The organism is Pseudomonas orientalis, from assembly GCF_002934065.1.
Taxonomy (GTDB): domain Bacteria; phylum Pseudomonadota; class Gammaproteobacteria; order Pseudomonadales; family Pseudomonadaceae; genus Aquipseudomonas; species Aquipseudomonas orientalis_A.
The window spans coordinates 5,900,485-5,957,036 of the sequence record NZ_CP018049.1 but is presented as its reverse complement, the minus strand read 5'-3'; the positions used below and the strand labels follow the sequence as shown (position 1 = coordinate 5,957,036).

The 56,552-nt window shown below is 61.7% G+C and carries 52 protein-coding genes (2 of these 52 only partly in view); 22 read left to right on the top strand and 30 right to left on the bottom strand.

What is annotated here, in order from left to right; all coding sequences use genetic code 11:
* The 7 genes from BOP93_RS27065 to BOP93_RS27035 all read right to left on the bottom strand — a co-directional run.
* A protein-coding gene (locus BOP93_RS27065; protein ID WP_104505213.1) for a SagB/ThcOx family dehydrogenase crosses the window boundary here: on the bottom strand, positions 1–775 show its 5' portion. Its footprint begins 305 nt before the window's first position; the window shows 775 of its 1,080 coding nt (coding positions 1–775); the start codon lies at positions 773–775; the stop codon falls past the left edge of the window.
* Between the two features lie 1,003 nt (positions 776–1,778).
* A complete protein-coding gene (locus BOP93_RS27060) occupies positions 1,779–2,711 on the bottom strand; it encodes a phosphatidate cytidylyltransferase (RefSeq protein WP_065897798.1) in 933 nt (310 codons plus the stop codon).
* Between the two features lies 1 nt (position 2,712).
* Entirely contained in the window at positions 2,713–3,333 is a 621-nt protein-coding gene (locus BOP93_RS27055) for a lysophospholipid acyltransferase family protein (protein ID WP_065886684.1), read from the bottom strand.
* Positions 3,334–3,342: 9 nt separating this feature from the next.
* Entirely contained in the window at positions 3,343–3,786 is a 444-nt protein-coding gene (locus tag BOP93_RS27050) for a hypothetical protein (protein WP_104505212.1), read from the bottom strand.
* On the bottom strand, positions 3,776–5,074 hold the full coding sequence (locus BOP93_RS27045) for a phosphatase PAP2/dual specificity phosphatase family protein (RefSeq protein WP_104505211.1): 1,299 nt from the start codon (positions 5,072–5,074) through the stop codon (positions 3,776–3,778). The genes BOP93_RS27050 and BOP93_RS27045 overlap by 11 nt, the downstream gene beginning before the upstream one ends.
* Positions 5,075–5,076: 2 nt before the next feature.
* The gene (locus BOP93_RS27040) at positions 5,077–6,825 is read right to left on the bottom strand and encodes a bifunctional alpha/beta hydrolase/class I SAM-dependent methyltransferase (RefSeq protein ID WP_104505210.1); all 1,749 of its coding nucleotides are present in this window, start codon (positions 6,823–6,825) and stop codon (positions 5,077–5,079) included.
* Between the two features lie 11 nt (positions 6,826–6,836).
* Positions 6,837–7,460 (bottom strand): CDP-alcohol phosphatidyltransferase family protein, encoded by a 624-nt coding sequence (locus BOP93_RS27035; protein ID WP_104505209.1) that lies wholly within the window; start codon positions 7,458–7,460, stop codon positions 6,837–6,839.
* Between the two features lie 309 nt (positions 7,461–7,769).
* Here BOP93_RS27035 and hflK (BOP93_RS27030) point away from each other — a divergent pair, with 309 nt between their 5' ends.
* The 8 genes from hflK (BOP93_RS27030) to cfaB all read left to right on the top strand — a co-directional run bounded on the left by hflK (BOP93_RS27030) (position 7,770) and on the right by cfaB (position 16,912).
* Positions 7,770–9,674 (top strand): protease modulator HflK, encoded by a 1,905-nt coding sequence (gene hflK / locus BOP93_RS27030; protein WP_104505360.1) that lies wholly within the window; start codon positions 7,770–7,772, stop codon positions 9,672–9,674.
* 12 nt (positions 9,675–9,686) lie between these two features.
* On the top strand, positions 9,687–10,676 hold the full coding sequence (gene hflC / locus BOP93_RS27025; protein WP_065894341.1) for a protease modulator HflC: 990 nt from the start codon (positions 9,687–9,689) through the stop codon (positions 10,674–10,676).
* Positions 10,673–11,707 (top strand): protease modulator HflK, encoded by a 1,035-nt coding sequence (hflK, locus tag BOP93_RS27020; RefSeq protein ID WP_104505208.1) that lies wholly within the window; start codon positions 10,673–10,675, stop codon positions 11,705–11,707. Before hflC ends, hflK (BOP93_RS27020) begins: the two co-directional genes overlap by 4 nt.
* On the top strand, positions 11,704–13,590 hold the full coding sequence (locus BOP93_RS27015; RefSeq protein WP_104505207.1) for a cation-translocating P-type ATPase: 1,887 nt from the start codon (positions 11,704–11,706) through the stop codon (positions 13,588–13,590). The genes hflK (BOP93_RS27020) and BOP93_RS27015 overlap by 4 nt, the downstream gene beginning before the upstream one ends.
* A gap of 110 nt (positions 13,591–13,700) precedes the next feature.
* Positions 13,701–13,952, top strand: a complete 252-nt coding sequence (gene bufA2 / locus BOP93_RS27010) for a BufA2 family periplasmic bufferin-type metallophore (RefSeq protein WP_104505206.1) — start codon at positions 13,701–13,703, stop codon at positions 13,950–13,952.
* A gap of 63 nt (positions 13,953–14,015) precedes the next feature.
* Positions 14,016–14,861: an MNIO family bufferin maturase gene (gene bufB, locus BOP93_RS27005; protein ID WP_104505205.1), complete on the top strand. Its 846-nt coding sequence runs from the start codon at positions 14,016–14,018 to the stop codon at positions 14,859–14,861.
* The gene (locus tag BOP93_RS27000; RefSeq protein ID WP_104505204.1) at positions 14,852–15,655 is read left to right on the top strand and encodes an HvfC/BufC N-terminal domain-containing protein; all 804 of its coding nucleotides are present in this window, start codon (positions 14,852–14,854) and stop codon (positions 15,653–15,655) included. The genes bufB and BOP93_RS27000 overlap by 10 nt, the downstream gene beginning before the upstream one ends.
* Before the next feature lie 72 nt (positions 15,656–15,727).
* Positions 15,728–16,912, top strand: coding sequence for a C17 cyclopropane fatty acid synthase CfaB (gene cfaB / locus BOP93_RS26995; protein WP_065933658.1), 1,185 nt, complete (start codon positions 15,728–15,730; stop codon positions 16,910–16,912).
* 121 nt (positions 16,913–17,033) lie between these two features.
* Here cfaB and cls read toward each other — a convergent pair whose 3' ends face one another.
* On the bottom strand, positions 17,034–18,473 hold the full coding sequence (gene cls / locus BOP93_RS26990; protein ID WP_104505359.1) for a cardiolipin synthase: 1,440 nt from the start codon (positions 18,471–18,473) through the stop codon (positions 17,034–17,036).
* A gap of 130 nt (positions 18,474–18,603) precedes the next feature.
* Here cls and BOP93_RS26985 point away from each other — a divergent pair, with 130 nt between their 5' ends.
* Entirely contained in the window at positions 18,604–19,125 is a 522-nt protein-coding gene (locus BOP93_RS26985) for a DUF3617 domain-containing protein (protein ID WP_065933659.1), read from the top strand.
* Positions 19,126–19,163: 38 nt separating this feature from the next.
* Here BOP93_RS26985 and BOP93_RS26980 read toward each other — a convergent pair whose 3' ends face one another.
* The 5 genes from BOP93_RS26980 to folE2 are packed head-to-tail and all read right to left on the bottom strand — an operon-like array spanning position 19,164 to position 23,032.
* Entirely contained in the window at positions 19,164–19,724 is a 561-nt protein-coding gene (locus BOP93_RS26980; RefSeq protein ID WP_104505203.1) for a DapH/DapD/GlmU-related protein, read from the bottom strand.
* Positions 19,721–20,599 (bottom strand): metal ABC transporter substrate-binding protein, encoded by an 879-nt coding sequence (locus BOP93_RS26975; protein WP_104505202.1) that lies wholly within the window; start codon positions 20,597–20,599, stop codon positions 19,721–19,723. The genes BOP93_RS26980 and BOP93_RS26975 overlap by 4 nt, the downstream gene beginning before the upstream one ends.
* 11 nt (positions 20,600–20,610) lie before the next feature.
* Positions 20,611–21,477 (bottom strand): metal ABC transporter permease, encoded by an 867-nt coding sequence (locus tag BOP93_RS26970; RefSeq protein ID WP_104505201.1) that lies wholly within the window; start codon positions 21,475–21,477, stop codon positions 20,611–20,613.
* A complete protein-coding gene (locus tag BOP93_RS26965; protein ID WP_104505200.1) occupies positions 21,477–22,145 on the bottom strand; it encodes a metal ABC transporter ATP-binding protein in 669 nt (222 codons plus the stop codon). The genes BOP93_RS26970 and BOP93_RS26965 overlap by 1 nt, the downstream gene beginning before the upstream one ends.
* The gene (folE2, locus tag BOP93_RS26960; protein ID WP_104505199.1) at positions 22,142–23,032 is read right to left on the bottom strand and encodes a GTP cyclohydrolase FolE2; all 891 of its coding nucleotides are present in this window, start codon (positions 23,030–23,032) and stop codon (positions 22,142–22,144) included. The genes BOP93_RS26965 and folE2 overlap by 4 nt, the downstream gene beginning before the upstream one ends.
* Before the next feature lie 128 nt (positions 23,033–23,160).
* Here folE2 and BOP93_RS26955 point away from each other — a divergent pair, with 128 nt between their 5' ends.
* Positions 23,161–24,372, top strand: coding sequence for an N-acetylmuramoyl-L-alanine amidase (locus tag BOP93_RS26955; protein ID WP_104505198.1), 1,212 nt, complete (start codon positions 23,161–23,163; stop codon positions 24,370–24,372).
* On the opposite strand, the gene BOP93_RS26950 is transcribed toward BOP93_RS26955, so the two are convergent.
* Positions 24,369–24,737, bottom strand: coding sequence for a glutamine synthetase (locus BOP93_RS26950; RefSeq protein ID WP_065885118.1), 369 nt, complete (start codon positions 24,735–24,737; stop codon positions 24,369–24,371). The two genes, BOP93_RS26955 and BOP93_RS26950, sit on opposite strands and share 4 nt — an antisense overlap.
* Before the next feature lie 140 nt (positions 24,738–24,877).
* Between BOP93_RS26950 and zigA the strand changes: the two genes are divergently transcribed.
* The 3 genes from zigA to BOP93_RS26935 are packed head-to-tail and all read left to right on the top strand — an operon-like array spanning position 24,878 to position 27,737.
* Positions 24,878–26,086 carry a zinc metallochaperone GTPase ZigA gene (zigA, locus tag BOP93_RS26945; protein ID WP_104505197.1) on the top strand — a complete coding sequence of 403 codons (1,209 nt, stop codon included), beginning with the start codon at positions 24,878–24,880 and terminating at the stop codon, positions 26,084–26,086.
* On the top strand, positions 26,086–26,730 hold the full coding sequence (locus BOP93_RS26940) for a DUF1826 domain-containing protein (protein WP_104505196.1): 645 nt from the start codon (positions 26,086–26,088) through the stop codon (positions 26,728–26,730). The genes zigA and BOP93_RS26940 overlap by 1 nt, the downstream gene beginning before the upstream one ends.
* A 44-nt stretch (positions 26,731–26,774) precedes the next feature.
* A complete protein-coding gene (locus tag BOP93_RS26935; protein ID WP_104505195.1) occupies positions 26,775–27,737 on the top strand; it encodes a CobW family GTP-binding protein in 963 nt (320 codons plus the stop codon).
* On the opposite strand, the gene BOP93_RS26930 is transcribed toward BOP93_RS26935, so the two are convergent.
* Positions 27,731–28,126, bottom strand: a complete 396-nt coding sequence (locus BOP93_RS26930; protein WP_065885122.1) for a DUF3301 domain-containing protein — start codon at positions 28,124–28,126, stop codon at positions 27,731–27,733. The two genes, BOP93_RS26935 and BOP93_RS26930, sit on opposite strands and share 7 nt — an antisense overlap.
* 117 nt (positions 28,127–28,243) lie before the next feature.
* On the opposite strand from BOP93_RS26930, the gene pdxY reads away from it, so the two are divergent.
* Positions 28,244–29,116 (top strand): pyridoxal kinase PdxY, encoded by an 873-nt coding sequence (gene pdxY / locus BOP93_RS26925; RefSeq protein WP_104505194.1) that lies wholly within the window; start codon positions 28,244–28,246, stop codon positions 29,114–29,116.
* Between the two features lie 458 nt (positions 29,117–29,574).
* Here pdxY and BOP93_RS26920 read toward each other — a convergent pair whose 3' ends face one another.
* Positions 29,575–30,060 carry an acyl-CoA thioesterase gene (locus tag BOP93_RS26920; RefSeq protein ID WP_065885124.1) on the bottom strand — a complete coding sequence of 162 codons (486 nt, stop codon included), beginning with the start codon at positions 30,058–30,060 and terminating at the stop codon, positions 29,575–29,577.
* Between the two features lie 275 nt (positions 30,061–30,335).
* Between BOP93_RS26920 and BOP93_RS26915 the strand changes: the two genes are divergently transcribed.
* On the top strand, positions 30,336–32,099 hold the full coding sequence (locus BOP93_RS26915) for a cation:proton antiporter (protein WP_104505193.1): 1,764 nt from the start codon (positions 30,336–30,338) through the stop codon (positions 32,097–32,099).
* Between the two features lie 17 nt (positions 32,100–32,116).
* Here the strand turns inward: BOP93_RS26915 and BOP93_RS26910 are convergent, their stop codons facing one another.
* The 3 genes from BOP93_RS26910 to uvrD form a co-directional block, all read right to left on the bottom strand.
* Positions 32,117–32,524: an SMI1/KNR4 family protein gene (locus BOP93_RS26910; RefSeq protein WP_003195742.1), complete on the bottom strand. Its 408-nt coding sequence runs from the start codon at positions 32,522–32,524 to the stop codon at positions 32,117–32,119.
* A 136-nt stretch (positions 32,525–32,660) separates the two neighbouring features.
* Positions 32,661–33,530 carry a Tim44 domain-containing protein gene (locus tag BOP93_RS26905; protein WP_104505192.1) on the bottom strand — a complete coding sequence of 290 codons (870 nt, stop codon included), beginning with the start codon at positions 33,528–33,530 and terminating at the stop codon, positions 32,661–32,663.
* 299 nt (positions 33,531–33,829) lie between these two features.
* Positions 33,830–36,013: a DNA helicase II gene (gene uvrD / locus BOP93_RS26895; RefSeq protein WP_104505190.1), complete on the bottom strand. Its 2,184-nt coding sequence runs from the start codon at positions 36,011–36,013 to the stop codon at positions 33,830–33,832.
* 264 nt (positions 36,014–36,277) lie between these two features.
* Here uvrD and BOP93_RS26890 point away from each other — a divergent pair, with 264 nt between their 5' ends.
* The 3 genes from BOP93_RS26890 to BOP93_RS26880 all read left to right on the top strand — a co-directional run bounded on the left by BOP93_RS26890 (position 36,278) and on the right by BOP93_RS26880 (position 40,593).
* Positions 36,278–39,151, top strand: a complete 2,874-nt coding sequence (locus BOP93_RS26890; protein WP_104505189.1) for a putative bifunctional diguanylate cyclase/phosphodiesterase — start codon at positions 36,278–36,280, stop codon at positions 39,149–39,151.
* A gap of 162 nt (positions 39,152–39,313) precedes the next feature.
* A complete protein-coding gene (gene hexR / locus BOP93_RS26885) occupies positions 39,314–40,180 on the top strand; it encodes a transcriptional regulator HexR (protein WP_003187110.1) in 867 nt (288 codons plus the stop codon).
* Between the two features lie 215 nt (positions 40,181–40,395).
* A complete protein-coding gene (locus BOP93_RS26880) occupies positions 40,396–40,593 on the top strand; it encodes a PA3496 family putative envelope integrity protein (protein ID WP_083203275.1) in 198 nt (65 codons plus the stop codon).
* On the opposite strand, the gene BOP93_RS26875 is transcribed toward BOP93_RS26880, so the two are convergent.
* On the bottom strand, positions 40,523–41,497 hold the full coding sequence (locus BOP93_RS26875) for a LysR family transcriptional regulator (RefSeq protein WP_065936559.1): 975 nt from the start codon (positions 41,495–41,497) through the stop codon (positions 40,523–40,525). The two genes, BOP93_RS26880 and BOP93_RS26875, sit on opposite strands and share 71 nt — an antisense overlap.
* Before the next feature lie 193 nt (positions 41,498–41,690).
* Here BOP93_RS26875 and BOP93_RS26870 point away from each other — a divergent pair, with 193 nt between their 5' ends.
* Entirely contained in the window at positions 41,691–43,106 is a 1,416-nt protein-coding gene (locus BOP93_RS26870; protein WP_003195732.1) for an acetyl-CoA carboxylase biotin carboxylase subunit, read from the top strand.
* 11 nt (positions 43,107–43,117) lie between these two features.
* The gene (gene oadA, locus BOP93_RS26865) at positions 43,118–44,926 is read left to right on the top strand and encodes a sodium-extruding oxaloacetate decarboxylase subunit alpha (protein WP_057726066.1); all 1,809 of its coding nucleotides are present in this window, start codon (positions 43,118–43,120) and stop codon (positions 44,924–44,926) included.
* A gap of 77 nt (positions 44,927–45,003) precedes the next feature.
* Here oadA and BOP93_RS26860 read toward each other — a convergent pair whose 3' ends face one another.
* The 4 genes from BOP93_RS26860 to BOP93_RS26845 all read right to left on the bottom strand — a co-directional run bounded on the left by BOP93_RS26860 (position 45,004) and on the right by BOP93_RS26845 (position 49,130).
* A complete protein-coding gene (locus BOP93_RS26860; RefSeq protein ID WP_104505188.1) occupies positions 45,004–45,942 on the bottom strand; it encodes a hypothetical protein in 939 nt (312 codons plus the stop codon).
* Between the two features lie 124 nt (positions 45,943–46,066).
* Positions 46,067–47,368 carry an autotransporter outer membrane beta-barrel domain-containing protein gene (locus BOP93_RS26855; RefSeq protein WP_104505187.1) on the bottom strand — a complete coding sequence of 434 codons (1,302 nt, stop codon included), beginning with the start codon at positions 47,366–47,368 and terminating at the stop codon, positions 46,067–46,069.
* 173 nt (positions 47,369–47,541) lie between these two features.
* On the bottom strand, positions 47,542–48,312 hold the full coding sequence (locus tag BOP93_RS26850; protein WP_104505186.1) for an amino acid ABC transporter permease: 771 nt from the start codon (positions 48,310–48,312) through the stop codon (positions 47,542–47,544).
* A complete protein-coding gene (locus BOP93_RS26845; protein WP_104505185.1) occupies positions 48,309–49,130 on the bottom strand; it encodes an ABC transporter substrate-binding protein in 822 nt (273 codons plus the stop codon). Before BOP93_RS26845 ends, BOP93_RS26850 begins: the two co-directional genes overlap by 4 nt.
* 114 nt (positions 49,131–49,244) lie before the next feature.
* On the opposite strand from BOP93_RS26845, the gene BOP93_RS26840 reads away from it, so the two are divergent.
* A complete protein-coding gene (locus tag BOP93_RS26840) occupies positions 49,245–50,147 on the top strand; it encodes a homocysteine S-methyltransferase family protein (protein ID WP_104505184.1) in 903 nt (300 codons plus the stop codon).
* A gap of 69 nt (positions 50,148–50,216) precedes the next feature.
* On the opposite strand, the gene BOP93_RS26835 is transcribed toward BOP93_RS26840, so the two are convergent.
* Genes BOP93_RS26835 through BOP93_RS26825 form a run of 3 tightly spaced genes read right to left on the bottom strand, consistent with a single transcriptional unit; the run spans position 50,217 to position 51,980 of the window.
* Positions 50,217–50,888: a GNAT family N-acetyltransferase gene (locus BOP93_RS26835; RefSeq protein ID WP_104505183.1), complete on the bottom strand. Its 672-nt coding sequence runs from the start codon at positions 50,886–50,888 to the stop codon at positions 50,217–50,219.
* A 10-nt stretch (positions 50,889–50,898) separates the two neighbouring features.
* Complete coding sequence (locus BOP93_RS26830; RefSeq protein ID WP_104505182.1) at positions 50,899–51,345, bottom strand: GNAT family N-acetyltransferase; 447 nt, start codon at positions 51,343–51,345, stop codon at positions 50,899–50,901.
* A complete protein-coding gene (locus BOP93_RS26825) occupies positions 51,342–51,980 on the bottom strand; it encodes an FMN-binding negative transcriptional regulator (protein ID WP_104505181.1) in 639 nt (212 codons plus the stop codon). Before BOP93_RS26825 ends, BOP93_RS26830 begins: the two co-directional genes overlap by 4 nt.
* Positions 51,981–52,067: 87 nt before the next feature.
* Between BOP93_RS26825 and BOP93_RS26820 the strand changes: the two genes are divergently transcribed.
* A complete protein-coding gene (locus BOP93_RS26820; RefSeq protein ID WP_104505180.1) occupies positions 52,068–53,606 on the top strand; it encodes a PLP-dependent aminotransferase family protein in 1,539 nt (512 codons plus the stop codon).
* A gap of 83 nt (positions 53,607–53,689) precedes the next feature.
* Here the strand turns inward: BOP93_RS26820 and BOP93_RS26815 are convergent, their stop codons facing one another.
* The 3 genes from BOP93_RS26815 to BOP93_RS26805 all read right to left on the bottom strand — a co-directional run.
* Entirely contained in the window at positions 53,690–54,781 is a 1,092-nt protein-coding gene (locus tag BOP93_RS26815) for a polyamine ABC transporter substrate-binding protein (protein WP_104505179.1), read from the bottom strand.
* Entirely contained in the window at positions 54,778–55,815 is a 1,038-nt protein-coding gene (locus BOP93_RS26810; protein ID WP_104505178.1) for a histone deacetylase family protein, read from the bottom strand. Before BOP93_RS26810 ends, BOP93_RS26815 begins: the two co-directional genes overlap by 4 nt.
* Positions 55,816–55,943: 128 nt before the next feature.
* Positions 55,944–56,552: the 3' portion of an AraC family transcriptional regulator gene (locus tag BOP93_RS26805; RefSeq protein WP_104505177.1), read on the bottom strand. 384 nt of this gene lie beyond the right edge of the window; 609 of the gene's 993 nt are visible here — the last part of the coding sequence; its start codon lies beyond the right edge, outside the window; its stop codon occupies positions 55,944–55,946.

Below are 56,552 nucleotides of genomic sequence, written 5' to 3'. Positions count from 1 at the left end.
GTTCGTTGATAAAGTGTTGTCCGGCGAGCAGTAATCCCAAAGGCTCGTTGGGAAGCGAGTGAACTTGCCTTAAAGCATGAAGGTCTGGGTGGTAGTAATAGATACCGGGCTCCAGCCCCAATATCCTGGCAGCATAGACGTAGCCTTCGCATGCATTCAGCCCGCCACCGGAAGGGCTGCTGCGTCTCGCCCTGAGTGTTTCAGGAATTGTGTCGTCGGCTCCGGCTTCGCGCTCTTTGAGGTAACCTAAGGACAGGTAGAGCAGTGAGCTTAAGTCGTCCAGAGTAACGGCCTGGTCTGAAAACGAACGCGACGTTTTTCGGTCGAGCAGAGTGGTTGTAAGGGGGCTAGTTTGCTTTTCCGAATTGGGAGCCGGTAGCGAGATCAACCCCTCATGGGAGTGCTTGGCAAAACGGTCTATCGGTGCAGGGGTATCAAGGACTTGTTCACAGTGATCTAAGTATAGAGAAGCCCACTCGTGAATATCGTTCGGTAGTTGTTCGAAGGGGAGATTTTTAGTCCCAATATGAAAAATTTTCGAAAGATCGTCCCACCCCCATTCATTCTGCGGGGATATATCTGTCAGTAACAGTCCGGCGGCGAGAAATGCCGAATCCATTTCGCTTGTACTATCGAATCTAGAAGGATCTTCAACAAGCTGTATAAAACGAGTGGAATAAGCTAAGTCAAGTTCAAACTGAGTGTGATTTTTGTAATCCCAAATGACGATGAACGGTGTGCGAGCCAGCATGAAAACATTCGGATTTATTAGCATTTTTTAACTCTGCGCTAGGTTAATGATGAGACTGGGTAGCCGGCACTCCCCAGCTCATCAACTACTCAGCTCAGCAATCAGCGGGATTTGGCCGCTGCGAGGCAAGCCAAGTTAGCGATTTTTTTCGATTCCAAAGAAATAGATTTCATAGGTATTACTCCTAATTTTGAGTGAGTGTCACTTTTCTAAGTGACGTTGAAAAGGCTAGCCCAAAAGAAAAATAAGTAAAATTAAAAAATCAAGATCAAATGTAAGACATTTCATTTCTGGCGTGTAGGAGATTACCGATTATCTATATTTTGCCTTGGCTGATGAGCACATCAACCTGCTCTGCCATGACTACTATAATTGACCTGAAAAAGGGTAAGCCCCCCCAAACCCCACCAACAAAAAGGAGCTCAGTATCTTCAAGGCCGCGATGGATACGCAAAGAGAGCCCAAGGGCCAATGCCCCAAGAACGTACGGAATCGTCCGAAGCCGCAAAAGTGAAGGGTCAGAAACGGAGAATCCCGCTGCTAGGCGGATTCTCCGCTTTCGATTGCATGCGTTCGACGGGGCAGGACGCTGTTACCTGACACAGGGCCATCTGACGTTCATCAGGAGCGCGGGGCGATCCGACACCCCTGTAACCACCCTGTGGTTCACGTCTAGGCACAGATGAACAGTAGTCAGTCCATATGTTGAGGCCGATGCCGAATTGCCCCATGTGCCGACGCAAGACTGATCCACCTCCAAATCGGCACAAACCCACCGTATGCAATCCTCCATGAGGTAGGCCTCACGTTAACTGCGCTGCTCACGCTGGCCGTAACGATACAGCTGTGAAAGAAATCCCATGAGCGGTTCATCCATGTTCTTGTCGATGCAACCTAAGGCGTGTGAGTTTTTCGCGAGCAAGAGCTAGGCGCCCCCCTCGCTCCTACAAAAAGCCTTAACTGAACTGGCATTAGGGCAAGCCCCCTCCCACAGTTTGATCTTCATTGTTTTGAGAAAGGGGATGGCTCAGGTCCACCAGTAGCGTACGAGGTGGAAGAAAATCGGCGCTGCAAAGCATACCGAGTCCAGCCTATCCAGCATGCCGCCGTGCCCTTCGATCATGTGTCCCCAGTCCTTCACCCCGCGATCGCGCTTGATCGCCGACATCACAATCCCACCGGCAAAGCCCAGCAGGTTGATCAGCAGCGCGATCAGGAATGACTGCCAGGGATTGAACGGTGTGGCCCACCACAGCGCCGCACCGATCAGGGATGACAGCAGGATGCCGCCGACAAAACCTTCCACGGTTTTCGACGGCGAGAGGTTGGGCGCGATCTTGTGTTTGCCGAACAGCTTGCCGCACACGTACTGCAGCACGTCGGACAGTTGCACCACGATCACCAGGTAGGCGATCAGCAGCAGGTTACGGCCTTCATAACCGGGGATGTCCAGCGTCAGCAGCGCCGGGACGAACGACACGCAGAACACTGCGATCATCAGGCCCCATTGCACCTTCGATGCGCGCTCCAGGAAGTGGGTACTGTCGCCGCCCAGGGAGGCGAGGATCGGCAGCAGCAGGAACACGTAGACCGGGATGAAGATCGAGAACAGTCCGTACCAATCGGCATAGATCAGCACGTACTGCAGCGGCAGGGCCAGGTAGAACGCCGCTACCAGCGCCGGGTAGTCGCTGCGCCGGGTCGGCGTGAGGGTAAGGAATTCGCGCAGGGCGTAGAACGACACCGCGTAGAACAGCAGGATCACCGCGCCGGTGCCGAGCCAGAAGGCAATACCGATCACGACCACCATCACCCACCAGGCGTTGATGCGCGCGTTGAGGTTGTCGATCACCGCATTGGGGTTGCCACGGGTGCGCAGCTTGAGGATCAGGCCGATCAGCGAGGCGGTGACCAGGATCGCGCCGATCCCGCCGAATAACATCAGGGTTTGGCTATCCATCTCAGGAGTGCTCCGGGGCGAGGGCGAGCAGGGCGTCGCGAGTGCGGGCAAGGAACGCGGTTTTGTCTTCGCCTTCTTCCAATTGCAGAGGCGCGCCGAAGCTGGTTGTGCATAACAGCGGCAATGGCAGAACACGCCCCTTGGGCATCACGCGGTTGAGGTTGGCTATCCACACCGGGATCAATTCGGCCTGTGGGTAACTGTTTGCCAAGTGATACAAGCCGCTTTTGAACGGCAGCAGGCCGTCTTCCAGATTGCGCGTACCTTCAGGAAAGATGATCAGCGAGTCGCCGCCTTCCAGGGCTGCGAGCATTGGCTGCAGCGGGTTATCCACAGGGTCCTTGCGCTCGCGATCGATCAGTACGCCGTTGAACACGCGGTTGATGATGTAGCGGCGCAGCGCGCTTTTATTCCAGTAGTCGCTGCCGGCCACAGGGCGGGTGAATTTGCGCAGGTTCTGCGGCAGCGACGCCCATACCAGCACGAAGTCGCCGTGGCTGCTGTGATTGGCGAAATAAATGCGTTGCACCGGCACCGGCGCGCAACCCAGCCACAGGCTGCGAGCGCCCGTGACGGTGCGGGCCATGGAGGTAATCAGTGTGGCGACCACGGGTTCGAACATGGGAACTCCTTATCCGGCGAAAGGTAGCCAAGGGCTGGCAAGTATTACGCCCAGGGTCAGCAGCACTTGCGCGCCAAGCAGCCAGACCTGTTTGCGCAGCAATTTGAGTGCACCACGACGGCGCTCGGTCCAGGGCCTGCCGGCGCGCTCGGCCGATTGCAGGCCAAGGGTTTGCAGGGCTTGGTCAAGGTCGGCGGTGCGCTGGGTGTCGCGGGCCAGCAGGGCGAACAAATCGGCGTCGAACGCGACGCGCAGCGCCCAGTATTTCTGTAGAAGCCCCAGGATGATCATCCACAAGGCCAGCAGCAGGCAGATCGTCGAAACGCTCGCCATCAGCAACTGGGCCAGGCCGAACAGCACACCGATCACTGTCAACCCTGTGGATAACTGGTCCAGCGAACGGCCACGCCGCAGCAGGCCGGCAACTACGTGCAGTTCCATGTCAGCGGGCATGGGGCAAACCCTCCAAAGCCAAGCGATGTGCAGGATGCAGAACCACACGGGTGCGTGCTGTACGAATAATAGCCAGCGCCTGATCGATCGTCGCCGCGCGCCCGCTGTGCAACAGCCAGGCAGCGATGGCCGTTGCGCTGCGCGAGTAGCCCAGGGCGCAGCACACCAGCAGCGGCCCGTCCGAGCGCAAGCGTTCGATGGCCTGGGCGGCTTGCAGGCATTCGGCGGAGGTTGGCGCAATCAAGTCCAGAACCGGGATGCATTGATAACGGCGGCCCTGTGGATCAATTGGCAGCTCGGCGCAGAGATCGACGATGGCCTTGAATGGCTGTTGCTCGCCGGCCGCTGGAATCCGCCCCAGCCAGACGTTATCCACAATCGGTTCAGGCTGTGGATGGCCACGTGTCCACAGCCGCGAATTGATCCAGGCGGCCGCCAGGTAAGGCGCATACAGCCAACGCGCGGCTGGGGTCAGCTGGCCATCGCTGCGTTTCTGAAAGCCCTCGGCACCCAGCAGCCAGTAGTTGGTCGCGACCAAACCCAGCGATACTGCCGGCCACAGCAGCCATAGCCCCCAACCGCCCAAGGCCAGCGCGAGCAGCATCAGCGCCAGCGCGCCAAGGGCGTAGCGCGCACCCAGCCAACCGCGTTTAGAGTCGCGCGTCAGTCGGGCATTGAGCAGCGGGCTGGGATGTTCCTGCGGCCATAGCCACACGCACAAACAGCCAGCGAGGGCGCCTGTGGGTAAGTCGATAAAGTGATGTTGATAAGTAGTCAGCACGGAAATGCCGATCAGTGCAAACCAGCCGTGCACTGCCCAGCGCCAGAAACCCTGGGTATGCCGCTGGTACATCACCCACAGGATCACCAACAGCGCGATATGCAGTGAAGGTGCCTGGTTGAAGGGTTTGTCGAAGCCCGCCAGCACCGCAAACAACCAGCCGAACACACCATCCAGTTCCGGTCGTTCGAAGGTGAAGCGCAGCGGCCAGATCAGGAAGCAACTGACGGCAATCACCTGGGCCGTCAGCAGGCGCAGGGCATGTTGCCTGAGTTCGTGGCGGGTGCTCGGCAGCAACAGGGAGAAACCGTAGAGCAGGTCGATGGACCAATAAGGCACGATGGTCCAGGCCCAGAACGGCATGTGGGTTTCCCAGCCGAACACCAGCGTGCCCACATCGCTGCGCTGGGTGGTGACCCAGGTGGCGAGGCCGTAGGTGCTGAAAAACAGCGGTGCCAACAGCAGCAGCCAGAGAAGCGCTGGTTTGAATAAGCCAGGTTCGCGCATGCTCAGATCTTCTGCGCCAGGGACACGGTGAAAATGCCCCATTCATCCACACGCTGAGTGATCTTGCGAAAGCCCGCAGCCTCCACCAGTTGATCCATTTCCGCCTGGCTGCGCCGACGCATCACCCAGGCCTGGCCCTGGCGGTGGCTGGTCAAGGCGCGGGCGATCAGTTCCAACTGCGGGTGCCACGGTTGGCCGGTGTAGACCAGATAACCGCCGGGCTCCACCGCTTCGGCGAGGCCCGCCAACGAACCGCCGACCATCGCGTTATCGGCAAACAACTCATATAGCCCGGACACCACCGCCAACGTCGGCTTGGGCTCCAGCGCCGCCAGGCTCGCCCGGTCAAACGCATCGCCTTTGATGAACTGGGCTATGTCTCCCAGGCCTTTTTCACGGATCAGCGCACTGCCGTCGCGCACGTTGATGTCGCTGTAGTCGCGCAGCAGGATCGATTCCGGCAGCGGCGCTACACCCTGCAACGCTTCCAGGATGTAACGCCCGTGGCCGGCGGCGATATCGACGATACGCACATCGCGCTTGTCCGCGCGCAACCGGGCCATGGCCAGGCGCAACAGTTCTTCGACATTCAGCTTGCGTTGACGAATACCGCGCCAGCCGATGGAGTTCAGGTAGTTGGTGTCGATCATCCGCCCCAGCGCGCCTTTGCCGGTGGGCGTGTTGCGGTACACGTAATCCAGGGTACTGCCGGAATCGAAGCCGGTGTCGAAGCCCAGTTTCACCCCGTCGGACAGGTTCTTGCCCAGGCCCATGCTGGCGCGTGTCATGCGCCAGTACAGATCGCGCAGGGAATTGCGCGGCAGCGGTGCGGCGAGGGCTTCGGATTCGGCGCAGGTGGCGCCCAGTTTGTCGGCGTCCAGCAGGCTGGCGCGGTCCAGCGGTTGCGTGAAGTTTTGCAGGATAAAGCGCCTGGCGCTGTTGACGGCCGTGGCGCGGTCACGTTCACCGAGGGTGTCGTGGAAGAAACCGGGCAGCACATGCAGCTCTTTTTTCAGGCTGCCCAGACGCTCGAAAAACTGCTGCTGGGGTTTGCGGTGCACCACGAAGTCGGAGCCGGAGATCAGCAATTGGGTCGGCACTTGAATGGCCTGGGCATCGGCTACAACCCGGTCGGCCGCTTCGTACAGGCCCAGCAGCACGTTCACCGAAATGGCCTTGGTGATCAGTGGATCGCTGTCGTAGGACGCCACGCGCTGCGGGTCATGGCTGAGGAACTTGGCCTTGACGTAGCTGTTGACGAAAAAGTTGCCGCGAAACTTGCGCATCAGTGCCAGGCCCGGGCGGGCGAAAGGCACGTACAGCTTGACCTTGAAGGCAGGGGAGGCGAGTACCAGGGCGCGGATCTTCGGTGCGTAGTCATGCACCCAGGTGGCCGCGATCACCGCGCCGACGCTTTGGGCGACAACGGCGAGGTTTTCCTCGTCGATACCGTAGGCGGCGCCTATGTGGTCGCAGAAGGTTTGTACGTCGCGGGCGCTGGTGGCAAAGCTGGGGCTGTCACCGCGCTCGCCGGGGGATTGGCCGTGGCCACGGGCGTCCCAGGCGAAGAAGTCAAAGTCGGGCAGGCCGAGTTCGTCCACCAGGTGCGCGATTCGACCTGAGTGCTCATGACCGCGATGGAACAACACAATGGCCTTGCGCGGCCCGGCGTCTGCCGTAGCCGGCCAGTGCCGGTAAAAAAGCTCGACGCCATCATGGGTGCTGAAGGTGTGCTGTTGCTGTTCGCGCATCGCAAAAATCCTTATGCAATCGGTGAGGTTGCTGATTGTTCCTTGAGGCCGTGGCGCACCCGGTTGACCAGGGTGTAGGCCAGCAGGGCGGCGACCAGCCACATCACCGTGTCGACCCAGCCGGCGCCGAGCCAGCCCAGCGCCACGCCAGTGGCCAGCACGCCGAGTACGAACGCCCGGTCACTCTTGCCCATCGGCCCGTCATAGCGGCGCGATGCGCCCACCATCGGCCCCAATACGCCGGCGTATTCGCTGAATACCGCGAGCAACGTCACCAGCAGCACAGGCGCCAGGCTCACGCCGGGGATCAGCGCAAACGGCAGAATCAATGCGCTGTCGGCGATCACATCGCACAGTTCATTGAGGTAGGCGCCCAGACGTGACTGCTGGCCGAATTCCCGCGCGAGCATGCCGTCGATGGCGTTGAGGGCCATGCGCACGATCATCCACAGCGGGATCAGCGCAAACAGCCAGAGGTGCTGGGCGAAGCTGGCGATCAGCAGGCCCACCAGTACGGAAATGACACCGGCCAGCACGGTGATCTGGTTGGCGGTGGTGCCGTTGTCATAGAGGCGTTGCACGAGGGGGCGCAGCAGGTTTTGAAAGCGCGGCTTGAGCTGATAGATGGAGATCATGAGGGGGGATGCTTCCTTGTCCGTGGACCCGCGAAAAGCTGTTCTGGAGTGTGCCGATTAATTGCAGCGTGCACCAGTGATGTCGCGTGTTTATGGGGGGTTAGTCACGGTCTCGAGAAAGCGCAGATTCAAATGTGGGAGGGGGCTTGCCCCCAATAGCGGTGTGTCAGCCAACACCTGTTTCAACAGACCCATGGCCATCGGGGGCAAGCCCCCTCCCACAAGATCGTCGGCGTGGCCAAAAGCGAACAAAAATTTCACGCCCTGTGTTATATCGTAACGAATTATGTACAAGCGGGCGTTGAGTGGATGCAAGTGGATCTAGAAGCTGACGGCGCTTCGGTTGAAGGCCTGCCGCGCTTTCAGCAAGGGGTGTTCCATGCCCGTCGATTGAGGCAAGCCGGCATCAGCCTGACGGCCGTGGCCGTTACCGGTTGGGTATTGGCGCTGTTTGTCGCGCTGTTTGCACCGGTATCGATCTGGCCGGTGGTGCTGATCAATTGCTCATCGGCGCTGTTGGTGCTGGTCGCCGGGCTGCAGTCGGCGTGGTGGGTCGCCGATTGGCGGGCCCAGGCGCTGGAAGAGCCGGCGGTTGATGCGCCGGTTACAGAAACCGGCCGCTACGCTCGCCTGGTTGAGCGCGTCAGCGATCAGATTGGCGCGCCGGTGTTGTGGTTGTGCGGTTGGTCATTGTTGGCGCTGATCAGCATCATCGAATTCTGGAACCTGACGCTACCCGCCGCAGCCGTCGGTCAGTCCGCCAGTATCGGCGCGGCGCTGGGGTTGGCGCTGGCGTTCGGTGTGCTGGTGTTCGAGCGGCGCCTGGCCCAGCAAACACCTGCGCAATGGCCTGAAGCCTCAGCCCTGGCGCAGCTGTGCCGCGTGGCGATCGGTTGCCTGTTGGTCAGCTCGATTTGCCTGCTGTTCGCCGGTGCCGAGTCGGTGTGGCCGTTGCGCCTGGCAGTGCTGATCGGCCTGCTGCCCGCGCTGGTGGCGCTGGAGTTCCTGCTGCGCGGCGTGCTGTCGCTGTTCAGCCCGCGCCAGCCGCGCCTCGAACCGCGCCTGATCGCGCAGAGCTTTGTCGCCGGCCTGCTGCGCTGGCCACCGCAACCCTTGCTGGCGTTGCAGCATGAACTGCATAACCGCTTCGGCATCGACCTGCGCCAGATTTGGGCGTTTACCTACATGCGTCGCGCGTTCCTGCCGGTGCTGCTGGTGGTGCTCGCGGTAGGCTGGGCGCTGACGGGCGTGCATGAAGTGCCTTTGCAGGGCCGTGGAATCTATGAGCGTTTCGGCAAACCGGTAGAGGTGTTCGGCCCGGGCCTGCACGCCGGGTTGCCCTGGCCGCTGGGCCGCGTGTTGAACGTAGAGAACGGCGTGGTGCATGAGTTGGCGACCAGCGTCAGCGAAACGGCCGCACCCGAGTTGGCCAGCGCCGAAGGTCCGGCGCCGCTGATCGCTAACCGCCTGTGGGACGCCAGCCATGTGAATGATAAATCCCAGGTCATCGCCAGCAGCAGCGGCGACAAGCAGAGCTTCCAGATCGTCAATATGGACGTGCGGTTCGTCTATCGCATCGGCCTGACGGACCAGGCGGCGCTGGCCGCCACCTATCACAGCGCCGATGTCCCGACCCTGATTCGCAGCACCGCCAGCCGTATTCTGGTGCATGAGTTCGCCTCGCGCACCCTCGACGAATTGCTCGGCGAACAACGCACCAGCCTGGCCGACGAGATCGGTCGCAGCGTGCAAGCGGACCTGAACGCACTCGACAGTGGCGTGGAAATTCTCGCCACCGTCGTTGAAGCGATCCACCCACCGGCCGGCGCCGCCAACGCCTACCACGGCGTGCAAGCCGCGCAGATCGGCGCGCAGGCATTGATCGCGCGCGAGCGCGGCGCGGCCAGCGAGCAGACCAACCAGGCGTTGCTGCAGGCCAGCACGGCCCGCGACCAGGCCCAGGCCACCGCCCGCGAAGTGAATGCAGGTGCCCAGGCGGCGAACCTGCGCTTTGTTGCCGAACAAAAGGCCTATGCCACGGCGGGCCGAGCCTTCGTGCTGGAGCAGTACCTGGGCCAGCTCAGCCAGGGCCTGGCCCATGCCAAACTGCTTATTCTGGATCATCGCCTGGGCGCCGACAGCGCGCCGACGATCGATCTGCGTTCTTTTACCTTGCCGGCCGATCCCTCGGTGCCGCGTAAAGCCGTTCAATAAGGAGTCTGTCTGTTGAGCGCTCATTCCCACGATCACGGTCATCATCACGGCCATCACCACCATCACCATCACGGCGATGAACAGGCGGCCGGGCCTTTTCCCTGGCGACGCATGGCCTGGGCGGCAGTGCTTGTGCTGTTCGCTATCGCGGCGGCGAGCCTGGTGCAGGTGCGTTCCGGCGAGGCCACGGTGATTACCCGGTTCGGCAACCCGGTGCGGGTGCTGCTGCAGCCGGGCCTGGGCTGGCGCTGGCCGGCGCCGTTTGAAGCGGCGATTCCGGTGGACCTGCGCCTGCGTACCACCTCCAGCGGGTTGCAGGATGTGGGCACTCGCGATGGCTTGCGCATCATCGTGCAAGCCTACGTGGCGTGGCAGGTGCAGGGCGATACCGACAATGTGCAGCGCTTCATGCGTGCGGTGCAGAACCAGCCGGACGAAGCGGCGCGGCAGATCCGTACCTTCGTCGGCTCGGCGCTGGAGACCACGGCGGCCAGTTTTGACCTGTCCAGCCTGATCAACACCGATGCCAGCCAGGTACGCATCGCCGAATTCGAAGCCCAACTGCGCCGGCAGATCGATCAACAATTGCTCGCCACCTATGGCGTCCGCGTGGCCCAGGTCGGTATCGAACGGCTGACCTTGCCGTCGGTGACGCTCACCGCCACGGTCGACCGCATGCGCGCCGAACGTGAAACCATCGCCACCGAGCGCACTGCCGTGGGCAAGCGCGAGGCGGCGCAGATCCGCTCGGCGGCCGAGCGTGATGCGCGGATCGTGCAAGCCGAGGCCACGGTCAAGGCCGCTGATATCGAAGCGCAATCGCGGGTCGAGGCGGCGCAGATCTACGGACGTGCCTACGCGGGCAACCCGCAGCTGTACAACCTGCTGCGCTCGCTGGATACCCTGGGTACCGTGGTGACGCCAAGCACCAGGATCATTCTGCGTACCGATGCCGCGCCGTTCCGCGCGCTGGTGGATGGACCGAAGGATGTTCAGCCATGAGTGAGCGTGACAGCCCGGACAGCCCCTGGATCCAGGCCGGGCGCCTGACGTTCCTGGCGCTGTACGCAGTCACCGTATTGGCGGCGTTGGCCTGGGCGTTTTCCAATGTGCGCCAGATCGACCCGCAGAACCGCGCCATGGTGCTGCACTTCGGCGCCCTCGACCGCATTCAGAACGCCGGGCTGCTGCTGGCATGGCCGCAACCGTTCGAGCAGGTGGTGTTGCTGCCGGCGGCGGACCGGGTGATCGAGCGTCGGGTGGAGAACCTGTTGCGTTCGGATGCGGCGGTGCAGGCGGACCGCGTGGCCAGTTTCGCCACACCCTTGAGCGATACGCTGGCCGGCTCCGGCTATCTGCTGACCGGTGATGCCGGGATCGTGCAACTGGATGTGCGAGCCTTCTACAAGGTCACCGAACCCTATGCCTTTGTATTGCAGGGCGAGCATGTGCTGCCCGCGCTGGACCGCCTGGTGACGCGCAGCGCGGTTGCCCTGGCGGCGGCGCGGGACCTGGACACTATCTTAGTGGCGCGCCCTGAATTGTTCGGCACTGACAACGGCGCCGCCGAGCGCCGCGAACGGCTGCGCGGTGATTTGGTGCAAGGTATCAATCAGCGTCTGGCGCAGTTGACCGCCAGCGGCCTGGGGTTGGGGATCGAAGTGACCCGGGTCGATGTGCAATCGAGCCTGCCGGGCCCGGCGGTGAACGCGTTCAACGCGGTACTCACGGCCAGCCAGCAAGCCGACAAAGCGGTGGCCAACGCGCACACCGATGCGCAAAAGCTCACCCAGACCGCCAACCAGGAGGCTGATCGCCAGGTGCAGGTCGCCCATGCCCAGGCCAGTGAACGTCTGGCCAATGCCCAGGCGCAGACCGCCACCGTCGCCGGCCTGGCGCAAGTGAAAGACCCGGGCTTGTTGCTGCGCCTGTACCGTGAACGCTTGCCGAAGATTCTCGGCCAGGCCGGCTCGGTGACCACGGTCGATCCCAAAGACGACGCCCGTTTGATCCTCCAGGGAGCCGAGCAATGAGCGCATCCATGCTGACCACGACTGAACAGCGCAGCGCCGCCCGGCAATTGACCCTGGCCATGCTGGCCCTGGGTTTATTGCTGTTGGGCCTGGTATGGCGCTGGCTGGCGGCGGACCAGAGCGGGGTCAGCCAACTGTTGCTCGGTGTTGCCTCGCTGCTGGTGGCCGTGCCGGTCATGCGTTCGGCCTGGTACAGCCTGCGCTACCCGAGCCTGCATGGCATCACCGACCAATTGATCGCGCTGGCGATGATGGGCGCCTGGGCCACGGGCGATCTGCTGACCGCTGCCTTGCTGCCGATCATCATGATTTTCGGGCATGTACTCGAAGAGCGCAGCGTGATCGGTTCCCAGGAAGCGATCCATGCGCTGGGCAAGCTCACCCGCAGCCACGCACGCCGGGTGCAGGCTGACGGCAGCATAGTGGAAGTGGATAACGGCACCCTGAACAGCGGTGATGTGGTCGAAGTGCGCGCCGGCGACCGCGTGCCGGCCGATGGCGTGGTGCTGTCGGGCCAGGCCAGCCTGGACACCGCGCCGATTACCGGGGAGTCGGTGCCTCTGGAGGCCAGTGTGGGCGTACAGGTGTTCGGCGGGGCGATCAATCTCGACGGCCTGCTGCGCCTTGAAGTGACGCGCACGGGCAGTGAGTCGACCCTGGGCAAAGTCATCGCGCTGATGCAGAACGCCGAGCGGGCCAAACCACCGATCACGCGGTTGCTGGAGCGCTATGCCGGTAGCTACATGGTGTTGGTACTGTTGCTGGCGGCAGTCACCTGGTTTGTAACCCACGATGCTCAGGCGATGCTGGCCGTGCTGGTGGCGGCGTGTCCCTGTGCATTGGTGTTGTCAGCGCCGGCGACCGCGATTGCCGGGATCGCGGTCGCTGCACGCCATGGCATCCTGATTCGCAGCTCGGCGTTTCTGGAAGAGCTGGCGGACCTCACTTCGCTGGTCGTCGACAAGACCGGCACCCTGACCTTCGGCACTTTACGCCTGCAGTCCATCCAAACCGCTTCGACCGATCGCCAGGCGTTGCTCAACCTGGCAGCCAGCCTTGGTTCGGCCAGCAGCCATCCGGTCAGTCGCGCGCTGGCGGGGTTGGCGACGCAGGAACAGCTGCTGGCGCTGAGCGATATTCGCGAGCGCCAGGGGCTCGGCGTGGTTGCGCACACGGAACAGGGCGAGGCGGCGTTGGGCCGTCCCGAACTGTTCGAGCAATTGAATATCCTCACCACCCCTGTACCTGATCACGACGGCCCGATTGCCGGGCTGGCACTGGACGGGCAATTCCTGGCCTGGTTGCTGCTGGCCGATAGCGTCAAACCGGAAGCGCGTCAGGCTCTGCAGGAACTTCGCGACCTGGGGCTGGGACGCCAACTGCTGCTTACCGGCGACCGCCAGAGCGTGGCCGATAGCCTCGCCGTAAGTGTGGGCATCAGTGAGGTCCAGGCCCAGGCGTTACCGGAAGACAAACTCAACCGTGTGCTGGGAGAGATCGGCAGCGGTTTCCGGCCGATGGTGGTGGGGGATGGGATCAACGACTCCCTTGCACTGAAAGCCGGCGTGGTCGGCGTAGCGATGGGCGCGGGCGGTGCCGATATCGCGCTGGCCTCGGCCGATGTGGTGCTGATCGGCAGCGACCTGCGCCGCCTCGGTACCTGTGTGCGTTTGAGCCGCCAATGCCGACGCACCTTGCAGGTCAACGTGATCATCGGCCTGGGCTGGACGCTGGCCATCGTGGTGTTCGCCGCCTTCGGCTGGCTGGGCGCCGCCGGGGCCATGATTGCCGCAGTGCTGCATAACCTCAGCACCTTGCTGGTACTCGGTAACGCCGGGCGCTTGCTGCGCTTTCAGGAGCCGTTGTTGAAGCTTGACGAATAGTTTCGGAAATTTTTGTACAGGGCTGTAACGCGAAAAGGGCGCCTCACTCTAGTGGTGTGTCGAGACTGGGCAATCCGTCCAGACCGGCACCACCACTTGAGGACTACACAATGAATATCAAAAACGCCGTTTCCGGTGCTGCCCTGGCGATCGCCGCCGCTTCCCTGTTTGCCGGCGTCGCCACCCAGGTACAGGCCGCCGACGCGCCGGTTCATTGCTACGGCGTCACCTCCTGCAAAGGCATGAACGACTGCAAAACCGCTGAAAACGCCTGCAAAGGCCAGGCGGTCTGCAAGGGCCACGGCTTCAAGGCCATGACCAAGGCTGAGTGCGACAAGGCCGGTGGCAAAGTCGGCGAGTAACCGGCACGCGAGTGCAACCGCAGCGGCCATTGCGCCGCTGCGGACACTGTCCAGGAGCGCATGATGGCCAGTTCTTTCCCCTCCCTGGGTTACGGCCTGGGTTTACGCAACGAATACTATGAACAGATCCTGGCCCAATCCCCTGCGGTGGATTGGTTCGAAGTGATCTCCGAGAACTACCTGGTGCAGGGCGGCAAAGCCTTGTACTACCTGGACGCGATAGCGGAGCGCTATCCCTTGGTGATGCATGGCGTGTCGCTGTCGATTGGCGGCCCCCACGCCATCGATATCGATTACCTCAAGCACATCCAGCAGCTTGCCGCGCGGATCCAGCCGGCGTGGATTTCCGATCATCTGTGCTGGAGCCGCGGCAGCGCCCACCAGTTGCATGACCTGCTGCCCCTGCCTTACACCGAGGAAAGCCTGTACCACGTGGCCAGTCGCGTGCGTCAGGTGCAGGACGTGTTGCAACGTCCATTGGTGCTGGAAAACGTCTCCAGCTACGTACGCTCCAAAACGGATGAATTCACCGAGTGGCAGTTTCTCAATGCGTTGACGCACCTGACCGGATGCCAACTGCTGCTCGACGTGAACAATGTCTACGTCAGCTCGCGCAACCACGGGTTCGATGCCTGGGAGTTCATTCGCAACCTGCCGCCTGAGAGCATTCGCCAGCTGCATCTGGCGGGGCACGTGGATTACGGCGACTACGTGGTCGATACCCATGATCACCCGGTGTGCGACCCGGTGTGGGCGCTCTATCAGCGCACCCTGGAACATCTGGGGCCGGTGTCGACGCTGCTGGAACGCGACGATCATTTTCCGCCATTCGAGGCGTTGCTGGCTGAATTGAGCAAGGCCCGGGAACTGGGGGCCACCGCTTTGGCCAAGGGTGCGCTATGCGCCTGATCGATTGGCAACTGGCCTTCGAGGCGCATCTGTTGTCTGAAACGTCCACCGCCGCCAGTGGCTTTTCTGCCACCCTGCTCGGCGGCACGACGCTGGATGTAGACACGGGCCTGGCGATTTATCACAACGCTTACCTGTCGCGCTTACAGGAAGTGTTACGTCATGATTTCGCCGCCATCCGCTACTGGCTGGGTGATCAAGAGTTTGCCGCGTTGAGCCAGGCGTATGTTCGGCGCTACCCGTCGGCCCATTACAGCCTGCGTTGGCTGGGTGAGCGCTTTGCAGTGTTTATTCTTGAGCATCTGGTGGCCGAACAAAGTATTCCCCTGGCTGAACTGGCGCAGTTGGAATGGGCGTTCACCCTGGCCTTCGACGCGCCTGCGGGCGAGCCGCTGACCCTCGACCATATGGCGCAACTGACGCCCGAGGACTGGCCGCACTTGCGCGTATCGCTGGCACCTTCAGTGCAACATGTGCTGTGCCGTTTCAATACGGTGGCCCTCTGGCGGGCCAACAAGGATGAATCGGACTTTCCCGGCAGCCAGACATTGGACGTGGCGCAGGTGTGCCTGGTGTGGCGTCACCGCAACCTGTGCCAGTACCGCAGCCTGGAACCGGATGAGGCCCGTGCCCTGGCAAGCATGACGACCACCGGCTGGAACTTTTCAGAACTGTGCACCGAGTTGGCAGTCACTTATGGAGAGGGTGCGCCACTGCAAGCGGCCACTTGGTTGAAACAGTGGATCCAGGACGGGTTGCTCGAACGTCGAGCTTCATGGCAGGCAGTTATTTAATCGATAGCTTCCTACTTTATTTGGGATGGTCTACCCTCACTCCAGACGTCTGAAACAAGGGGGGGACTACTCATGCTCGCGCAACTTCCACCGGCCTTACAGAATCTTCAGCTACCGCTGCGTCTGCGACTCTGGGACGGCCATGAATTCAACCTGGGCCCGGAGCCCAGTGTGACCATTGTGGTGAAGGACCCTACGGTCGTCACACAGCTGACCCATCCCACGCTCGATTCACTGGGCGAAGCCTTCGTCGAGGGCAAGCTGGACCTGGAAGGCTCCATTGCCGAGGTGATCAGGGTATGTGATGAATTGAGTCACGCCTTGATCGACGACGACGACGGACCTCGCCCGGTGCGCTCGATCCACGACAAGGCAACCGATGCGGCGGCCATCTCCTACCACTACGACCTGTCCAACGAGTTCTACCAGCTATGGCTGGACCAGGACATGGCGTATTCCTGCGGTTATTTCGAAACCGGCAGCGAGTCCATCGACCAGGCCCAGCAAGACAAATTTCGCCACCTGTGCCGCAAATTGCGCTTGCAGCCGGGTGAATACCTGCTCGATGTAGGCTGTGGCTGGGGCGGGCTGGCGCGGTTTGCGGCGCGGGAATTCGGCGTCAAGGTGTTCGGGATTACCTTGAGCAAGGAACAACTGGCCCTGGCCAGAGAGCGGGTCAGGGCCGAAGGTCTTGAAGAGCAGGTCGACCTGCAACTGCTCGACTATCGCGACCTGCCTCAGGATGGCCGTTTCGACAAGGTGGTGAGCGTGGGCATGTTTGAACATGTCGGCCACGCCAACCTGGCGCAATACTGCCGGATTCTGCACGGCGCCGTGCGCGAAGGCGGCCTGGTGATGAACCATGGCATTACCGCCAAGCATACCGACGGTCGTCCCGTGGGCCGTGGTGCCGGGGAGTTTATCGAGCGCTATGTCTTCCCCAATGGCGAGCTGCCGCACTTGGCGATGATGACGGCCGAAATCAGCGAAGTCGGGTTGGAAGTGGTGGATGTCGAAAGTCTGCGCCTGCACTACGCCCGCACGCTGGACCACTGGAGCGAGCGCCTGGAGGATAACCTCGAAGCGGCGGCGAAGAGGGTGCCGGAGCACGCCTTGCGTATCTGGCGCCTGTACCTGGCCGGTTGCGCCTATGCGTTTGCGCGGGGCTGGATCAACCTGCACCAGATCCTGGCGGTGAAACCCCATGCCGATGGCAGCCATGAACTGCCGTGGACGCGGGAAGATATCTACCGCTGATCACGATTACGAAAACGTCTAAGAACTAAATGTGGGAGGGGGCTTGCCCCCGATAGCGGTGTATCAGTAACCCAACTTGTGACTGACACACCGTAATCGGGGGCAAGCCCCCTCCCACATTTTAAAGGATGGGTGAGATCAAGCGCGCCACCCGCATGCCCAGCTGTTGCAGGCGCCGGGTCTCGCGGCTTTCTTCCTGGCTGACTTCATGGGCCAGGGCGAAGTCGTCCAGCAGCATCTGCTCCACCTCTTTGGCGAAGGCTTCGTCGACCGTGAGCAACATCACTTCGAAATTCAGCCGGAACGAACGGTTGTCCATATTCGCACTGCCGATGGCGCTGATTTCGCTGTCCACCAACACCACTTTTTGATGCAGGAACCCGGGGGTGTAGCGGAACACCCGCACGCCGGCGCGTACCGCTTCGATGGCATAGAGGCTGGACGCGGCGTACACGATGCGGTGGTCGGGACGTGAGGGCAGCAGCACGCGCACATCCACGCCGCGCAGGACGGCCAGGCGCAGGGCGGCGAACACCGCTTCGTCGGGGATGAAATACGGGCTGGTGATCCACACGCGCTGGGTCGCGGCATGAATGGCCTCGACGAAAAACAGCGAGCAGGTTTCATACGGGTCCGCCGGCCCGCTGGCGAGCAGTTGGCAGAGCACGCCGTCTTCCGGATAAGCGTCCGGCAGGATCAGCGGCGGCAATGCCCGCGCGGCCCAGAACCAGTCCTCGGCAAACGACTCCTGCAAGCATGCCACCACCGGGCCGGTGACCTGCACGTGGGTATCGCGCCACGGTGACAACGGCGGCTTTTTGCCGAGGTATTCATCGCCCACATTGTGCCCGCCGACAAACCCGGTGATGCCGTCCACCACCACGATTTTGCGATGGTTGCGAAAGTTGACCTGGAAGCGGTTCAGCCAGCCGCTGCGAGTGGCGAAGGCCTTGACCTTCACCCCGGCGTCGCGCAGCGATTGCACGTAGCCATGGGGCAGGGCGTGGCTGCCGATGCGGTCGTAAAGCACGTAGATGTCCACGCCTTCGGCCGCTTTTGCCGTGAGTAACCGATGCAGTTGGCGGCCGAGGTCATCGTCATGAATGATGAAGAACTGGAACAGCACGGCGGTTTTCGCGTTGCCGATGGCCTCGAAGATGGCGCTGAAGGTGGCATCGCCATTGACCAGCAACTGCACCTGGTTATTGGCCAGGCACGGCATGCGGCCCAATTTGGGCATGGCGCGCAAGGACGCGTAGGCACTGGAGTTGCGTGCGGCCAGCGCTTCCTCGACCCACGGGCGCCAGTTCAGCTCGGCGATTGCCCGGTGCATTTCCTGGTTGGCCTGGCGACGCGCCTGGATGTAGGCATCGAAGGTGCTGCGCCCGAAAATCAGGTAGGGAATCAGCGTGAGATAGGGCATGAACATCAACGACAACGCCCAGGCAATCGAGCCTTGGGCGGTCCTGACGGTCAGTACCGCATGGACTGCGGCGAGGCTCCCGAAAAAATGCAGCGTGGCAATGAAGTAGGCGAGCAGGTGCGGGCCAAAAAAATCCATGAACGACATCACTCCGGGCAGTCCAGTGCGTAACAGACCATGTTCCACAGTGAATGTCGCTATTTTATTTGCCGTGCAACACTGGCGCCTTTGCGGCGTCTAACGCCCACCATTGCCCAGGAGTTACCCGATGAATGCTCGTCTGCTGTGTTTGTCCATGGTTGTTGGTTTGTCGCTGCCGGTGGCGGCGCAGGCGCAGATGTTGGCGCCGGGCTTGTGGGAATTGACCACCAGCAATATGAAAGTCGATAACCAGGACCTGCCGGACCTGTCGCTGATCCTCGGTCAGCTCAAGCAACAGATGACCCCCGAACAACGCGCCATGCTGGAAAAGCAAGGCATTACCATGGCCGGTAAAGGCGTGCAGGTGTGCCTGACGCCGGCTCAGGTCGCCTCCGATTCCATCCCCCTGACTGACCCGCAATCGGGCTGCAAACAGCAAGTGACCGACAAGACCGGCAACCAGTGGAAATTCCGCTTCAGTTGCCCGAAAGCCCAGGGCGTGGGGGTGGCGACGTTCCAGAGCCAGAAAGAATTCACCACCACCGTCAACGGCACCTTCAATGCCACCGGCATCCAGCAAAAGGGCAGCCTGGACACTCACGCCCAGTGGCTGGGTAACGATTGCGGCACCGTCAAACCTCGCGCCTGATCCAGCCGGGCATTGCCAATCAACACCCGGCTCCTGCTTCAGAACTCGTTTTGCAGGGCCTTGTAACCGCGCACCAGGTCGACATTGGTGCGCGCCACGTCTTCGGAAAACTCCGAGGCGCTGACACTTACCGGCGGGAATTGCGACAGGTCGGTAGTGGGCCCGATGCGGGTGGTTGAGGGGACATAGAAGGCTGCGGGCAGGTCGCGCCCGTCCACCACCGAGTTGTGCCGCACCACGCAGCCGTCGCCCACGGCGCAGTTGAACAGCACGCTGTTGAAGCCAATGAACACGCGGTCGCCGACGGTGCAGGGGCCATGCACGATGGAGCGGTGCGCAATCGAGGTGAACTCGCCGATGGTCACGGCGGCGCCGGACTTGGAGTGGATCACCACGCCGTCCTGAATATTGGAATTGGCACCGATGGTGATGGGGTCCATGGCGCCGCTGGCGTCGACTTCGTCGGCGCGGATCACGGCGTAGGGGCCCACAAACACGTTTTCGCCGATGATGACCTTGCCGCAGATGATCGCGGTTTTGTCGACATAGGCCGATTCGGCTATTAGCGGCAGATCGCCGGAAGGGTTCTTGCGAATCATGGTTTGCCCAGCGCGGCGCACAAGGTGTTGAGGTTGTATTCGAACAGCCCGGTAAAGGTGCTGGCCGGGCCTTCTGCCGCCAGGGCATCGGAGTACAGCGTGCCGCCGATCTGCGCGCCGCTTTCGTCGGCAATTTGCTTGAGCAGGCGTGAGTCCTTGATGTTTTCCATGAACACGGCCTTGACCTTGTCCTTGCGGATCTGGGTGATCAACGCGGCCACTTCGGCGGCCGACGGTTCGCGCTCGGTGGACAGGCCTTGGGGCGCGAGGAACTGGATACCGTAGGCCTGGCCCAGGTAACCGAAGGCGTCATGGGAGGTGACGATACGGCGGTTACCCGCAGGCAGCGCGCCGAACCTGGTCTTGGCTTCGGCCAGCAGGCGGTAGATGTCTTTCAGGTAAGCCTGGCTGTTGCGCACATAGTCCGCTTTGTTGGCTGGGTCGGCGGCCACCAGCGCCTTGGTGATGTTGTTGACGTAGATCTCGGCATTGGCCAGGTTGTGCCAGGCGTGCGGGTCGGGGATGGTCTCGCCGTCCTCGTCCATGGTGTGGGAGATCACGCCCTTGCTGGCGGTGACCACCGTGGCCCGGGTTTCGGTGCTGGTCACCAGGCGGTCCAACCAGGGCTCGAAGCCCAGGCCGTTCTTGATGATCAGCCTGGCCTTGAGCAGCGCCTTGGCGTCGTCCGGTGTGGGCTCATAGGTGTGGGCGTCGGCGTCCGGGCCGACCATGTTGCTGATCTGGATGTGATCGCCACCAATCTGATGGGTGATGTCATCGAGGATACTGAAGCTGGTGACGACCTGGAGTTTGTCGGCGGCCTGGGCCATCGACAGCGGCAGCAGCAGGCTGAACAGCACGAGTAGAGCGCGCATCGGAAAACACCTCATTGGGATGACAGCAAGGGCGGGCGGCGCAGCAAGCCGTGCACCGGACCAAAGACCACGGACAGCAAATACCCGCCGCCCGCCACCAGCACGATGGCCGGGCCGCTGGGCAGTGAGTAATAGAACGACAACAGCAGACCCAGCCATACCGACAGGCATCCCAGCACTGCCGATACCGCGATCAATACCGGCAGGCGCCGGCTCCAGAAGCGTGAAGCGATGGCCGGCAGCATCATCAAACCCACCACCATCAAGGCGCCAATGGCCTGGAACCCGATCACCAGGTTCAGCACTACCAGGGTCAGGAACAGTCCGTGGGCGAGCGGGCCCAGGCGGCTGACGGTTTGCAGGAACAGCGGGTCGAGGGTATCGAGCAACAGCGGTTTGTAGATCAGCGCCATGGCAATCAGGCTGAAGCCGGTCACCCACAACATGCCGGTAAGGGTGGTTTCATCCACGGCCAGCGCGGAGCCGAACAGCAGGTGCAGCAGGTCCAGGCGCTTGCCGGCGATGCCAAGAATCAACACGCCGGCGGCGAGGGAGATGGGGTAGATGGCGGCGAGGCTGGCGTCTTCGCGCAGGCCGGTGCGGCGGGTGATCCACGCGGATAACCCCGCCATGCCCAGTCCGGCGCCGAGGCCGCCGAGGGTCAACGCGGGCAGGCTCAGCCCGGCGAACCAGAAGCCCAAGGCGGCGCCGGGCAGAATGCCGTGGGCCACCGCATCACCGATAAGGCTCATGCGCCGCAGGATCAGAAACACCCCCAGCGGCGCGGTGCTGCAGGCCAGCACCAGCCCGCCGATCAGCGCGCGGCGCATGAACACGAAGTCGACAAAGGGCATCCACAAATGGGCGGCAACATGCATCAGGCCACCTGCAATTGCGGTTGTGGACGAATCAACTCTTTACTCGAGCCCAGCGCGCAGCCCGTGCTTTTGATGTGCAGCACGTCCGGTGTGTGATGGCGCACCGACGCCAGGTCATGACAGACCACCATCAGCGTGCGGCCTTCTTCATGCCAGGCATGGATGTGTTTCCAGCACAGCGCCTGGCCTTCCTCATCAAGGGCGGCGTGGGGTTCGTCGAGCAGCAACACCGGCGAGTCGGTCAGGCTCATGCGGGCGAGCAGGGCGCGTTGCAATTGGCCGCCGGACAGGGCCATTAACGGGCGTTGCTCCAGGCCGCTCAGGCACCAGTCTTCCAGCGCGGCGTGCAGGCGTTCGTTGCGTTGTGGTGACGTGAGCCGAGTGCCCCACAATCCTGCAGCGACCAGTTCCTGCAGGCTGATGGGGAACTGCCGGTCCAGGTATTGCTGCTGGGGCAGGAAGGCCAGGCCGCCGCGCCGTGGAACATCGACGCTGACCTTTCCTGTCAGCGGCTTCTGCAAGCCGGCGATGACCTTGAGCAGGCTGCTTTTGCCACAGCCATTGGGGCCGATGACGCCGGTGAGGCTGCCTTTTTCCAGGGTGAAATCCACGGCGGGGGTGAGCGGTTGGCCCGGAGCGCCCCAGCGCAACGCAGTGCAGGTGATCATGTGGAAGGTCTCGTCCAGCGGCTTTCGGCCACGGCGTCGTGCGCGTGCAGGCTTTCGGCGTGGACCACTTTGAGGTGAAAGGCCTTGACCGCATCCGAGCGCTTCAAGGCGAGGTTAAGGCGGCGGGCGGCGTCCTCGCAGAACATCAGGTTCTGCCCATTGGCCAGGGCGAAGGCTTGCTCATCGGCACGTTTCACCGCGGTTTGCACGGCGGTGCCGAGGGCGGCTTCGGCGCTGTTGATCAGGGCGACAATTGGCAATTGCTCGCCCTGCAGGTGCACATGCAACTGCGCGCTGCTGCGTTGGCTGTGGGGGGTGGCGACAATGCCGTTGGCGCTGCCGAGCCAGGTCAACACGTCTGCATGCTGCAATGGCGTGTTGGCGAAATCGTCGAGAAATTGCTGTTGAATCAATTGCCTGGCGAGGGCGGCGGAGCATGGGCAGGTTGATGAGTAGGTCACGTCAATTTTTAGTTCCACGTGGAACATCTGGTTTTCCAGACGCGCCTCAATGCTGACCGGGTAGCGTTTCCAACCGTCCAAAGGGCTGACCAGAGCCGGGCGTTTCAACAGCAAGTTGGTGTGGATACGCAGGTAGGCGTTATTAGATAAATCTTCATGTGTGTCGAGAAAGCGCTGCAGTACATTACGCAGAAGTGCAGGCGTCAGCGGCTGCTGATCGAACATTTCCAGTGCCAGGTACAGGCGTGACATATGAATGCCGCGGGCCGATCCATCGTCCAGGCTCACACCGGCATCGGCGGTGGCGAGCAGGCGTTGGCCATCAAACAGGACAGGCAAGGCCACGCCGCACATGCCCACCCAGTCGAGTGGCAAGGCTTGGCGTGAAGCCTGCGCGGCGATATCCGGCAGAGTCAGCGCATTCATAAGCAGGTCCATCGTTGGTAATAATTAGACATGTTATAGTATAACAATAACATTCACGATGAATTTTCTGCTCCAGCCTTTCTTCAGTCACGTCGAGCAGGGACGCTCCCTTATTCGCGGTATCGGTCATGCACAGACGTCAGCTCCTCAACCTGCTGTTGCTCAGCCCCCTGTTCGCCTTGCCGCCGGGGGCTTACGCCACGCAGATCCGCAATGCGCGCCTGTGGCGTTCGGCCGATAAGCTACGGCTGGTCTTCGACCTCAGCGGCCCGGTGCACTACAAGACGTTTTCACTGACCGCCCCGGAACGCTTGATCATCGACCTGAGCGGCGCAGGGCTCAGTGGCGATTTCTCCCAGTTGGCGCTCAAGAACAGCGGAATTACCTCGATCCGCTCCGGGCATTTTGGCCAGAACGACACCCGCATCGTGCTGGACCTGGCCGCGCCGATGCAGCTCAACAGTTTCCTGTTGCCGCCCCAGGAGGGCCAGGGCCACCGCCTGGTGCTCGACCTGACCCGCGCCACACAGGCGCCTCGTCAAATCGCCGCCGAACCTGCGCCCTTGATCGCGCCGGTGGATAAAACCCATCCCCGACGCGACATCATTGTGGTGGTCGACCCGGGCCACGGCGGCAAGGACCCCGGCGCCATCGGCTCCAAGGGTCAGCGGGAAAAAGATGTGGTGCTGTCGATCGCTCAATTGCTGGCCAAACGCTTGAAACGCGAAAAGGGTTTTGACGTGAAGCTGGTGCGCAACGATGACTTCTTCGTGCCTTTGCGCAAGCGTGTGGACATCGCCCGTCAGCACAAAGCCGATATGTTCATCTCCGTGCATGCCGACGCCGCACCAAGGCTTACTGCTTCGGGGGCCTCGGTGTACGCGTTGTCCGAAGGCGGCGCCACCTCGGCGACCGCCCGCTTCATGGCGCAGCGCGAAAACGGCGCGGACCTGCTGGGCGCCACGACATTACTCAACCTCAAGGACAAGGACCCGATGCTCGCGGGAGTAATCCTCGACATGTCGATGAACGCCACCATCGCCTCCAGCCTGCAACTGGGCAGCTCGGTGCTGGGTAGCCTGCAAAACATCACCAGCCTGCATCAGAAGCGGGTGGAGCAGGCCGGATTTGCGGTGCTCAAATCACCGGACGTGCCGTCGATCCTGGTCGAGACCGGCTTTATCTCCAACACCCAGGACGCCCAGCGGCTGGTAACGGCGCGCCATCAAAAGGCGGTTGCCGATGGCCTGTTCGACGGTCTGAAAAAATACTTCGAGAAAAACCCACCGATGAACAGCTACATGGCGTGGGCGCAGGAACAGAAGAAAGGCCAGGTCTAGCAGCCGGTGATGCGGCTGCAGGTGAATGTGGCGCCGGCTCCGCCGGAACTGGAGAAGCGGTTGAGCGTGGTCCAGCCCACGCGCCGCGTGTAGCCGACCCATGCCTCACCGTCCGATGCCAACCCGGTGAAGAACGTCAGCTGCCCGTAGCGGCTGTTGGTTTGTGCCCAGTAGCGTTTGCCGATCACTTCGAAACCGCGCAAATACGTGGTGCTGCCGACGGTCGCCACGCTGTAGGCATTGCCCAGCGGGTCTACGCAGGCCAGCAGGTTGGCGCTGCGCGTGCAGTGGGCCGAGAGGCTTGGGGATTGAGCACAGGCAGGCCCCGCCGCTGCCAATAGCAGGATGTACCACAGGCGTTTCATCGGGTTTCTCTGGGGTTGGGAGGTGATCAAGCTTCGCGCCCTTCGTCACGCAGAGCAAGGAGGGTTGGCTTGTTTGTATTGTTATAATATAACATAAAACAAAGCCTGGCTTGACCGGGCAGCCTGATGAGAGCGACCTGATGCCCAATCGTCTACCCGTTACCGTGTTGTCCGGCTTTCTCGGCGCCGGTAAAAGCACCCTGCTCAACCACGTACTGCGCAACCGCGAACACCTGCGCGTGGCGGTGATCGTCAACGACATGAGCGAAATCAACCTCGACGGCAGCGAGGTCCAGCGTGACGTCACCCTTAATCGCGCCGAAGAAAAGCTGGTGGAGATGAGCAACGGCTGCATCTGCTGCACGTTGCGCGAAGACTTGCTCGAAGAAGTCGGCAAGCTCGCCAGGGAAGGCCGGTTCGATTACCTGCTGATCGAATCCACCGGCATTTCCGAACCGATGCCTGTTGCCGAAACCTTCACCTTTCGCGATGAAAACGGGCAAAGCCTGGCGGATATCGCGCGCCTGGACACCATGGTCACCGTGGTCGACGGCATGAATTTCCTGCTCGACTATCAAGCCGCGGAAAGCCTGGCCTCACGCGGGGAAACCCTGGGGGAAGAGGATGAGCGCTCGATCACCGACCTGTTGATCGAACAGATCGAGTTCGCCGACGTGATACTGATCAGCAAGATCGACCTGATCGGCAGCCACGAGCGCCAAGAGCTGATGGCGATCCTCGAACGGCTCAATGCCCAGGCACACATCATCCCGATGGTGATGGGGCAGGTGCCGCTGCACACCATCCTCAACACCGGACGCTTTGATTTCGAGCGGGCCGCCCAGGCCCCGGGCTGGTTGCAGGAGTTGCGCGGCGAGCACGTGCCGGAAACCGAAGAGTACGGCATCGCTTCCACCGCTTATCGCGCGCGCCGCCCCTTCCACCCGCAGCGGTTTTTCGACTTCATCGACCGCCCCTGGGTGAACGGCAAGCTGTTGCGTTCCAAGGGTTTTTTCTGGCTGGCCAGCAAACACCAGGACGCAGGCAGTTGGTCCCAGGCCGGTGGTTTGATGCGCCATGGCTTTGCCGGCCGCTGGTGGCGCTTCGTGCCGAAAAGCCAGTGGCCGCAAGACGAAGAAAGTGTCGCGGCAATCATGGGCAACTGGCAGCCGAGCACTGGCGATTGCCGTCAGGAACTGGTGTTCATCGGGCAGAACATTGATTTCGCCCAGATGCGCGCCGAACTTGACCAGTGCCTGCTCACTGACGAAGAAATGGCCCTGGGCGTCGAAGGCTGGCGTCAGTGGGTCGATCCCTTTGGCCCCTGGTATGAGGAGGCAGCCGCCTGATGCTGGCCCCGGTTATTCCCCTGCGCCCCGTGATCCGCCAGACCTGCGGGGAAACCCCGCTGGCGCTCTCCGATATCCTCGAAGACGGCGTGAACCTGGCGCTGTGGCAGCGCCAATTGCCGCTGCATATCGCCGAGTTCGGTGCGTTGTTGGTGTCGCTCGATGAGCCGTTGGCCGAAGCATTGGTCATCGAGTTGAGCGACGAAGACACCGCGCCGAACTTGCAGGGCCTGGCGTCCGGTTGCCGTGATCTTGAAGGCTATGACGGCTTTATCGCCGATGTCTCCTGGCTGGTCAGCGCATTCGCCTGCCTGCTTGGCGCCAGGCGCATCGGCGTGCGTTTGCGCTTGTTGGACAAGGCGATGTGCCCGCGTTTCCATGTCGACCATGTGCCTGTGCGGCTGATCACTACCTACGCGGGCATTGGCAGCCAGTGGCTGCGCGAAGGCGTCATGGATCGCCGCCGCTTGAGCCAACCTGACGCTGAACCCGCCGAGCGCATCGAGCAGATTCACTGCGGTGAAGTGGCACTGCTCAAGGGGACAAAATGGCACGGCAACGAAAATCATGGCCTGATTCACCGCTCGCCCGCCCTGAAGGCGAATGAGCGTCGCTTGATTCTCACGCTGGATTGGCTCGCATAAACGCGTAGGATCAAACGCTCTACACGGTCTGAATGATGCCACCCATGCTGCAGAACATTCCCACCCACGTGATTGCCGGGCCCTTGGGCGCCGGCAAGACCAGCCTGATCAAACACCTGCTTGCCCAGCGTCCGGCCAACGAGCGCTGGGCGGTGTTGATCAACGAGTTCGGGCAGATCGGCCTGGACGCGGCCTTGCTCACGCAAGAGGAGGATGGCATTGCCCTGGGCGAGGTGGCGGGTGGCTGCCTGTGTTGCGTGAATGGTGCGCCGTTCCAGGTAGGCCTGGGTCGGTTGTTGCGCAAGGCCAGGCCGGATCGGCTGTTTATCGAGCCTTCGGGCCTGGGCCATCCGGCGCAGTTACTCAAACAACTGGGCCAGGCGCCATGGCAGGAGGTGCTGTCGGTTCAGCCCTGCGTACTGGTGCTGGACGCCCAAGCCCTGGCAGCGGGCAAACCCTTGCCGCCGGCGCAGCAGGAGGCGCTGGCCAGTGCCGGCTTGCTGGTGTTGAACAAGGATGAGACGCTGGATGCGCGGCAGCGTCAGGCCATAGCGCAGCAATTACCCGGCAACGCGATTTATTGGACGCGTCAGGCACGGTTGCCCATCGAGCAACTGCCTGGTTTGAAGGCACAGGCGGGCGGGGCTGTGGATAACTTCGTGGTGCCCAAAGGCTTGGCGCACATGGAGGCGGTCTGGAGCGACGCCGCGCTGCCGATCTGCCTCAGTCAGGCCCAAGAGGACGGCTGGAGCATTGGCTGGCGCTGGCACCCAAGCCAGCAATTCGATCCGCAGCGCTTGAAGCAGTGGCTGACAAGCCTGGAATGGCGTCGTGCCAAACTGGTTATCCACAGCCGTGAGGCCTGGGTATCCGCCAATGCTGTGGATAACAGTCCATTGGCCTGGCAGCCCAGCGAATGGCGCCGCGATTCGCGTATCGAACTGATCTTCGGCGCACCCCAGGACGTGGCGGCATTGCAGGCCGCCCTGGTGGCCTGTCGTTACTGACGGTTCTTGGTGGCGTGGTCCTGGCGCCACTGGCTCAGCTCGATGACGTCGGCGCTGGGCAGCGGCTCCTTGGCTTCGAACGGGTAGGGCGCCAGTTCGATCTGCGCGCTGTGGGCGCCAAATTGAGTGATGGTGCCGCTGTGGCGAGTCTCGCCCGTGACGGTGAACTCGAAATTGTAGACGCGTGCCAGACGGCGCCGACCCTTGGCATCCTTCACCAAACCGATGCGTTTCAACGCCACCGCGCCGTCGAGCAGTTCGATGTCGAGCTTGGCGCAGTGCTGCTTGACCCGCTCCAGCGCCCGCTCGCGCAGGCCATGGTTGTGCCAGACCCAGGCGGCGCCGGTCGCCAGCAGCATCAACACGAACATGTTTCCCAGGGTCAGCATTCCATGAACTCCAACAAAGTGAGCGCAGCTTAACTGTGTCGCCGGTCTGTCGTACAGGCTGCGTTTAGTCGCATACTGCGCGGCCAGAATTTCAACGGCTTTATGGAAATCTCCTGCATGAAACGTACACCCCATCTGCTTGCGATCCAGTCTCATGTGGTCTTTGGCCACGCCGGAAACAGCGCCGCCGTGTTCCCCATGCAGCGGGTCGGGGTGAATGTATGGCCGCTCAACACGGTGCAGTTCTCCAATCACACACAGTATGGCCACTGGGCGGGCGAAGTGCTGGCGCCGCAGCAAATTCCGGCACTGGTGGAAGGTATCGCGGCGATCGGCGAGCTGGGTAACTGCGATGCGGTGCTGTCCGGCTACCTCGGCAGCGCGGCTCAGGGACGCGCCATTCTGAGTGGCGTGGCGCGGATCAAAGCGGTCAATCCCAAGGCGATGTACTTGTGCGACCCGGTGATGGGCCATCCGGAAAAGGGCTGCAGCGTGCCCCAGGAAGTCAGTGATTTCCTGCTCGACGAGGCTGCGGCCATGGCGGATTTCCTGTGTCCTAACCAGCTGGAACTGGACAGTTTTGCCGGGCGCAAGCCGCAATCGCTGTTCGATTGCCTGGCGATGGCCAAAGCCTTGCTGGCGCGCGGGCCGAAGGCGGTGCTGGTCAAGCATCTGGATTACCCGGGCAAGCTGCCGGACGGCTTCGAGATGTTGCTGGTGACGGCCGAGGGCAGTTGGCACTTGCGCAGGCCGCTGCTGGCCTTCCCGCGCCAGCCGGTGGGTGTGGGTGACCTGACGTCGGGGCTGTTCCTGGCGCGGGTGCTGTTGGGTGATAGCCTGGTGGCGGCGTTCGAGTTCACGGCGGCGGCGGTGCATGAGGTGCTGCTGGAGACCCAGGCCTGCGCCAGTTATGAACTGGAACTGGTGCGGGCGCAGGATCGAATCGCCCATCCCCGGGTACGCTTTGAGGCGATGCCGATCAGCCTGTAAGTACATAAAACACAATGTGGGAGGGGGCTTGCCCCCGATGGCGGCCTCAGAGCCGACCAGGATGTTGGATTGGACCGAGTACATATCCGTTTCTGCGGTAACGGCTGCTAACGGTTCCGCTTTTACAGCGGCTCACTTTTGAAAAGCGCAAAAGTAAGCAAAACGCTCTTGCCCCACCACTCGGCACCTCGCCTAGGCTCGGTGTGCCAGCGTGGTTTAACGGGGCGCCTAAGATCAAGAGCGGCTCGCTTCGCATCGTGGTTAGCGTTGTAGATATTCATGACCATCGGGGCAAGCCCCACCGCCTTCTGTAGGAGCGAGCTTGCTCGCGAAAAACTCACAGGCACCGCGTTCATTCGGAAAGCACGCGTTATTGTTGACGTTTTTCGCGAGCAAGCTCGCTCCTACAAAATTAGGGCAAGCCCGTCCCACATTAGATCCGCTTCGCAGCGTGGAATTTAAGGCGCGTCGGCCTTGATTTCCTGATAACGCCTTTCCAGTTCCTGGCGAATCTGCCGACGCTGCTGGGCCTGCACGAAGCGGCGTTTGTCTTCGCTGTTCTGCGGCTGCAAGGGGGGGACGGCGGCCGGTTTGCGCTGGTCGTCCACCGCCACCATGGTGAAGAAGCAACTGTTGGTATGACGCACCGAGCGCTCGCGAATGTTCTCGGTCACCACCTTGATGCCCACTTCCATCGAGGTGTTGCCGGTGTAGTTGACCGACGCGAGAAAGGTCACCAGTTCGCCGACATGGATCGGCTCGCGGAAAATCACCTGGTCCACCGACAGCGTGACCACATAACGCCCGGCATAACGGCTGGCGCATGCGTACGCCACTTCGTCGAGGTACTTGAGCAGGGTGCCGCCGTGGACATTGCCTGAGAAGTTGGCCATGTCAGGGGTCATCAATACCGTCATCGACAGCTGGGCGTTTCCGGGTTCCATAGCACACTCACGGGTTTAGGCATTGGTTGGGTAGGGCACCTCTGCGGGTGCTGGGAGCTTTGCAGCCATCCCTAACGGGACGCCGGTGGGCGGCTTGCCGTCACGCCCGGGCCGATCTGTTTCCATATATTGCACCGGCTTTCCGGCGGAAGTCGCGGTGTTAACCTTCAAACGCGCCTGCACGGGCATTTCTTACGGTCACGGCAGACTTTTCTTTCAGCGGCTGCGCGCGCGGGAAGTGAGAAACCGCCAGCAATTTCAAGGAGCCCCACGCCATGCACGCCATCAGCTTTATCCAGGACTTGGCCGTGATCATGCTGGTGGCGGGGGTCGTCACCATCCTGTTTCATCGCCTCAAGCAGCCGGTGGTGCTGGGCTACATCGTGGCAGGCTTCATCATCGGCCCCCACACGCCGCCGTTCGGCCTGATTCACGATGAAGACACGATCAAGACCCTGGCCGAGCTCGGGGTGATCTTCCTGATGTTCTGCCTGGGCCTGGAGTTCAGCCTGCGCAAACTGTTCAAGGTGGGTGCCACGGCGTTTATCGCGGCGTTCCTGGAAATCATCCTGATGATCTGGATCGGCTACGAAATCGGTCAATGGTTCGACTGGAACACCATGGACTCGTTGTTTCTCGGCGCGATCCTGGCAATTTCCTCCACCACCATCATCGTCAAGGCGCTCAATGACCTGAAGATGAAGAACCAGCGTTTCGCCCAGCTGATATTCGGCGTGCTGATCGTCGAGGACATCCTGGGGATCGGCATCATTGCCTTGCTGTCGAGCATCGCCGTCAGCGGCACGGTCAGCTCCGGCGAGGTGTTTTCCACCGTGGGCAAGCTCTCGCTGTTCATGATTGTGGCGCTGGTGATCGGTATTCTGCTGGTGCCGCGCCTGCTGGCCTACGTCGCCAGGTTCGAAAGCAACGAGATGCTGCTGATCACGGTACTGGGTCTGTGTTTCGGCTTCTGCCTGCTGGTGGTCAAGCTTGAATACAGCATGGTGCTGGGGGCCTTCCTGATCGGCGCGATCATGGCCGAGTCACGCCAACTGATTAAAATCGAGCGCCTGATCGAACCGGTTCGCGACATGTTCAGTGCGATTTTCTTTGTCGCCATCGGCTTGATGATCGACCCGCAAATCCTGCTGCAGTACGCGTGGCCGATTGCGGTCATTACCGTGGCCGTGGTGCTGGGCAAGATGCTGTCTTGCGGGCTGGGCGCGTTTATCGCCGGCAACGATGGGCGCACCTCGCTGCGGGTGGGCATGGGCCTGTCACAGATTGGCGAATTTTCTTTCATCATCGCGGCGCTGGGGATGACCCTGCAGGTCACCAGCGACTTTCTGTACCCGGTGGCGGTGGCGGTTTCGGCGATAACGACGTTGCTTACCCCGTACCTGATCCGCGGCGCCGACCCGCTGTCACTGAAAATTGCCGCTGTGATGCCCCGGCGCATGAGCCGGGTATTCGGCATGTATGGCGAATGGCTGCGCAGTATTCAGCCGCAAGGCGAGGGCGCCATGCTGGCGTCGATGATCCGCAAGATCGTGCTGCAAGTGGGGGTGAACCTGGCGCTGGTGATTGCGATCTTCTTCGCCGGCAGCTTTTTCGCGGCGCGCATCGGCGGGTATCTGGAAGGCTGGATCAGCGATCAAAGCTGGCAGAAGGCGTTGATCTGGGGTGGCGCATTGCTGTTGTCGCTGCCGTTTCTGATCGCGGCGTACCGCAAGCTCAAGGCGTTGTCGATGTTGCTGGCGGAGATGAGCGTGAAGCCGGAAATGGCCGGGCGGCATACCCAGCGCGTGCGGCGGGTGATCGCGGAGCTGATCCCCATTCTGTCGCTGCTGGTGATCTTCCTGCTCCTGGCAGCCTTGTCGGCCAGTATTCTGCCGACCAACAAGTTGCTGGTACTGATTGCGGTGGTCACGGCGGCGGTGGCGGCCGTGCTCTGGCGCTGGTTCATCCGCGTGCATACGCGGATGCAGGTGGCCTTGCTGGAGACGCTGGATAACCACAAGGATACGCCAGAACACTAGAAGGCCAGGTGTGGGCCTCAGCTTTCCAGCCAGACATCCCGTGCCCAGTGCCATACCGATTCCCAGGTTTCTTCCTGGACCAGTTCTTCCTCGGCGGACCACAGCACCACGGTGCCGTCTTCTTCGACGCAGTAGTAGTCGTCGCCATCCTGGCAGATCGGGATCAGGCTGCGGTCAACACCGGCGTCCCAGGCGTTGGCGGCAACGTCCGGCAGATAGGTGTGGGACTGCGGGTCGGTGACGGTCACCGGCTCGAGGCTGCCGTAGACCACGTCGCTGACGGTCAGCAGGAATTCGCGGAACACGAAGGGGATGTCGATGAACAGTTGTTCTTCGATTTCCACCAGTTGGTCTTCGTCAGGCAGCTCCAAGGGAACCGGGACCGGTTCATTGGCTTCACGCAGTTGTTCGATGATTTCTTCCACGGCCGGGATCCTCTTGCTAGATGGCGCGTTTTATAGGGGCGTTTTATACAGTAGCTCGCTATAAGTGCAACCGTGAAATAGAAAACCCCGGAACAGGTCCGGGGTTTTTGTTACCAGTTGCTCACGCGTGCGGGTATCAGCCGTTCTGGCGGATACCGGCGACCAGCCATGGCTGGTTTTCGCCCTGCGGACGCTCCATGTTCCAGCTTTCGCTGAACACTTCGCCCTGGTCGAAACGCGAGGTCTTCGACACGCCGCTGAAGGTCAGGGTGGCGATGGTCTTGTCGGCGCGATCATCCACACCGTCCAGCTGTACGCGCAGGTCGTCGATATAGGTCGACTGGAAGCCGTCACCCAGGTCGGCGCGTTCGCGCTTGAGGAACTCCAGCAGTTGCGGGGTCACGAACTCGGCGATCTTGTCCATTTCGTTGGCGTCCCAGTGCTGCTGCAGGGACTGGAAGTGGCTGCGGGCCGCTTCGATGAAACGCTCTTCGTTGAACCAGGCCGGAGCGTTGATCACCGGACGGGCGGCCGCAGGGGCTGCCGAACCGCCGAAGATCGAACCCATGGCGGGTTTTTGCTCGAACACTTCACGCTGCATCGGCGCGCCGGCCGGGGCCAGGTGCTCCTGCTGCTTGCGGCGACGGGCGGCGATAAAGCGGAAGATCACGAAGGCAATGACCGCCAGGATCAGGATGTCGAAGATCTGCATGCCCTGGAAGCCGCCGCCCATGAACATGGACGCGAGCAGGCCACCGGCGGCAATGCCGGCCAATGGGCCCAACCAGCGCGAAGCACCGCCGGCCTTGGCCGCGGCGCCAGCGGCACCGGCTGCGCCTGCGGTAGCCGCAGCACCGCCGGCACCGGCGGATGGAGCCATCTGGCTGGTCTGGTGGGTCGGCGCCGAGCCCATGCTTTTGCCGCCACCGAAGCGTTTGGCGTTGGCGTCGAGGCTCATCGTCAAGCCGATGCACAACGCCATGGCGATGCTAAGAAAACGTTTCATAAAGGGAATTCCCATTTGTGGATTGCACGCGCGCCATGTTGCACAGGTGTAGTGACAGTGGCTAGCGACATAATGTTTCGGGCTTTTGCGTAGGACTGATTCGGAATGGTCTGTAGGAGTTATTACAGATATTGGCCCGCCCTTATTAAAAACAAGGGTGGGCCAAAAACCTTCATGTACAGATCGTTCCCACGCTCCGCGTGGTAACGCGTCCCGTGACACTCTGCGTCACTGCTTTGAGAGCGGACGCGGAGCGTCCCGGGCGGCATTCCCACGCAGAGCGTGGGAACGATCAGACTTCAGACAGCCTCAAGTTTGGCGTAGCCCATCATCAGCCACTTGCTGCCCTCGGCGAAATTCACCTGCACCCGTGCCTGGGCGCCGGCGCCTTCGAAGTTGAGGATCACGCCTTCGCCGAAAATCGCGTGCCTGACCTGCTGGCCCAGGCTGAACGGTGTTTCCGGAATCTCGGAACCGGCAAACATGGTGCTGGAGTTCTGCTGCTGGCCGCCGCCGAACGGGCGGCTGACGCTGTTGGACAGGCGCACTTCCTGGATCAGTCCCTTCGGCACTTCACGTACGAAGCGCGACACCTTGTTGTAGGTCTCGCTGCCGTACAGGCGTCGGGTTTCGGCGTAGGTCATCACCAGGTTCTGCATGGCCCGGGTAATGCCCACGTAAGCCAGGCGACGTTCCTCTTCAAGACGGCCCGGCTCTTCCAGGCTCATCTTGTGCGGGAACAGTCCTTCTTCCATGCCCACCAGGAACACATACGGAAATTCCAGGCCCTTGGCACTGTGCAGGGTCATCAGCTGAATGCTGTCTTCATGTTCGTCAGCCTGGGCGTCCCCCGCCTCCAGCGAAGCATGGCCAAGGAAGGCGGCGAGTGGCGTAAGGTCCTCTTCGTTCTCGGCGTTTTCGAATGCGCGGGCGGCGCTCACCAATTCCTCAAGGTTTTCTACCCGGGCCTGGCCTTTTTCGCCTTTTTCAGCCTCGTGGTAGGCGATCAGCCCGGATTGTTCGATCACGGTCTGGGTCATCAGATGCAGGGGCATTTCCGCGCATTTGGCCCCAAGGTTCTCGATCAGCTCGACAAACACACCCAAGGCGCCGGCTGCGCGGCCCGTCAGGCCTTTATTGGCGATGAGCAGGCGCATGGCCTCCCACATCGACACATCGGCATGGCGGGCGTGCTCGCGAATGGCCTCGACGGTTTTTTCGCCGATGCCACGGGCCGGGATATTGATTACCCGCTCCAGCGCCGCGTCGTTGCCCCGACCTTCCAGCAAGCGCAGGTAGGCCATGGCGTTCTTGATTTCCGCACGCTCGAAGAAGCGCTGGCCACCGTAGATGCGATACGGGATGCGCTCGCGCAACAAAGCTTCTTCCAATACCCGCGATTGGGCGTTGGAGCGGTAAAGAATGGCGATATCGCTGCGCGAAAGGCCGGTTTTCAACGCACCTTCGATGGTTTCCACCACGTAGCGCGCTTCATCGTGTTCGTTGAAGGCGGCGTACAGGTTGATCGCTTCGCCTTCGCCGCCGTCGGTCCACAGCTCTTTGCCCAGGCGCCCGGTGTTGTTGGCGATCAAGGCGTTGGCGGCCTTGAGAATCCCGGCGGTGGAGCGGTAGTTCTGCTCAAGGCGGATGGTCACCGCGTCCGGGAAGTCCTCGGAGTACTGATAGATGTTCTCGATTTTCGCGCCGCGCCAGCCGTAGATCGACTGGTCGTCGTCACCGACCACCATCAGGCTGTCGCCACCCTTGGCCAGCAGGCGCAACCAGGCGTACTGCACGGCGTTGGTGTCCTGGAACTCGTCCACCAGAACGTGCCGGAAACGCTTCTGGTAATGGGCCAGCAAGCCGGGGTTGTCGCGCCACAGGTCGAGGGCACGCAACAGCAGTTCGGAGAAGTCGATCACGCCGGCGCGTGCGCAGGCCGCCTCGTAGGCTTCATAGATGCTGCGCATGGTGGCCAGGAACAGATCGCCGCTGGCCTGGATATGCTGCGGACGCAGGCCTTCGTCTTTCTGGCCGTTGATAAACCACTGGGCCTGGCGCGCCGGCCAGCGTTGCTCGTCGAGGCCCAGCTCGCGGATCACGCGCTTGACCAGACGTTGCTGATCGTCGCTGTCGAGGATCTGGAATGTCTGGGCCAGCCCCGCTTCCTGCCAATGCGCCCGCAACAGGCGGTGTGCCAGGCCGTGGAAGGTGCCCACCCACATGCCGGCCGGGCTGATGCCCATCAGTTGCTCGATGCGATGGCGCATCTCGGCGGCAGCCTTGTTGGTGAACGTCACCGACAGGATGGAATGGGGCGACGCGTTCTCGACCTGGATCAACCAGGCGATACGGTGCACCAGCACTCGGGTTTTACCGGAGCCGGCACCGGCCAGGACCAACTGACGGCCAACGGGGGCCGCTACGGCCTGGCGTTGGGCATCGTTGAGGGAGTTCAGCAGAAGGGAGAGATCATCGCGCATCGGCGCATTCTAGGGTGCCGGGGGAAGACGGGCAAACCCCAATGCCAGGCGCCCGACGGAAAACCGCCTGCGGGCCAACATTCTGCGGGGCGCGGATGACCGGTCGGTCATGCGCCACAGCCCGCGTGGCGTCTCGTTCAAGCTGTCTGGAACAACGCTTTGCGCCCAACAGCCGGGCGCTTTTTATGATCTGGAGCAGTTTGGTCCGAGCGTTTGCTTGTGTATGCTCCGTCGACGTTTCGGGCCATTATAAGAACACTGCCTATGACCTTTGACACTGACCTGTTCGGCCCTTCGGCGGCGCCTGCGCAGGTTATCCGCAAACATTACGCCACCCAGATGGCGGTGGAGCGGACACGCCTGTTGTATCAGGGCTCGTTGGTGCCAACCCTGCTGATGCTGGTCAATGGTTTGGTCTGCGCCTGGCTGTTGTGGGACCCCGCGCAATACCTGCTCGACAGCGCCTGGCTGGTCTGGCTGCTGGCGCTGGTGGCGATGCGGGTCATCCAGGTGGCGGCCTTTGAGTCGGCCATGCCCAGCCGCCAGGCCCAGCCGGTCTGGCGCCGGATGTTCATGCTCGGCTCGGCGGTCAGCGGCCTGACCCTGTCGATCGCCGCCATCGCCCTGGTGCCCACCGACAGCTTCATGCAACAGGCCTGGGTGTTCGGCCTGATCGGCGCGGCGACGTTGTCGGCCAGCGTGGCGTATGCCGTCAGCCTCTGGGCCTTTGTGTCTTTCGCCTTGCCGTGTCTGTTGCCGGTCATCGTGTATCTGTTCTGGGACGGCACCTCGCAGCAACAGGGCTGGGGCGTGCTCGGTGTGATCCTGCTGGCGTCGTTGAGCGTGGTGGCGTGGCAGGTCAACCGCCTGATCCAGCGCGGGCTGTTGCGACGTTTCCAGAACCAGGCCTTGATCGAGCATTTGCAGCAGGCCCGGCGCCGCAGCGAGCAGTTGAACCAGGCGCTGATGCGCGAAGTCGAGCAGCGTCGCCAGGTCGAACAGGACTTGCGTGACGCCCAGGCCGGCCTGCAAGACCGTATGGCCCTGCGCGGCCAGGAGCTGGACGCCGCCAGCCTCGCCCTGAACAAAAGCGAGGCGCGCCTGGCCATGGCGCTGCAAGCCAGTGAGCTGGGCCTGTGGGACTGGAATCTGCAAACCGATGAGGTGCACCACACCCACCTCAAGGAGCTGTTCGGCCTGGAACCCGAGTACGTCACCGCGATGCTCAGTCATCTCAAACCGCGCCTGCACCCCGACGACCTGCCGCTGCTCAAGCACGCGTTGGTGGAGCACCTCAAGGGCCGCAGCGAGGATTATCAGGTCGAATACCGGATACGCCATGGCGACGGGCATTGGGTGTGGATCGAGGACCGTGGGCGTGCGGTAGAGCGTTCGCCTGGTGGGCGGGTGATCCGCATGCTCGGTACGCGGCGCGACATCAGTGCCGGCAAGGCCCTGGAAGAACAGCAACGGCTTGCCTCGACGGTGTTCGAGGCGGCCAGCGAAGGCATCGTGATTCTCGACCCCAACTACGTGCTGATCGCGGTCAACCAGGCGTTCAGCCGCGTCACCGGTTTTGACATCGACGACATGCTCGGGCGCAATGTCGTGGAGTTACCCTGCAGTCGCGATGCCCGGCGGCACTTCCCGGTGATTCGCCAAGCATTGCTCAGCCACGGCACCTGGCAGGGCGAGCTGGTGGAGACGCGCAAGAACGGCGAGCTGTACCCGCAGTGGCTGCACCTGAGCGTGGTGCGCGATGCTCGCGGCAATGTCAGTCATATCGTCGGTTTTTTCGCCGATCTGTCCGCGCGGCGCGAGTCCGAGGAGCGCATGCGCTACCTCACTCATTACGATGAGCTGACGGGCCTGGCCAATCGTTCGCTGTTTCGCGAACGGCTGCGCGAAGCGCATCAGCGCGTGCGTCAGGGTGGGCGCAGCCTGGCGCTGCTGCACATCAACCTCGACCGTTTCAAGCTGCTCAATGACAGCCTGGGCCATGAAGTGGCCGACCAGCTATTGCAGAAGATGGCACGGCGGCTGATCAACGCACTGCCGGAAGCCGACACCATTGCCCGCCTGTCCGGTGACGAATTCGCGGTGCTGTTCGATGCCTATGGCAACTTGTCGAGCCTGGCGCGCGTGGCGACCCGGCTCTTGGCAAAGCTGCGCGTGCCGGTGACGGTGGAGGGCCATGAGCTGGTGGTCAGCGCCTCCATGGGCGTCAGCCTGCTGCCGGATAATGCGCGGGAAATTTCTGCGCTGGTCAGCCAATCGAATATGGCGATGCAGCACGCCAAGCACCTGGGCGGGAATAATTTCCAGTTCTACACCGACAGCCTGCAAGCCAGCACCCTGGAGCGCCTGCAGCTGGAAAACCATCTGCGCAAGGCCATCGACGAAGGCCAGCTCACGGTGTTCTACCAACCCAAACTGTGCCTGGCCACCGGCAAGCTCAATGCGGTGGAGGCCCTGGTGCGCTGGGAACATCCGCAATGGGGCCTGGTGCCGCCGGGGGACTTTATCGGTCTGGCCGAAGAAACCGGCCTGATCGTGCCGTTGGGCGAGGCGGTGTTGCGCAAGGCCTGCTGGCAGGCCTGTGAGTGGCAGCGTCAGGGGTTGGCGCCGATGCGCGTGTCGGTGAACCTCTCGGTGCATCAGTTGCGCCAGGGCAAGCTGGTCAGCCTGGTGCGCCAGGTGCTGGAAGAGACCGGGCTGGACCCGCAATACCTCGAGTTGGAACTGACCGAAAGTCAGCTGCTCGACAGTGTCGAGCACATCATCACGACCTTCCGGCAGTTGCGTGAGCTGGGCGTGAAGCTGGCCATCGACGATTTTGGCACCGGCTATTCTTCCCTCAGCTACCTCAAGCGCATTCCGGTGGACTACGTAAAAATCGACCAGACCTTTATCCGGGGGCTTGGCCAGGGCCGTGAGGATGCCGCGATTACCCGGGCGATCATTGCCATGGCCCACGGGTTGGCGCTCAAAGTGGTGGCCGAAGGCGTGGAAGATCAGCAGCAACTGGATTTCCTGCGAAGCGAGGGCTGCGACGAGGTGCAGGGCTATCTGATCAGCCGCCCGATGCACGCCGAGGGGCTCGCAGATTTGTTACGGAAAAATCCGGAATTTCCTTAGAGACTCGGGTGTCGCCCCTGTGGCTACAAAGCCTCCACCCTTAATTTCAGTGGGGGAGGGGGCGATTTAGTGCTGCATCAGGCGGGCAAAACGGCAATTCTTGTAGTATAACTACAAGCTTGCTACATCCCTGGCGTCTGCCAATAACAAGAGTCCTGCCCTTTGAACCTGTTGCAACATATCGCCCAGTCGCGCCACCTGTTACGCAAATCGGAACTCAAGGTTGCCGATCACGTGCTGCTTGACCCTGCGGCCGTGATGCACAGTTCCATGGCTGACCTGGCCCACAGCGTGGGCATCAGCGAGCCGACCATCGTGCGCTTCTGCCGCGCCATCGGTTGCTCCGGGTTCCAAGACTTGAAACTCAAGTTGGCGCAAAGCCTGGCCGCCGGGGCGAGCTTCGGCCAGTTTGCGATCCATGAAGACGACTCCGTCGCCGACTACAGCCTGAAAATCTTCGACACCACGTTGCATACGCTGATGGAAGTGCGCGAGAAGCTCGACCCGGTAGCGCTGCAAAAGGCCGTGACCGCCATGTCCCAGGCCCAGCGCGTGGAGTTCTATGGCTTTGGTGCCTCCGGTGCGGTGGCAGCCGACGCCCAGCACAAATTCTTCCGCCTGCTGCTCACGGCGGCGGCCTACAGCGACCCGCACATGCAGGCAATGTCGGCGGTGACCTTGAAGCCCACCGACGTGGCCATCTGTATTTCCCAGTCCGGTCGCTCCAAAGACCTGCTCATCACCGCCAACCTGGTGCGTGAAAGCGGCGCTTCGCTGATTACCCTGTGCCCGAGCCAGACGCCATTGGCGGAGCTGTCCACGGTGAACCTGGCGATCGACGTGCATGAAGACACCGAGATCTACACGCCGCTGACCTCGCGCATTGCTCACCTGGTGGTGATCGACGTTTTGGCGATGGGGGTTGCCATGGCCCGCGGGCCAAGCCTGGTCAACCACCTCAAGAGCGTGAAGCGCAGTTTGCGCAGCCTGAGGTTGTCGCCCAAGTCGGTCAAAGCCCTCGACGACTGATTCAAGGCCATACTCGGCCGAAATGTGGGAGGGGGCTTGCCCCCGATAGCGCAGTGTCAGTCACCCGATTCATTGACTGACGCACCGCCATCGGGGGCAAGCCCCCTCCCACATTTGCATCCGTTGTGTGTCCAGAATCTTCACCGGGTTGTCATCGTCGTGTCATCCCCCGTGCCCATCCTGTACTCCCCGCACTCGCATTGGGAGACTCCAAAATGGCCCGGACCTACGAAGACAGCAACAGCACCGTCAAGACCCGTCGTCAGCAGGAAGACCAGCGCCGCATGGCGTTCCGTCGCGCAATCGAAGACCGCTGTGACCAGCGCCAGCTGCTGCAGAGCATCAGTGACTACCCGGAACTGCATTGGCAGGCGCCCTTGGCTGCCCAGCGAAGCGCTCAGCCAGGGCGCTGATCTGTACCCGTTCGCTGCGGATAAAGCCCAGGAACGCATGGGCCACCGGTGACAGCCGCTTGGCTTTGGCTTGCACCAGGCACCAACTGCGGTACAGCGGCAGTTCGTCCACCGCCAGCTCCTTGAGCCCGCCGGTGGCCAGTTCCAGGTTCAAGGCGTGGCGCGTCAGCAGGGCCACGCCTAAACCGGCGACCACGCACTCACGCTGCGCCTCGGCCGAGGCCACTTCCACGGTCTGGGTGAAGTGCACGCGTTTTTCCTTGAAGTACTCTTCGCACGCCAGTCGTGTGCCGGAACCCGGTTCACGGATGAGCAGGGTGTAGGGTTCCAGGTCCTGCAGGCGCAGCGGCCCTTTCAGGCTCAACGGATGATCCGGCAGCGCCACGGCGACGATCGGATTATTCAGGAACGGCAGGAATTCCAGCCCCATGTCCTGGGGCACCATGGACATGATCACCAGGTCGTCGCGGTTGTCCGAGAGCCGGCGGATCACCTGGGCGCGATTGACCACGGTCAGGTGCAATTGCACCTCCGGGTGCTGGCGCTTGAAGGCGGCGAACAGGTGCGGCACGAAGTATTTGGCGCTGGACTCCACCGCCAGCTTCAATTGGCCCTGCAGTGAGCCCTGCATGTCCGAGAGCTGCATATCGAGGTTTTCCAGGCGGCCGAAAATATCCCGGCTGGCCCGTTGCAGCGCTTCGGCGGCCTCGGTCATGTAGAGCTTTTTGCCGACATAGTCGAACAGCGGCTGGCCGATAAGCTCTTCGAGCTGGCGAATTTGCAGGCTGACGGCCGGTTGAGTCAGAGACATTTCCTCGGCTGCGCGGCTATAGGAACGCAAATCACACACTTCATTGAAAATCTGCAACTGACGCAATGTCATACGCATCAATGACTTACGCATTAAATAATTCCCCGCTCAGCGATCATCCCACCAACTATAAGTCTTTACTTATACACAACCCAATAATTATTGATTTTTGTTAATCCCTCGGTGCGCATAGTGTGTGTCTCGCGACTGTCATGAAACATTTGGTCACGCGCTGACCTTGTTACTAAGGTCAAAGACGCAGCAATCGGCTCAAGGGAATTTCCAAGTGATAAAAAAGATCCTGATCGCCAACCGTGGTGAAATTGCCGTACGAATCGTGCGTGCCTGCGCCGAGATGGGCATTCGCTCGGTCGCGGTTTATTCGGACGCCGACCGCCACGCGTTGCACGTCAAGCGTGCCGACGAAGCCCACAGCATCGGGGCCGAGCCCCTGGCCGGTTACCTGAACCCGCGCAAGCTGGTGAACCTGGCCGTGGAAACCGGCTGCGATGCACTGCACCCGGGCTACGGTTTCCTGTCGGAAAATGCCGAGCTGGCGGACATCTGTGCCGAACGCGGGATCAAATTCATCGGCCCGTCCGCCGAAGTCATCCGCCGCATGGGCGACAAGACCGAAGCGCGGCGCAGCATGATCAAGGCCGGTGTGCCGGTCACGCCGGGCACCGAAGGCAACGTCGCCGACATCCATGAAGCCCTCACCGAAGGCGACCGTATCGGTTACCCGGTGATGCTCAAGGCCACTTCCGGTGGTGGCGGTCGCGGGATTCGTCGTTGCAACAGTCGCGAAGAACTCGAGCAAGCCTTTCCCCGGGTGATTTCCGAAGCCACCAAGGCCTTTGGTTCGGCGGAAGTGTTTCTGGAAAAGTGCATCGTCAATCCTAAGCACATCGAGGCGCAGATCCTCGGTGACAGCTTTGGCAACGTGGTGCACCTGTTCGAGCGTGATTGCTCGATCCAGCGCCGCAACCAGAAGCTCATTGAAATCGCCCCCAGCCCGCAGCTGACCCCGGAACAGCGCGCCTACATCGGCGACCTGTCGGTGCGCGCGGCCAAGGCCGTGGGCTACGAGAACGCCGGCACCGTGGAGTTCCTGCTCGCCGAGGGCGAGGTGTACTTCATGGAGATGAACACCCGGGTGCAGGTGGAACACACCATCACCGAGGAAATCACCGGGATCGACATCGTCCGCGAGCAGATTCGTATCGCCTCGGGCCTGCCGCTGTCGGTGAAACAGGAAGATATCCAGCACCGAGGTTTTGCGTTGCAGTTCCGCATCAACGCCGAAGACCCGAAGAACAACTTCCTGCCCAGCTTCGGCAAGATCACCCGTTACTACGCCCCCGGCGGCCCCGGCGTGCGTACCGACACGGCGATCTACACCGGCTACACCATCCCGCCGTTCTACGACTCCATGTGCCTGAAACTGGTGGTGTGGGCGTTGACCTGGGAAGAAGCCATGGACCGCGGCCTGCGCGCCCTGGACGACATGCGCCTGCAAGGCGTGAAGACCACCGCCGCCTATTACCAGGAAATCCTGCGCAACCCGGAATTCCGCAGCGGCCAGTTCAATACCAGCTTCGTGGAAAGCCACCCTGAGCTGACCAACTATTCGATCAAGCGCAAACCCGAAGAGCTGGCCCTGGCCATCGCCGCCGCCATCGCCGCCCACGCAGGCCTGTGAGGAATATAACAATGAGCAAAAAGATCTTCGTAACCGACACCATCCTGCGCGACGCTCACCAATCGTTGCTGGCGACCCGCATGCGCACCGATGACATGCTGCCGATCTGCGACAAGCTCGACAAAGTCGGCTACTGGTCCCTGGAAGTCTGGGGCGGCGCCACCTTTGACGCTTGCGTACGCTTCCTGAAGGAGGACCCGTGGGAGCGCCTGCGCCAACTGCGCGCGGCATTGCCCAACACGCGCCTGCAAATGCTGCTGCGCGGCCAGAACCTGCTGGGCTACCGCCACTACAGCGATGACGTGGTAAAAGCCTTCGTCGCCAAGGCCGCTGTGAATGGCATCGACGTGTTCCGCATCTTTGATGCGATGAACGACGTGCGTAACCTGCGCGTGGCCATCGAAGCGGTCAAGGCCGCCGGCAAGCACGCCCAGGGCACCATCGCCTATACCACCAGCCCGGTGCACACCGTCGATGCATTCGTGGCCCAGGCCAAGCAGTTGGAGTCCATGGGCTGCGACTCGATCGCGATCAAGGACATGGCCGGCCTGCTGACGCCGTACGCCACCGGCGAACTGGTCAAGGCGCTCAAGGCCGAGCAGAACCTGCCGATCTTTATCCACTCCCACGACACCGCCGGCCTGGCCGCGATGTGCCAGCTCAAGGCCATCGAAAACGGTGCCGACCATATCGACACCGCCATCTCCAGCTTCGCCTGGGGCACCAGCCACCCGGGCACCGAGTCGATGGTCGCGGCCCTCAAAGGCAGCGAGTTCGACACCGGCCTCGACCTGGAACTGCTGCAGGAAATCGGCCTGTACTTCTATGCCGTGCGCAAGAAGTACCACCAGTTCGAAAGCGAATTCACCGCTGTGGACACCCGCGTGCAAGTCAACCAGGTGCCGGGCGGGATGATTTCCAACCTGGCCAACCAGTTGAAAGAGCAGGGCGCCCTGAACCGTATGAGCGAAGTGCTGGCCGAAATACCGCGCGTGCGTGAAGACCTCGGCTTCCCGCCGCTGGTGACCCCGACTTCGCAGATTGTCGGTACCCAGGCATTCTTCAACGTGCTGGCCGGCGAGCGTTACAAGACCATCACCAACGAAGTGAAGTTGTACCTGCAAGGCGGTTACGGCAAGGCGCCGGGCACCGTGAACGAGAAGCTGCGGCGCCAGGCCATCGGCAGCGAAGAGGTCATCGACGTGCGCCCAGCCGACCTGCTCAAGCCGGAAATGACCAAGCTGCGCGGTGAAATCGGCGCGCTGGCCAAGTCTGAAGAAGACGTGCTGACCTACGCCATGTTCCCGGACATTGGGCGCAAGTTCCTCGAGGAGCGCGACGCCGGCACCCTGGCCCCTGAAGTGCTGCTGCCGATTCCGGAAGCGGGCGGTGTGGCCCGCGCCGGTGGCGAGGGCGTGCCGACCGAGTTTGTCATCGACGTGCACGGCGAAAGCTACCGGGTGGACATCACCGGTGTCGGCGTGAAGGCCGAAGGCAAGCGTCACTTCTACCTGTCCATCGACGGCATGCCTGAAGAAGTGGTGTTCGAACCGCTCAACGAATTTGTCAGCAGCGGCGGCAGCAAGCGCAAGCACGCAACCGAACCGGGCCATGTCAGCACGGCAATGCCGGGCAATATCGTCGATGTGCTGGTCAAGGAAGGCGATGTGGTCAAGGCCGGCCAGGCCGTACTGATTACCGAAGCCATGAAGATGGAAACCGAAGTGCAGGCAGCGATTGCCGGCAAGGTGACCGTCGTTCATGTGGCCAAGGGCGACCGGGTCAATCCGGGTGAGATCCTGATTGAGATCGAAGGCTGATAACAGCCTTCGAGACTAACGTTTAATCCTCGGGGGGGCAGGTGCCCTCCTTTTTTTTGCCTGAAATTCAGGCCTCGTCAGCAGGCTTTTTTGCGCTTGAAGCTGACAAAGACACCGGTGGCTGTGTAGATCAGCTCCGGGGTCAGGGTTTCAAGGTTATTGGTAAGTCGGTCAAAGCGGCCTTCAATCTGTGCGGCGTCGATGATGCGTAGCTGGCGGTTGAGCAGTTCGTCACTTTCGTGCTCGATCTGGATATCCAGCGTTGCGTCCGCGAGGCTGGCGCGGCTGCCGACTTTCAGGGTGCTGTGTGCTTCGCCCTGGCCTACGTTGAAAGTCAGAGTCGAGTCCGCAGTCATGTTCAAGTCGTGTTTGACTCGGCCTTGTTTTTTCAACGCCGGGTCGAGCACCAGCGTACCGGCGACGTCAAGTTGGGTCACTGTGCCACCGGCATAGGTGGCGCCGTGTTCAACCGTGACTGTGCCGCCGATGCGGCTCTGGTTGATCAGCGTGGCGCCGCTCTGAACCCTGCCTCGTTGGTTGGCATCCAGTGCGCCGGTCAGGGTCCAGGCGCCTGTGTTGACGTCCAGTTGCTGAACCTGGCGGGCACCGTTGAACGTGCCGCCCTTGCTATCGTCCAGGATGACTTGGTTGGTACCGCTGCCACCGTCCACCTCGCCGCTGAATCGGGCCTTGCTGCGCACGGTCAACACGTCGTCGCCAGCGCCCATGTCCAGGGCGACGCCGTTGGCGCCGCTGATCAGGCCGTTATTGACGACCCTGTCGTTAAAGTTTCCTACCAGCTTCACCCCATAGCCATTGCGGCCTTTGATGGTGCCGTTGTTGACCAGCAACGTGCTGCCATAGTCAGGTCCCGAGTGTCTGTTATCGACCCGCACGCCATCATGCTCGCCGCTGATGAGGCCGTGGTTGTAGAGGTCGTCACCGGCGCTGGTCGCCGAGGCAGGATGGAGCGCTTGCGGGGGAAAGACTGCGGACTGGTTAGATACTCGCGACATTGGATTTCGACCTCACGTGGGCTGGAGGTCGAAAACTAACGCAAGGAAAAGCTCGTCGCTGTCGGCGGTGGCGCCCAGGCTTGTAAGAGGGCTCGCTAATGGCGTGGCCTCTTACGGCGCTCGGTTAAAAGCTCATCGTCCACTGCCCCTTGATACCTTGATTGCGGCTATGGGTACCCGCCTGGCCGCTGTAGCTCAGGCCCAGCGTGTGTTGTCTGGACAAGGCCAGGTCCACGCCGGCGTTCACGTCCAGGCTGTTTCGATCCAATGACGTACCGGTGATGGTGAAGCCGTCCAGTGCCACTGGAGCATTGCGATAGGCTTGGCGCACCCGGCTGTCGACCGCGCCGTAGAGATGCTTCCAGCCGGCGCTGAGGTGGGGCGTGAGGCTGACCTGATTATCGAAGCGGTACACCGTCGCCAAGCGCAGGCCGACCGTACTGCTCATGTTCTGCTGGGTCTGTGCGCCGACGTTGAGTGCGGTCAGGCCACCGCTTTCCTTGAAGCTGTCGCGGTGATAACGCTGGTAGCCCAGGCCGGCGAAAGGCTCGATGCCGAAGTCCTGGCTGCCCAATTGATAGCCCAGTTCCGAGAACAGCGTTTGGCTTTGAGCGTCGTAGCGAGACTTGAGCTGGTCCTTGTAATCGAGCAGATTGACGTTGCGTCTGTTGGTCCCGGCATGGCTGCTGTAGATCGCACCCAGGCGCAGCGCCAGTGGGCCGTCCTGGCGCACCGCGTAGGCACCCAGATGCAAGCTGTCCAGCTCGGCGGAAAAGCGCTGGGCGTCAAGATTGCTCGCGGATTTGGCACCCATCACACCCACGCGCCAGGCTTGGTCCACCGCCCAGTCTGCGCCCAGCAACAGGCCACGGGTAGCGTGTTTCAGGCCGGCGCTGCCGCTTCGTGAATCGAGGTTGCCGTCGTTGCCCAGCCCCTGCACCCAAAAGTGATTATCCTCGTCGGTGGGCAAGGCGCGCAGGATCGAGAGTAGTTGATTGCTGATTTGGCCGGTGACGGCGTGGGTGGCAGTGGCCAGGTTAGCGTTTTGGCTGCCGGCCAATTGTTCAAGGGCTGCGCCGATCCCGCCGGGCTGTCCGGCCAGCGCTTCATTTACCTTTTGCAGCGCCTTTATTTCTTCCGAGGTCAGTTCACCGGAATTGAGCACATCAAGCAGCGCAGGCTCCAGCACCTTGGCGACCTGCACGCCGTTATAGGTGGTGGCCTGGCCAATGAGGTAACCGGCGTACGGCGGCGGGGAAGGCGGTGCATCGAATTCGGGTTGTAAGGCCCAATCAGTGTCGGCCGAATCGTAAGGCTGATAAAAAAACGGCCTGTATTCGATATCGCCGCGTGCTTGCGCGGGTTGAACACTGATGGCCACTGCAAGGCTGATGAATGCAGCGATTCTTGAAGGTATAAAAGACATGAATTGCCGACCTCTGATGAATGAGGCCGGGAATGTAGCGAGGTCGACGAGGGATAACTGTCAGGCCACTGACCGCTGGTTTGCGGGAGTTGTCCTTAACAGGGTGCGATTAAAAACCCATCAGCCATGAGCTGAACAGGTGGTGTCAAGGTGCGACGCAAGGGGGCCGAGCGTCAACTGCGGCGCACGTAACCTTTGCCGAAATGCCGCTCCATGCGCGCCTGGATCAGCTCCAGCCCGAGGGACATCACCCAGTAAATGATCGCTGCCGTGGTAAGCATCTCGATATAGCGGTAGCTCGAGCGGCCATAGGATTGCGCCAGGAACATCACTTCCCAAACGCCCATCACCGAGATCAACGACGAGTCCTTGAGCATCGAGATGAACTGGTTGGTGGCCGGCGGGATGATGGTGCGCATGGCCTGGGGCAGGGTGACATGCCAGAAGATCGCCCGGTCACGCATGCCCAGGGCCAACGCAGCTTCCCGTTGGCCATGGGGCACGCCGAGGATGCCGGCCCGGAAAATCTCGCTCAGGTAAGCGCCGTAGTTCAGCGACAGCGCGATGATCCCGGCGACGATGGCACCCGGCACCAGGCCCAGTTGCGGCAGGCCCAGGTAAATCAGCAGGATCTGGATCAACAACGGCGTGCCGCGAAAGAACGAGGCATAGAAACTGGCGATGCCAAACGCCACGGCGCTTTTCGACAGGCGCCCCAATGCCGTGATAAACCCCAGCAACGACGACACGACGATGGCGCACAGGCACAGGAACAGCGTCAGCGCCGCACCCTGCAGGAAACCATTGGGCGCCAGGTGCAGGCCGACCAGGTTGGGCAGTTTGTCGAGGATGATCGAGAACTTCAGGTCAAAGCTGAGGAAGAAACTCGCAAACAGGGCGAACAGCGCCGCCCAGGTCAGGTAAAGCCGTATACGAAAGCTCATCGGCTGATATCGGCGCCGATCCATTTTTGCGACAGCTTGCTCAGCGTGCCGTCCTGTTTCAATTGCGCGAAGACCTCACGCACTTTGGCGTCCCACTGCGGGTCGCCTTTCTCGATGGCCACCGAGTTGGGCTCCGAATAGAGTGGCTCGCCTGCAAGCTTGAAGCGCTTGTCCTGGGTCAGGCGCGGCTGGGCGGTGACCAGATTGGTGAGAATCGCATCCAGGCGCACGCCGGCGCCCAGGCCCAGATCCTGGAACGCCACGTTGTCGGTGTCGTACGGGGCGATCTGCACATCCTCGAACGGGTACTGCAGCTGCGTGTCTTCGGCGCCTTCGATCACCAGGTTCTTGTTCAGGTAGCTTTCATAGCTGGAGGCGCTGGTGAGGCCGACTTTCTTGCCGCTCAGGTCCTTGGCTTCGTGGATACGATCGTCCTTGGCATTGACCACGATCACGGCCGGCGAGGCGTAATATTCCACCGGGAAGTCGAACACTTCGGCGCGGGCCTTGCTCGGGGTCATGGAGCAGATGCAAATGTCGTAGCGCCCGCTCCAGCGGCCGGCGGCAATGACGTCCCAAGACGGCGTTTCCAGGCGCAGCTTGACACCAAGCTTTTGCGCCACCGCCTTGGCCACATCCACGTCGAAGCCGTCGAGCTGGTTCTGCTCGTTGAGAAATGAGAACGGCGGGTAGCTTTCCATCAGCACGCCCACCAGTTCTTTCTTCTGCTCGACACGATCCAGCGTGGCACCGCCAAAGGCTTGGGTGGACGCAGCCAACAGGGTAAGGCCCAGGGCCAACAGCGGTCTGAATTTCAAAATCGAGCACCTGAATAAAAAAGAGGTTGTTATTAACCGAACGGTACGCATTAAATAGTTATAAGAACGACTCTCATAGTGAGTTATTTTCATAAGCATATGAGTAAAAAGCATATGGGCGCAGTAAGCACAGTAATTCTCGATGGCGGCATGGGCCGTGAACTGCAACGCCGTGGCGCGCCGTTCCGTCAGCCAGAATGGTCGGCACTGGCCTTGAGCGAAGCGCCGCAAGCGGTGGAGGCGGTGCACGCGGCCTATATCGACAGCGGCGCCAACGTGATTACCAGCAACAGCTACGCGGTGGTGCCGTTTCATATCGGTGAAGCGCGGTTCGCTCAGGAGGGTCAGGCGCTGGCCGCCTTGGCCGGTGAGCTGGCGCGACGGGCGGTGGACGCTTCCGGCAAATCGGTGCGCGTTGCCGGCTCACTGCCGCCGTTGTTTGGCTCCTATCGGCCCGACCTGTTCCAGGCCGAGCGCGTGAACGAACTGCTCACACCCCTGGTGCAAGGCCTGGCGCCTCACGTTGACCTGTGGCTGGCGGAAACTCAGAGCTCCATCGTTGAGGCTCGGGCGATTCATGCCGGCCTGCCTAAGGACGGCAAACCGTTCTGGCTGTCGTTTACCTTGAAAGACGAAGACACCGATGACGTACCGCGCCTACGCTCCGGCGAACCGGTGTCGGACGCAGCCGAGGTGGCGGCGCAACTGGGCGTGCAGGTGTTGCTGTTCAACTGCAGCCAGCCGGAAGTGATCGGCGCGGCCATCGATGCGGCGCGTGAAACGTTCGAGCGATTGGGCGTCGCGATCCAGATTGGCGCCTATGCCAACGCTTTCCCGCCGCAACCCAAGGAAGCGACGGCCAACGATGGCCTGGACCCTTTACGCGAAGATCTCGATCCACCCGGTTACCTGCACTGGGCGGCGGATTGGCAGGCGCGCGGCGCCAGTCATCTGGGCGGCTGCTGCGGGATCGGGCCGGAGCATATTGCGGTGTTGGCCGAGCGCCTGGCCCGCTGATTCACCGCAGATCAAAGTGTGGGAGGGGGCAAGCCCCCTCCCACATGGGTTTTGTGCTGCGGGTGAGGTCTAGGCTCGGCATTCGGCCAGTGTTTTGAGCTGGCCGGAACCGGCCTGGTTCGCCTCCGACAACCACGCCTCAAACCCGGCACCCACCTTCGGCCATTCCGAATCCAGAATCGAATACCACGCCGTATCGCGGTTCTGCCCCTTGACCACCATGTGCTGGCGGAACACCCCTTCAAAACTGAACCCCAAGCGCTCGGCCGCATACTTGGACCGCGCATTGCCGTTGTTGCACTTCCACTCCAGCCGACGGTAGCCCTGTTCGAACGCGTACCTGGCCAGCAGGTATACCGCTTCAGTACTTTTCGGCGAGCGCTGCATCGGTGCGCCGAAGGTGACGTGGCCGATTTCGATACGGCCTTGCGCCGGGACGATGGACATCAGGCTGAGGATGCCCTGAACCTGGCCCGTCGCACGGTCGATCACGCTGAAAAAGTACGGGTCGCTGTGGGCGGCGTGGTTGTTCAACCAGGCATCGAAGGCACTGCGCTCTGGGAACGGGCCATAGGGCAGATAATCCCACAGTTTCGGGTCGGCCCCAGGGCCTTCAAGGGCTTGCCACAGTTGATCGGCATGGCGCGCCGGGTCGAGTTTTTCCAGGCGGATAAAGTGCCCTTCAAGCAGTTGCGCGGTGGGCGCCGGGGCGCCTTTCCAGTCGGCGAGGGAAGTAGTCATGCTGCGCTCCTTAAAGACCTTTGCGAAATTGAATGAGGCCTGGGCGTTCAGCGATGCGCTCGTAGAGCTGGATCGCGGTGGCGTTGCTCTCGTGGGTCAACCAGTGCACCTTGCAGCAGCCATCGGCCTTGGCGGTGGCGTAGACGAATTCGATCAACTGTCGACCTATGCCTGTGCCCCGATGGGTGGCAGCCACCAGCAAGTCCTGCAGGTAGCAGGAGTTCTCGATGCTCCAGTTGGAGCGATGGTAGATGAAGTTGACCATGCCCACCGCCTTGCCGTCCTGCCAGGCCAGTGCCGAATGGGTCGGCTCGCTGGCGTCGATCAGGCGTTGCCAGGTGCTTTGGCTGACGGCGTCCGGCAGTTCTGTGTTGTAGAACGCCAAGTAGGCCTGCCACAGCGGCAGCCAGGCGACGTGGTCGGCGGCTGTCACCTGGCGAATGTCGATCAAGCTCATTCTGAAACTCCTTGGGGAATAAAACGGGCGAGGGTCTGGTCGCGTACATCGGCACTGGCGGCCAGGCCGTCACGCACACCGGCCATGTCGGCGGCGCTGCGGTTCTGGCTGAGTTTGCGTTTGCCCACCAGGCGTTCGATCGGCAGGGCAAAGCCGACAATGGCCTTGAGCATGCCGTCAATGTAGTCCGCCGGTGCGTCGCTGACACGCCAGGGTTGCGCGCGGGCGCTTTCATGGCGGTCGGTAAGGGCGGTGACCACCTTGAGCAAGCGCTCGGCGTCGCTGAATACCGCAGGCGTGCCATAGGCGTGCACGGCGATGTAGTTCCAGGTCGGGACCACTTTGCCGTGCTCGACCTTGGCGGGGTAAAACGCCGGGCTGATATAGGCGTCGGCAACGGCGAAGATCACCAGCGCTTCACCGCCATTTTGCAGCTCGCGCCATTGCGGGTTGGCCTTGGCCAAGTGACCGTACAGCGTGCCGTTAGGCCCTTCTTCGGGGTTGAGGAGCAAGGGCAAGTGGCTGGCTTGCAGGCCGTTTTCACCCACGGTTACCAACTGCACCAGGCGGGTGTGCTGGATCAGTTGCTGGATTTCGGGCAAGTCATCGAGAGCAAAGGCGCGGGGTGTGTACATGGAGATTTTCCTTGGCGAATGCCTGCATCCTAGGCAGGCTATTGGTTCGTTGTAAGAGCCATCTAGCGCTATTTTCATTGGTCCAATATGCCGCCTGTTTCGCCACCGTTGTCCTTCAACCCTGCCGGTATAGAGCTGGACCGCCGCCAGGGCCTCACGCGCCAGCTTTATGAGGCCCTGCGCCAGCGGGTATTGGATGGGCGATTGGTCAGCGGCACGCGACTGCCCGCTACCCGTGATCTGGCGGTGGCATTGTCGATTTCCCGCAATAGCGTGGTGCGTGCCTACGATCAACTGTACGCGGAGGGGTTTATCGAAAGCCGGGTCGGTGATGGCACCTATGTTGCCCAATTGCCGATGGCCAAAAAATTATCCACAAAAGTATCCACAGGGTTGTCAACAGGCTTATCCCCAGGGTTATCCACAAAATGGGTGAATTTGCCCGGGGATTTGGATGACGAAGTTATCCACAGTGCCGGCTTGGCGCGGGTAAAAGACCACCATCTACCGCAGCCGCCGTTGGGACCGCCTCGGGCATTTCGCGTGGGCGTACCCGCCTTCGATCTATTCCCGTTTGAGGTATGGGCCAAGCTGAATGGGGCGTTCTGGCGCAAACCCGATCTGGAGCAGCTGTGCTATGGCGACCCGGCTGGTGACGGTCGCCTGCGCGGTTTGATCGCCGCGTACCTGCGCAGCTCGCGCGGCATGCAATGCGCGGCTGAACAAATTGTGATCACCAGCGGCGCACAGCAGGCCATCAGCCTTTGTGCACAGTTGCTGGTGGAGCCTGGGGATGGCGTGGCGGTGGAAAACCCTGGCTATCGCGCGGCCGGCCATGCATTCGCTTTGGCCGGCGGGCGACTGCATGGCGTGCCGGTCGACGGCGAGGGCATGGATTGCCAGGTGCTCAGTACCCTCAATGATTGCCGCGTGGCGTATGTCACGCCTTCCCATCAGTACCCGCTGGGCGTGGTGATGAGCCTGGCGCGGCGCCTGGAGTTGCTGGCCTGGGCCGAACGTTCAGGCGGCTGGATCGTAGAGGACGATTACGACGGCGAGTACCGCTACAGCGGCGCGCCGCTGTCACCATTGGCCGCGCTGGATCGCAATGGCCGCGTGTTGTACGTCGGCACCTTCGGCAAGGTGGCGTTCCCGGCGTTGCGCCTGGGTTACCTGGTATTGCCACCAGGCCTGGTGCAAGCCTTTACCCGGCGCCGCGCCGTGGACATGCGCCACTCCGAAGTCAGCACCCAGGTGGTGATGGCCGAGTTCATGGCGGCTGGGCATTTCCAGCGCCACATTCGCCGGATGCGCCGTGCTGCGTTGAGCCGACGCAATGCCTTGCTGGCCGGTTGGCCCGACGGGTTGCCCGGCGTCGGGCCATTGCCCAGCGTGGCGGCCGGGCTGCACATGACGGTGCGTGTGGACAGCCTGGCACGTGAACAGCTACTGCTCGCCCAGGCCCATGCCGCAGGGATCGAAATCAACGGCCTGAGCAGCTATTGGCTGGCAGGCAGCAGCCCATCACCTGACCAGCGTGCCGGCCTGGTGATGGGGTTTGCCGCTGTGCCTGAAATGCAGATTGCGCAGGCGTTGGGGCGGTTGCGCCAGGCATGGCTGCCGTAGCGCGTGCCTCCTGTTTAGCCGGTAGATAGAGGTAGCCCGGCGAGGCGTTGCTTACGCAGGACTACCGTCAAATCCACCGTGGGTTACTTCCCGGACTTGATTTTGGTCCAGGCCCTCGTCCTGGCACGTTCTGCTTTGCTGCCCAGGGGTTTGAGGGTGTAGAGCGTGGCCATGGCGGCTTCGGTCGGGTACAGGTTGGGGTTGTTGCGGATGGCCGGATCGACCAGTTGAGTCGCATCCTTGTTCGGGTTGGGGTAGCCGACAAAATCGCTGATCGGTGCGATCACCTGGGGTTGCAACAGATAGTTGATAAAGGTGTAGGCGTCCTGTGGGTTCTGCGCACCCTTGGGGATGGCGAGCATGTCGAACCAGATCGGCGCGCCTTCCTTGGGCAGGCGCATGTCCACGGTCACGCCATTCTTGGCTTCCTTGGCACGGTTGGCGGCCTGGGAAAAACTGCCGGAATAGCCCACGGCCACGCAGATGTCGCCATTGGCGATATCGGCCATGTACTTGGACGAATGAAAGTAGGTGATGTACGGGCGGATTTTCATCAGCAGCGCTTCGGCTTTGACATAGTCCGCAGGGTTGCTGCTGTTGGGGTCCAGGCCCAGGTGCTGCAAGGCCAGGGGCAGGATTTCCGAGGGTGAATCCAGCAGCGCAACCCCGCATTGCTTGAGCTTGCTGATGTTCTCTTCCTTGAAGATCAGGTCCCAACTGTCCACCGGTGCGTTATCGCCAAGGGCGGCCTTGACCTTGGCCGGGTTGAAGCCGATGAGAATGGTGCCGTACATGTAGGGCACGGCAAATTTGTTGCCGGGGTCATTGGCTTCGATCAGCTTCATCAGCTTGGGATCGAGGTGGTTCCAGTTCGGCAGTTGGCTGCGGTCCAGGGGCTGGAACACGCCGGCTTCGATCTGCTTGGCCAGGAACACGTTGGACGGCACCACCACGTCATAGCCGGAGTTGCCGGTGAGCAGTTTGGCTTCCAGGGCTTCGTTGGTGTCGAAGATGTCGTACACCAGTTTGATCGTTGGGTTCTGTGCCTTGAAATCTTCAAGTGCCTTGGGGGTGATGTAGTCGAACCAGTTGTAGACCTTGAGGGTTTTTTCTTCGGCCTGCGCCGCGCCGCACAGGAGTACCGCGCAGAGAACCAGGGAGGTGAGCTTGTTCATCGGGCCGTTCCTTCTTCGAAACCTTCGAGTACGTTAACGGCGTTGATGCCGATTTCTTCCACCGCGTAACCGCCTTCCATCACGAACAGCGTCGGCTTGCCCAGGCGAGCGATGCGTTGGCCCATGGCCAGGTAGTCCGGGCTGTCGAGCTTGAATTGGGAAATCGGATCGTCCTTGAAGGTATCGACGCCCAGAGACACCACGATGACATCGGCGTCGTAGCGCTCGATCTCGCCGCACGCCTGTTCCAGTGCCGCGCTCCAGCGCTCCCAGCCGGAGCCCGCGGGCAATGGATAGTTGAAGTTGAAGCCCTCTGCGGCGCCGTCCCCCAGTTCATCGGCATAGCCAAGAAAGAACGGAAACTCCCCTTGCGGATCGCCGTGTATGGAGGTGAACAGCACGTCGCTGCGCGCGTAGAAAATCGACTGCGTACCGTTGCCGTGGTGGTAATCGACGTCAAGGATCGCGACCTTTTTCCGGCCCTGATCCAGAAACGCCTGCGCCGCAATAGCAGCGTTGTTGAGGTAGCAATACCCGCCCATCAAATCACTCGCGGCGTGGTGCCCCGGTGGCCGGCAAAGGGCAAAGGCGCTGTGGGCGCCGTGTTGGATCGCCTGCTGCGCGGTGAGCGCAACCTGCGCCGCGCTATAGGCCGCCTGCCAGGTGCCGGCGGTAATCGGTGCGCCGCCGTCGAAGCTGTAGTAACCCAATTGGCCGTGCAGGCTGGTCGGCAACACGCGGCGCAAGGTGCGGGCGGGCCAGGTGTAGGGCAGCAAGTCGCCATCCTGGCCAAATTCGGCCCAGCGTGCCCAGGCGCCTTTGAAAAAGTCGAGGTAGTCCGGGCTGTGGATGCGTTGCAAAGGACCCAGCCCGAAATCGCTGGGTGCCTGTACCGGGCCGAGCTCGCGATCCCTGACGCGCTGCAATACATGGTCGGCACGCGACGGCATTTCGAAACAGGGCATCAGTTGCCCGTCCATTAATTCGCAACGGCCGTGGTGCAGGTGATGATCGTCCGAGTAGATCGTCAGCATGTTGTTGTTCTCCGCAGGCTGAGTGGGGGCTCTGGCAGCAGTGTCGCGATACGCCTGGATTTGGAGAACGGCAGGAGTGGCCAAAAGGGGATCGATATGGCCAATATGTCTGTCCGTAAATCGCCCCCTCAAGGTCTGAACTGACTGGGCGCTACGCCGCTCCAGCGTACGAAGGCATGGCGGAAACTTGCGGTCTCGCTGAACCCCAGTTGTTCGGCAATGCGGTGGATCGGCAACTGGTCCTCACCGAGCAACTGCTTGGCGCGTTCAAAGCGCAGTTCATCGAGCAGCTCCTGATAGCCGCAGCCCAAGTCATGCAAATGACGACGCAAGGTGCGCGCCGAACAGTTCATCTGCTCGGCCAAGCCCTCCAGGCCGGGCGCGGCATTCAGCCGTGCGGCGAGTACTTGCCGGACCCGGCCCAGCCAGGCCTGGCGACCGGTGAATTCGGCGTTCTGTTTGCGGCAGCGCTCCACCATGGCGCAGTGGGTGATCGCGTCGGCCAGAGGCAGGGGATGGTCGAGCCAACGGCGGTCGAAGGCAAAGGCATGGGTGGTGGCGTCAAATTGCAGCGGGCAATCGAACTGTTCGGCATAGCGTGCGCGGTAATCCGGCGCGCTGTAGGCCAAACGTGCACCGAGCAGAGGCAGGGGCTGACCGAGCAGGTCGTTGCAGATGACTTTCAGCGAGACCAGGCAGAATTCGACATTGAATACGGTCAGGGCCGAGTCTTCGCG

Coding starts and splice junctions, on each gene's coding strand:
- BOP93_RS27060 (WP_065897798.1), bottom strand. CDS start 2,711: ATGGATAGCCAAACCCTGATGTTATTCGGCGGGATCGGCGCGATCCTG.
- BOP93_RS27055 (WP_065886684.1), bottom strand. CDS start 3,333: ATGTTCGAACCCGTGGTCGCCACACTGATTACCTCCATGGCCCGCACC.
- BOP93_RS27050 (WP_104505212.1), bottom strand. CDS start 3,786: ATGCCCGCTGACATGGAACTGCACGTAGTTGCCGGCCTGCTGCGGCGT.
- BOP93_RS27045 (WP_104505211.1), bottom strand. CDS start 5,074: ATGCGCGAACCTGGCTTATTCAAACCAGCGCTTCTCTGGCTGCTGCTG.
- BOP93_RS27040 (WP_104505210.1), bottom strand. CDS start 6,825: ATGCGCGAACAGCAACAGCACACCTTCAGCACCCATGATGGCGTCGAG.
- BOP93_RS27035 (WP_104505209.1), bottom strand. CDS start 7,460: ATGATCTCCATCTATCAGCTCAAGCCGCGCTTTCAAAACCTGCTGCGC.
- hflK (WP_104505360.1), top strand. CDS start 7,770: ATGCAAGTGGATCTAGAAGCTGACGGCGCTTCGGTTGAAGGCCTGCCG.
- hflK (WP_104505208.1), top strand. CDS start 10,673: ATGAGTGAGCGTGACAGCCCGGACAGCCCCTGGATCCAGGCCGGGCGC.
- BOP93_RS27015 (WP_104505207.1), top strand. CDS start 11,704: ATGAGCGCATCCATGCTGACCACGACTGAACAGCGCAGCGCCGCCCGG.
- bufA2 (WP_104505206.1), top strand. CDS start 13,701: ATGAATATCAAAAACGCCGTTTCCGGTGCTGCCCTGGCGATCGCCGCC.
- bufB (WP_104505205.1), top strand. CDS start 14,016: ATGGCCAGTTCTTTCCCCTCCCTGGGTTACGGCCTGGGTTTACGCAAC.
- BOP93_RS27000 (WP_104505204.1), top strand. CDS start 14,852: ATGCGCCTGATCGATTGGCAACTGGCCTTCGAGGCGCATCTGTTGTCT.
- cfaB (WP_065933658.1), top strand. CDS start 15,728: ATGCTCGCGCAACTTCCACCGGCCTTACAGAATCTTCAGCTACCGCTG.
- cls (WP_104505359.1), bottom strand. CDS start 18,473: ATGGATTTTTTTGGCCCGCACCTGCTCGCCTACTTCATTGCCACGCTG.
- BOP93_RS26985 (WP_065933659.1), top strand. CDS start 18,604: ATGAATGCTCGTCTGCTGTGTTTGTCCATGGTTGTTGGTTTGTCGCTG.
- BOP93_RS26980 (WP_104505203.1), bottom strand. CDS start 19,724: ATGATTCGCAAGAACCCTTCCGGCGATCTGCCGCTAATAGCCGAATCG.
- BOP93_RS26975 (WP_104505202.1), bottom strand. CDS start 20,599: ATGCGCGCTCTACTCGTGCTGTTCAGCCTGCTGCTGCCGCTGTCGATG.
- BOP93_RS26970 (WP_104505201.1), bottom strand. CDS start 21,477: ATGCATGTTGCCGCCCATTTGTGGATGCCCTTTGTCGACTTCGTGTTC.
- BOP93_RS26965 (WP_104505200.1), bottom strand. CDS start 22,145: ATGATCACCTGCACTGCGTTGCGCTGGGGCGCTCCGGGCCAACCGCTC.
- folE2 (WP_104505199.1), bottom strand. CDS start 23,032: ATGAATGCGCTGACTCTGCCGGATATCGCCGCGCAGGCTTCACGCCAA.
- BOP93_RS26955 (WP_104505198.1), top strand. CDS start 23,161: ATGCACAGACGTCAGCTCCTCAACCTGCTGTTGCTCAGCCCCCTGTTC.
- BOP93_RS26950 (WP_065885118.1), bottom strand. CDS start 24,737: ATGAAACGCCTGTGGTACATCCTGCTATTGGCAGCGGCGGGGCCTGCC.
- zigA (WP_104505197.1), top strand. CDS start 24,878: ATGCCCAATCGTCTACCCGTTACCGTGTTGTCCGGCTTTCTCGGCGCC.
- BOP93_RS26940 (WP_104505196.1), top strand. CDS start 26,086: ATGCTGGCCCCGGTTATTCCCCTGCGCCCCGTGATCCGCCAGACCTGC.
- BOP93_RS26935 (WP_104505195.1), top strand. CDS start 26,775: ATGCTGCAGAACATTCCCACCCACGTGATTGCCGGGCCCTTGGGCGCC.
- BOP93_RS26930 (WP_065885122.1), bottom strand. CDS start 28,126: ATGCTGACCCTGGGAAACATGTTCGTGTTGATGCTGCTGGCGACCGGC.
- pdxY (WP_104505194.1), top strand. CDS start 28,244: ATGAAACGTACACCCCATCTGCTTGCGATCCAGTCTCATGTGGTCTTT.
- BOP93_RS26920 (WP_065885124.1), bottom strand. CDS start 30,060: ATGGAACCCGGAAACGCCCAGCTGTCGATGACGGTATTGATGACCCCT.
- BOP93_RS26915 (WP_104505193.1), top strand. CDS start 30,336: ATGCACGCCATCAGCTTTATCCAGGACTTGGCCGTGATCATGCTGGTG.
- BOP93_RS26905 (WP_104505192.1), bottom strand. CDS start 33,530: ATGAAACGTTTTCTTAGCATCGCCATGGCGTTGTGCATCGGCTTGACG.
- uvrD (WP_104505190.1), bottom strand. CDS start 36,013: ATGCGCGATGATCTCTCCCTTCTGCTGAACTCCCTCAACGATGCCCAA.
- BOP93_RS26890 (WP_104505189.1), top strand. CDS start 36,278: ATGACCTTTGACACTGACCTGTTCGGCCCTTCGGCGGCGCCTGCGCAG.
- BOP93_RS26880 (WP_083203275.1), top strand. CDS start 40,396: ATGGCCCGGACCTACGAAGACAGCAACAGCACCGTCAAGACCCGTCGT.
- BOP93_RS26875 (WP_065936559.1), bottom strand. CDS start 41,497: ATGCGTAAGTCATTGATGCGTATGACATTGCGTCAGTTGCAGATTTTC.
- oadA (WP_057726066.1), top strand. CDS start 43,118: ATGAGCAAAAAGATCTTCGTAACCGACACCATCCTGCGCGACGCTCAC.
- BOP93_RS26860 (WP_104505188.1), bottom strand. CDS start 45,942: ATGTCGCGAGTATCTAACCAGTCCGCAGTCTTTCCCCCGCAAGCGCTC.
- BOP93_RS26855 (WP_104505187.1), bottom strand. CDS start 47,368: ATGTCTTTTATACCTTCAAGAATCGCTGCATTCATCAGCCTTGCAGTG.
- BOP93_RS26850 (WP_104505186.1), bottom strand. CDS start 48,312: ATGAGCTTTCGTATACGGCTTTACCTGACCTGGGCGGCGCTGTTCGCC.
- BOP93_RS26840 (WP_104505184.1), top strand. CDS start 49,245: ATGGGCGCAGTAAGCACAGTAATTCTCGATGGCGGCATGGGCCGTGAA.
- BOP93_RS26835 (WP_104505183.1), bottom strand. CDS start 50,888: ATGACTACTTCCCTCGCCGACTGGAAAGGCGCCCCGGCGCCCACCGCG.
- BOP93_RS26830 (WP_104505182.1), bottom strand. CDS start 51,345: ATGAGCTTGATCGACATTCGCCAGGTGACAGCCGCCGACCACGTCGCC.
- BOP93_RS26825 (WP_104505181.1), bottom strand. CDS start 51,980: ATGTACACACCCCGCGCCTTTGCTCTCGATGACTTGCCCGAAATCCAG.
- BOP93_RS26820 (WP_104505180.1), top strand. CDS start 52,068: ATGCCGCCTGTTTCGCCACCGTTGTCCTTCAACCCTGCCGGTATAGAG.
- BOP93_RS26815 (WP_104505179.1), bottom strand. CDS start 54,781: ATGAACAAGCTCACCTCCCTGGTTCTCTGCGCGGTACTCCTGTGCGGC.
- BOP93_RS26810 (WP_104505178.1), bottom strand. CDS start 55,815: ATGCTGACGATCTACTCGGACGATCATCACCTGCACCACGGCCGTTGC.